Below are 52,955 nucleotides of genomic sequence, written 5' to 3'. Positions count from 1 at the left end.
GAATTTCTTGACGACCATAGAGCGTTGGAACCACCTGATCCCATCCCGAACTCAGAAGTGAAACGATGCATCGCCGATGGTAGTGTGGGGTTTCCCCATGTGAGAGTAGGTCATCGTCAAGATTAAATTCCGAAACCCCAATTGCGAAAGCAGTTGGGGTTTTGTATTAGTAGAAGTTCCCGTTTTTTCTGGTCCGTTACCGTGGTAACGGGCTGGTCACAGAATTTCTTGACGACCATAGAGCGTTGGAACCACCTGATCCCATCCCGAACTCAGAAGTGAAACGATGCATCGCCGATGGTAGTGTGGGGTTTCCCCATGTGAGAGTAGGTCATCGTCAAGATTAAATTCCGAAACCCCTGTTTGCTAATGCAAACAGGGGTTTTGTCGTTTCAGGCTCACCAAAATCCAATCTTCAAACTACTCTGCGTGCCTTGCTACTTCGACGAGCCTGCCATTTGCGCCACCAGATGTAGACGCCAGTCCCGGACAACCCCGCAATCAGAACACCCAATACCGCGATCATTACTTGCCCGGTAAAACCGATGATCCGCCCCCCATGTATCGGCAACTGCAACCGATAAAACCGCTCTCCCAACGTTCCTTCTCCTGCGATCTCCTGCCCGAGTAATCGCCCGTCCGTACCGTGGAAAAACAACCAGGATTTACCATGGGCCTCGGTGTCATGCTGTCCAAACCCCGCACCGTAGAAGTTGTACTCCAAGCTGTAATACAACTCACCGATCGCTGCAGTCAGTCCCAACCTTTTTCCTTCCTGCTGTGCCCTTTCGTAGGCCTGTTGATAACTCAATCGAGTGATCCCCAGCTCATCGGCAGTCATTCGCCCTCGGGCCTCATACACGCTCGGCTCAATTGGAGACAACAGTGACACCACCGGTTTGAAGACCTGGCTCGGCAAGTTCATGGCCACGCTGCTGACGGCTATCGGCAGCAATAACAACCATAGCCACAAGCCCCCCGCCCGATGCAGATCGAAGTTGAGCCGATAGGCATGTCCGCCCTTGATCTTCCAGGCGCTCGACCACTTCTTCCAAAAGGGTTTACCCCGCGGCAACGTCAGCCAGAGGGCGATGAAGCAATCGATCACCCAGGCAATGGCCACCAATCCCATCAACAGCAACCCCCAGTTCCCGGGCAGCGTCAGGTTGTAGTGGAACTCGAGAATGAAAGGAATGAAGTTCTCACGCTGGAAACAGCACTCACCCCAGTAACGCTGGCCTTTTTGCTCGCGACTGACTGGGTCGAGGTAGAACACCTGATTACGCTCATCGAACGGTTTGCCCGTCGCCGGATCATTACGTGGTACCGCCGCCAGCAAGGCTGTGTGGCCTGCCTCATTCGGATACTCCATGTACCAGACCTGCAGCCTCGGATGTGCAGATTGCACCGCATCAACCAGCTCACCGGGCGCGAGACGCGACCCCTCTGTCGACGCCGCGTAAAACCCAGGGTTCAGCCACTCATCCAGCTCATGGTTGAACGCCAGAATGCTCCCGGTGATTCCCGCCAGCAACAGAAACACAGCCGTGGCCAACCCGATATACCGGTGCAGTAAAACCAGAAACGAACGCATGAAATTGTCCCCACGAATACGAAAAAGCCGGTCCCTGAATCTCAGGGACTGGCTTTTTTATGCACAAGACAAAGGCTTAGAACTGATAGCTGACCGTAGCGGCGACGTTCCGCTCTTCGCCCATGTAGCAGAAGTTCAGGCTGGCGCAGGAGGCCACATATGATTCGTTGGTCAGGTTGTTCGCATTCAGTCGTACATCGACGCCCTTCAAACCAACCTTGCCCAGGTCATAACCGATCGACGCGTCGAACAACGTGTAGGAAGGCACTTTCATGGTGTTCTCTGCATCAGCCCAGCTATAGCCGACGTAACGCACTCCGCCGCCCAATCGCAGGCCATCAAGCGCTGCGCTGTCGAACTTGTAGTCAGCCCACAGCGATGCCATGTATCGCGGCGCCTGCGTCGGAGAGTTGCCTTTGTTCTGGATCACGTCCGTCGGGGTACTCAGGGTGCTGACCATCGATTTCGAGTACTTGATGTCAGTGAAAGTGTAACTACCGAGCACTTTCAGGTTGTCGGTGAGCTGCATGTGCGCTTCAAGCTCCAAACCTTGGGAACGGACAGCACCTACAGCACGGTAGAAGTTTTCTTGCGGGAGTTTGGTGGCGAGGTTTTCCTGATCGATGCGGAACAGCGAGGCCGTGAACAGATTGTCGGTGCCGGGTGGCTGGTACTTCAGGCCTGCTTCCCACTGCGTGCCATCCGTTGGCGCCAGCGGATTACCGGCGCTGTCGGCATAGGAATTGGGGTTGAACGACTCCGAGTAGCTGATGTACGGCGCCAGGCCGTTATCGAACAGATACAGCGCGCCGACACGACCAGTCAGTTTGGTGCGTTTGTCGCTGATCTCGGTGCCGACCGGACGGCTCGCCTCGGCAATCCGGTTCTCCTCGGACGTCTCCACCCAGTCCTGCCGCAGACCCAGAGAGAAGCGCCACTTGTCCATCTCAATCAAGTCTTGCAGGTAAACCCCGGTCTGCTCCAGACGGCGCAGATAACTGGTCTCACCGTACATATCGATGGTGGCATTGCCGTACACCGGATTGAACGCATTGATCGGCGCCAGACCTCCGCTGGTCCAGTCGACCACGGTTTTGCGCCGCTGATAATCCGCCCCCATCAGCACCGTGTGTTTAGTCACGCCGGTGAAAAATTCGGCCTGCAGCATGTTGTCGACGATGAACGCGTGCAGTCGCTCGTCACCGCCGGTGTAGTAGCGATTCAGCTCGTTGCTGGTCGGCGACGTCCAGCCATAGGCGTACACCTGATCCATGTTCACTTTGGAGTCGAGGTAACGGAAATTCTGCCGCGCAGTGAAGACGTCGTTGAAGCGATGTTCGAATTGATAACCGAACGACTGCTGATCGCGGGAATAACCATCGACTCCCGGTTCGCCCTCGAAGAAGTGCGGCGAGATGCGGTTGCCGTTGCGCTGATGAATCGTGCCGTCGGCCGGCACGCCACCGTGATAGCCGCCATCCGGGTCATGCTGCAGATACGCCTGTAGGGTCAGCGAAGTGTCTTCGTTGAAATCGATGCTGACCGTCGGCGCGAGGGCGAAGCGTTTTTCCTTGTTGTGGTCGAATTGCGTGTCGGACTGATCCGTCAAACCGATCAGACGATAGGCGACGCGCTTGTCGTCATCGACCGGACCGCTGAAGTCAAAGCCGACACCACGCTGACCCTGAGTGCCAACGGTGGCCTGAACCTGGTGATAGGCCTCGTACAGCGGTTTCTTGCTGGTCAACGCCACCAGCCCGCCCGGTGAACTGCGGCCGTACAACACCGACGACGGGCCTTTGAGAATGTCCACTCGCTCGAGGAAATACGGATCGACCTGCATAGTGCTGTAGGTGCCGCTGTCGCCCATGGACTTGAGGCCGTCGAGGTAGATGTTATCCACCGAGCCATCGTTGAAGCCGCGCATCGCCACGTAGTCGTAACGGTGCGTGGCGCCATAGGGGTTGGTCAGCACGCCAGGGGCGTAGCGCATGGCCTGGGACACGGTTTGCGAGCCCTGATCGTCCATTTGCTCGCGGGTGACCACGGACACTGTTTGCGAAGTTTCCAGCAGCGCGGTACTGGTTTTGGTGGCGATCTGACTGTGCGTCGCGTTGTAGCCGTCCATGCTGCCCAGCGCGTTACCGAGGGCAAAACCTTTGATGTCGGTAGTCGGCAGGGCCAGCGCTTCGGTTTCAGCAACGGAGCGCAAGACGTAGCTGCTGCCGTCCTGGCTAACGGCTTCCAGACCCGAGCCGCCGAGCAGATGACTCAACGCCTGATCGGTCGAATACTCGCCCTGCACGCCGGGTGATTGTCGGCCTTGAGTCTGCTGCGGGGTCATCGACAAGGTGATGCCGGCCTGGCGCGCGAACTGATTCAGCGCCTCACCCAATGGGCCAGCGGCGATGTTGTAGCGGTGGCTGCTGACCTCACTGCCGCCCGCCGCGACACTCAAGTTTGGCAGCAGGCCGACGCCCAGTGCCGTGGAGAATAGCGCGGCCCGAACGGCGTGGCGCAGAAGGCTCGATTCGGTAGTGAAATTCAGAGGGTTCTTACAGGTAACACGCGCAGTCATTGTAGGTTTCCGTGGCAAGTCGCGAAGGCTGAATTGAAGTGCTTACTGACTAAGCCGGCCTTGCCACGAAAACCCGCCAAAAAAATTTCAGACGGCTCGTTCCAGCGTTACCCACCAGCGGGTGCGATAGCGCAATTGCACCGGCAGCGTCTGCGGCAAAATCGCCAGCAACTTGTCGGTGTCATCGAGACGGAACACGCCGGACAAGCGCAGATCCGCAACCTGCGGGGCGCAATTCAGGAAGCCCTGACGATAGCGACCAACCTCATTGAGGAAATCTCCCAGACGCATGTTGCGGGTCACGATAAGCCCGTCGATCCAGGCGCCGGCATCCATGTCCAGCGGCGGAGCGGGATGCGCAAGATGGTGATCGATCAAGTAACTCTGACCGGCAAGCACCTCAGTGGAAGCGCCATCGCTCGCCCGTGGCGAATGAATCGCGACGCGACCACTGGTGACGGTCAGCCGCGTGCAATCACCTTCCTGACGCAGGATGAAGCGCGCGTCGAACGGCTCATAGGTACCATGACGACTTTGCACCCGCAGCGGTCGATCAATCGTCGTACCTTCATCGGCGCCGCCACAGGTCACGATGATCTCGCCCCGAGTCAGTTTGATCAGCCGTTGTTGCGCCGTGTAATCGAGGTCCACGGCGCTGGCCGTGTTCAGTTCGATTCGCGTGCCGTCAGGCAACTGGAATCCGCGGCGCTCGCCGGTGGCGGTAGCGTAATCGGCGATCCATTGCTGCCAGGCAGACGTGTCTTTGGCCAGCCACGTGGCGGAGCCCATCAACAACGCACCGGACAGCAGCTTCAACGCCTGCCGACGACCGAGCCCATGCGCACTGTTTTCCAGTGTGTTGAATGCCACTTGCGCACCCGGAACGGAGCGCAGATTTTGGGTCAGCTCACTTTGTAACGACTGGACTCGTTGCCAGGCCAGTTCGTGATCGTGGTGCTCGGCGCGCCATTGTTCGCATTGGTGGCTCAAGCGCGAATTGCCATGATTGTTGCGCAGGCGCAGCAGCCAGTGGATCGCCTGTTTGACCACTTTCTGCTGTGGCTCGGCGCTTCGGGCGATTGACAGTTTATCCACCGGCATCAGCTTTCGTACCGCAGCACGTAGCAGTGATACAGCGCATCGGCGACGTAGCGTTCCACCGAGCGCAAGGACAGGCCCATCTGCTCGGCGATCTGCTTGTGGGTCAAGCCTTCGCACTGCGCCAGCAGAAACGCCTGACGCACTTTGGGCTTCAGCCCTTCGAGCATGCGGGCAATGCTTTCCAACAGTTCGATCACCAGGGCGCGGGCTTCGGCACTGGGTGTCTCGGCCTCGGGCAAGTGAGCGATGGTTTCCAGATACGCGCGTTCGATTTCTTCGCGTCGCCAATGGTCGATGACCAGGCCGCGAGCGATGGTGCGCAGAAACGCGCGAGGCGCGTTGAGTTCGAGACGTTCGGTGCGTTGCAGCAGGCGAACGAAGGTGTCCTGGGCCAGATCCGCCGCATCGGCCGCATTGCCCAGTCGCGCGCGCAACCAGCTGTTGAGCCAGCCGTGATGACGACTGTAAAGCGCCTGTACTGCAAACTCAGGTGAGGACATGAACGCGACAGCCCGAACGTCACAAATGATAATTAGTCGCATTGTCATCAAGGGTTACAGAATTTGCAACCGACGCTGCAAACCAGTCATCAAAAAATGACAGGCGAATGCTCTGGCACGCCGTTCGGCGGGAAGCTGGCAGAAATGCCGTCCATTTCCTACAAAACGCTAAGTTTTCTCCGAGTCGTGCCGACAGACTGGTGAGACATGCGTGCACCAAAGTAGAGCAGCCATCAGAACGCTGCCTGCGCTGTACATGGAATGTTGCATCCGGAACGCATCCCCACTTTTGGCATAAGAAGTCCCGTGAAATGAATCTCAAGTTCAGCCATAAAATCCTGTTGGCCGCCTCAGGCGTCGTGGTCCTGGCGTTCGCGCTGTTCACTTTGTACAACGACTATCTGCAGCGAAACACCATTCGCCAGAACCTCCAGTCCTCCGTCCAGCAGGCCGGCGACCTGACCGCCAGCAGTGTGCAGAACTGGATGAGCGGACGGATTCTGGTGCTGGAAAACCTCGCGCAGAACGTTGCTCATCAGGGCAAGAACGCCGACTTCCCGGGGCTGGTCGATCAACCGGCCTTCACCTCGAACTTCCAGTTCACCTACGTCGGCCAGGCCAATGGTGTGTTCACCCAGCGTCCTGACGCGAAGATGCCGGACGGCTACGACCCGCGTCAGCGTCCCTGGTACAAGCAGGCCGTGGCCGCTGACCAGACCATGCTGACTCCGCCATACATGGCCGCCGTCGGCGGTCTGGTGGTGACCATCGCCATGCCGGTGAAAAAGAACGGCGAGCTGCTCGGTGTGGTGGGCGGTGACCTGAGCCTGGAAACCCTGGTGAAGATCATCAACTCGGTGGACTTCGGTGGCCTCGGCCACGCGTTCCTGGTCAGCGGTGACGGTCAGGTGATCGTCAGCCCGGACAAAGACCAGGTGATGAAGAACCTCAAGGACATCTACCCGAACGCCGGTGTGCGCATCGAGAAGGGCAATCAGAACGTGGTGCTCAACGGCCAGGAGCGCATCCTGTCGTTCACCCCGGTCACCGGTCTGCCGAATGCCGAGTGGTACATCGGTCTGTCGATCGACCGCGACAAGGCCTACGCTGCGCTCAGCCAGTTCCGCACCTCGGCACTGATCGCGATGTTCGTCGCGGTGGGCGCGATTGCGGTATTCCTGAGCCTGTTGATCACCGTGCTGATGCGTCCGCTGATCACCATGGGCCGTGCGATGCAGGACATCGCCCAGGGTGAAGGTGACCTGACTCGCCGTCTGGTAGTGGAAAGCAAGGACGAGTTCGGCGAGCTGGGCAGTTCGTTCAACCAGTTCGTGGAGCGGATTCACGCGTCCATTTCCGAAGTGTCTTCCGCGACTCGTCATGTACACGACCTGTCGCAACGGGTGATGGCATCGTCCAACGCCTCGATCATCGGCTCCGACGAGCAGAGCGCACGCACCAACAGCGTGGCCGCCGCGATCAATCAATTGGGTGCCGCCACCCAGGAAATCGCCCGCAACGCCGCCGATGCTTCGCAACACGCCAGCGGCGCGAGCGAACAGGCCGATGACGGTCGTCAGGTGGTCGAGCAGACGATTCAGGCCATGACCGAGCTGTCGCAGAAGATCAGCCTGTCATGCACTCAGATCGAAACCCTGAATGCGAGCACCGACAACATCGGCCACATTCTCGATGTGATCAAAGGCATCTCCCAGCAGACCAACCTGCTGGCGCTCAACGCGGCCATCGAAGCGGCACGTGCCGGTGAAGCCGGTCGCGGTTTTGCGGTGGTGGCGGACGAGGTGCGTAACCTCGCTCACCGCACCCAGGAATCGGCGGAAGAGATCCACAAGATGATCACCTCGCTGCAGATCGGTTCCCGCGAAGCGGTGACCACCATGAACGCCAGTCAAGCGTCCAGCGAAGAGAGCGTTGAAGTGGCGAACCAGGCCGGTCTGCGTCTGGTCAGCGTGACCCAGCGTATCGGCGAAATCGACGGCATGAACCAATCGGTGGCAGCGGCTACCGAGGAGCAGACCGCCGTGGTGGAAACCCTCAACGTTGACGTCAACCAGATCAACCTGCTGAACCAACAGAGCGTGGCCAATCTCAATGAAACGTTGAAGGATTGCGATGCGTTGTCGCAACAGGCCAACCGTTTGAAACAGCTGGTCGACAGCTTCAAGATCTGATCGCTTGCGGTCAAAAACAGCCCGCTGCGGAGCGATCCACAGCGGGCTTTTTCAGGCCTTACACAAACAGCTTCAGCACATTGCCCATCGCATCATCGGCAAACCCCTGGACGAAATCCTTGAACCCCGGCAGCGCCTCGGGCCCACCGCTGGCCGGCTCGGCGATGATCGTCCAGGTCGCCCGCGACTTGCCCTCGCCCAACGACTCCACATTCATCGCCGCCCACAGGTTGGCCACGCCCAGGGTGTTATAGATCGTGGTCCAGGTCATGCTCAGCGCCTGGTCGTCCCGGGAGTTGAGTTGCTCGACCACCAGGTTGCCATCCTTGAAGAACTTCTTGCGCAGTGAAGACACGCCTTCGCCGGTCATCTCGATGTGCGACAGGGCTGGAATGAAACGGTCGAAGCCGTCGAATTTGCCGACCACCGACCATACCTGTTTGGCGTCCACCGGCACTTCCACCGAAGACACGACGTGGCAGCCGTGAGGGTTTTTGATCAGGGTGTCGGGTTGAAGATTGCTCATGGTGTTGCTCCTTGGTTGATGAGTCAGATGAAGTTGATTTCTTTCAGGTAATCGCAGCCGCGACGCAGCAGTGCCGGGGATTTTTCCGGGTAGTGCGCGCCCATCTGCTGCACGCCGGCCTGGGCGTTGGCGTGGCCGATCAGGGAGATGTCGCCGATGTCTTCCTCAAAGCCGTTGAGGTAGAAACCGAGTACGCCGAACAGCGCGTTGTCGGCATCGACCCGACCCAGTTGCCGTTGCCAGTCGGCGACGCTGACCAGCGAAAACTCGCTGCCGGTTTCGCGGAACGAAGCAACATAGGCATCCCAGCTCAGAGGCTCCGGGTTGTGCAGGTTGAACACCGCCCGTTCGGGCGAATAACGGCTGGCGTGGAAGGCGATGAAGCGGGCGAGAAAGTCCACCGGCATCAGGTCGAAATTCAGCGCGAAGGCCGGCACCTGACCGAGCTGGATCGAGCCCTTGAGCATCAGCATCAAGCGGTTCTTGTGCGGTTGGCAGACGCCGCTGAGGCTGTTGAAACTGATGTTGCCGGGCCGATACAGATTGACCCGCACCCCACGCTCCCGCGCCCGTTCGAGGATGCGTTCGCCGACCCATTTCGACAGGTTGTAGCCGTTGCGAATGTAGATCGGCGGCGTCGGTGCGGCGGGCAATTCCAGCACCCGGCCTGCGTCGTCGACGGTGCTGGAGGCCGACAGCGTCGAGACGAAATTGAACACCTTCTTGCTGCGCCCTTCGCACAGCCGCAGCAGTTCGAAAATCGGCTCGACGTTGTCCGCCGCCAGCGACTCGTAGTCGAGGACGTGATTGACGTTGGCGGCGTTGTGTACCAGCGCGCCGAACTCCCGATCCAGTCGTTCGAAATCGCTATCGGCCAGGCCCAGTTGCGGCCGGGTGATGTCGGCCGAATAGACCCGCACCCGGCGCAGGTCCAGATGTTCCAGCCGGTTCTCCCGCAACGAATGGGCAAAGCGCTGCGCCGCCGTTTGCCCGCCGCCCTCGCGCACCAGACACGCCACCTCGCTGGCGCCCCAACCCAACAACGCCTCGACGATGTGCACGCCGACAAAGCTGTTGGCGCCGGTGACGATCACCTTGTGCACATCGCCCATGCGGCTGATCGGCAACGGTTCGATGTCCAGCGCTCGCTCGGCGTCGGCCATCGCCTGGGCGCTGAGCACCGCGCTGTCATCGGTGCCGCGCACCAGCGTGGCGAGCTTGGTAATGGTCGGCAGTTCGATGAAGCGATTGATCGAAATACTGCGACCGAACTCCTCCCGCAGACGCAGGAGCATGCGCGACAGCAGAATCGAGTGACCGCCGAGATTGAAGAAGCTTTCGTCGGTGGAAATGTCACTGGTCGGCAGCTCCAGCAACTCGCCCCAGATTTCCAGCAGCAGCGCTTCGTCGGCGTTGGCTGGCAGGCATTTGGGGCCGCTGTCCTGCACGCTGACCGGCAGCTCCAGTAAGGCCTTGCGGTCGACCTTGCCGTTGGCGGCGAACGGCATGTTCGGCAACTCCGTCCACGCCACCGGTTGCATGTAGTCGGGCAAAAACTGCTGCGCGTGAGCTTTCAAAGACTCGCGCGCGGCATCCGATTGCGGTTGGGCGAGGAACGCCAGAATCCGCCGCTGACTGTCGATCACCACCGCAATCTGCCGATATAGCTGACTCTCGCGCAGGCACCGCTCGATCTCTTCCGGCTCGACCCGGAAGCCGCGGATTTTCACCTGATTGTCGCGACGTCCGCACAGCTCGATGCCATCCTCGCCCCACTTGGCCATGTCGCCGCTGCGGTAGGCACGCAGACGCTGGCCGTCCGGCAACTCCAGGTCCAGATAGCGTTCGGCGGTCTGCTGCGGATTGTTCAGGTAACCCAGGCACACGCCGGGGCCGACGATGAACAGCTCGCCCACGGTTTGCTCCGACACCGGTTGCAGATCGTCATCGAGGATCAGCACCTGACTGTTGGCGATCGGCCCGCCGAGGGTGCGATTGCTGTCGCCCGATTGCAGTTGCCGCGCGGTGATCAACACTGTGGCTTCGGTAGGGCCGTAGAGGTTGTGCAGCTTGCCCTGGCGCGTCAGTTGCTCGATCACGAACGGCTCGCAGACATCGCCGCCGGTCATGATCTGCCCGATGCTTTGCAGTTGCTCCAGCGGCAGGATGCTCAGCAGTGCTGGCGGCAGGAACGCGTGGGTCAGCTGTCGGCGACGGATCAACGCCACCAGTTGCAGCGGATCGCGGCGCTGGTTGTCGTCGGGCACTACCAGTTCCGCGCCTTTGAGCAGGGTCGGGAAGATGTCGATCAGCGACGAGTCAAAACTCAGCGACGAGAACTGCAGCACCCGGCTCTCGGCGTGCAACTGCACGTAATCGGCGTACCACGCCGTGAAATGCGCGAGGTTCGCCTGACTGAGCAGCACACCCTTCGGATGCCCGGTGGTGCCGGAGGTGTAGAGCGCCATGCACGGTGCATCGATCTCGGGCCGGCGAAGCATCAGCGGTAGCGCTGGATCGACTTCAGTGCGGTCGATGCGGCAGACATCCAGCACCGGCATCGAATCGCTCAGTGGATGTTCGCCATCGTGCAGCAACAACACCGCGCCGGCGTTTTCCAGGATGTATTGCTGGCGCTGAAGCGGATGGCTCGGCTCCAGCGGCAGGTACACTGCGCCGCTGCCGAGAACCGCCAGAATCGAAGCAAACAGCGCATCGCATTTCGGCAGACAAATCCCCACCACCCACGGCTGTGGTTGTGTCTCCAGCATTGCCAGCAAACGCTGTTGGATTGCACGGCTGTGATCATGCAGCTGGCGATAGCTGATCGACTGTTCGGCGAGGTGCAGCGCCGGGCGCTCTGCGTGCTCGATCAGACTCTGTTGCAGCCGCTCGATCACCGGGATTTGCGCTTGTTGCAACAAGGCCGGATTGGCCGTGGCATTGAGGCGATGGACGTAAGCCAGGCTGTCGAGAAATTGCAGGTTTTCAATCTGTTCGAAGTCTGGCGCACGGGCTGTCGCCGCGTGCTGGAAATACTCGGCGTCGCGGGAGAAGCGGCTGACCAGCAGCGCCACTTCGTCCACCACGAGCGCGAGTGTTCGCTGGCGCAGGACCTGACCGTTGCCGGACGGTTCGTCGGCGATAGGCACGCGGCTCAGCAGTGTCGAGTTGCAGAAGCAAAGCAGATCGAGCACCGGCAACCCACCGGCACCCGTTGCACCGATACCCAGACGCAAGGTCAGGTGCGGTGACGTGCCGTAATCCTGTGGCGCGAGACTGCCGTCATCGATCGCCAGATCCATCGACGGAGCAGTCTCTGTCAGCAATGAATGACCGTGTTGTTCGAGCTCCTGCGCCAGGTCGGTCAAGGCCTGGCTGCGGCCCCTCAGCAAAATGTCGAGACGTCTCATGTCAGCCTCCTTGTCAAACCAGGTAGTCGCGCAGGGCGTGCTGTACGCACGGTGTGTCGAGCAGCGAGCTGTTGTGGAAAAACCGCACGATGTTGCCCACCAGCGGGTGGTGGCGATTGATCGGGAAGGCCAGCCCGGCCATCTCGTCTTTCAGCGCACGGCGGGTTGCATCGTTGACTGGCAGGGCGTCGATCAGGCGCAGGTCGAAGGACTTCTGGATGTCGTTGGTCAGGTAATGGCCGATGAATACCGGCAGGATCTGCGCGATACATTCGCGATCCGCATCGCTCGCGGTGTGCCAGTAGATGCGCACCATCCGCGCCCAGAAACTCGAGTGCCGACCTTCGTCGAGCAAGTGATCGGCCATCAGGCCCTTGATCGACGGCTTGACCGTATCGTCCCGGGCGAACGCCGCGACATCGCCGGTCACGGTGTTCTCGGCGATGGCTACGCAAATCAGTTCCACGGCGCTGCGCAGGTGTTCCGGAGCCAGTTCGACGGCGGCGGGAATTGCCCGGCTCAGTTCGATTTCATTCGGTAGCTCGATCGGCTCGATGCCGGTCATGGCCACGGTCTGCTGCATGAAATCCATCGCCACCAGCGCGTGGTAATCCTCGTCCACCACCACGGTCATGGCGTCGTAGCGACAGGCGAACGGGAAGGGCACGGCGAAGCGGTTCTTGGCGATGCTGCGGGCGGTCTTGTCGACGATCTCGGTTTCGAAAATCACCACGTCGTTGATGAATTTGTACAGCGTCTGCACCAGGGCGAAATCACGCTGTTCGGGGCATTCGCGCAGGAAGGTTTCGCTGAGCACCAACGGCTGGCGACTGAGCGGATAGATCAGCCGCGCGTCATCCTCCAGCACGCGGCGCGGCCGGGTGCGAATGGTCGCGCGGCTTTCCCAGGCATCGGCGAAAGACTGGTAGTCGGCGGCGTTCATTGGGCCACCTCCGCAAGCGGTTCGCGCAGGCTTTGGCGCAGGCCGTCCCACAGGGCGATGCGGCTTTCCACGGCGGCGATGGCGCTGGCATAGACCTCGGCTTCGCGCTGCGGATCGCCGTCCACCAGTCGATCCAGCAGTTGTTCGGCGGCAGGGCCGTGGTCTTCGGAGTCGACCTCGATATGCCGCTCGAGGTAGTAACGGAAGGTCGGCGCCTGTTCGACGCCGATGCCCCAGGCATCGAGCATGCGCTGGAACATGATCGGGATGACGCTCTCGCGACCGTGCAGGAAGGCAGCGGCGACGCTGTGCCCTGGCGCATGCAGTGCCGTGTGCAAGGTGTCGCGGACGAATTGCGCGGCGGCCGGGTCGACCTCGACACTTTGCAGCGCGACGTCGTAGCTCACGCCTTCCTGTTGCAGCGCGACGAAACGCTCCACCGCCGAGGTGCTCGCACCGACTTCGCGCATCGCGTCCAGGTACAACTCGAAATGACTGTAATGCCCGTGTGACAACCGATCGTCCGACTCTTCGCCGAGCACGATTTCATTGATCAATCGTGCGGCATGGGGATCGCGTGGCGGCAGCCATGGCAGGCGGGTGCAGGTCAGTTCCTGTTGCAGGCGTTTGGTCAGCGACATGAAATCCCATACGGCAAATACATGGGATTCCATGAAACGCCGCAACACCGATAGCGAATCGATTTCGGAGAAAATCGGGTGAACGCTGAGTTCGGCTTTCTTTTGGGCGAGTTGTTCTTTAGTTGGCATGATGCGAGCCTCTGGCTTATAGGGATATAGGGACTGCTCAATCAATGACTAACAACGTTGGATATATATTCCAGGCGAGCGATAGCCTCATTTGTTTCGATGAAAGTTAAAGTTTCATTGAAAGGCCTGGTACGACCGCATACCGCTGAAGGCGGCTGCTAACCAGGTCATATTGCTGGACCTCGCCGGTCTGTCGGTTCGGTACAAAACCCGGCGTAGAAAAACTAATACATCGCAAAACAACTTAACAAGTATATTTTTAATTAATTTAAGTTTGCCATTTTTGAAGTATGAGTGAGGCTGATAAAACTTTTAAGTTGAGTTTTATTTGGGCGTAGTTGCTCCTTTCGGCGTTTAAAGGCCAAAATTGAATAACAAGAGTGAATGCCTCACTCGAAGCAACTTTCTAATGAAGTAATTGAAATGATCTGAGGGGATGAAGTTGGCCTGGTACTGCGGCGAATCTTCCTTTTCCCGTGACAAGGCTCCTTCCGTAGGTTCCTGTTGCGGAGACTGCTGCCTGGGCGGCGCGTCCCCGTTCTATTTTGGGTTGGCGATTCAAGGGTGCGCGTAAATCGGCGCCGCGGCTATCGTCGAAAATGACTTCCTTGCGGTGCAATTTCCAGGCTGTCCAAAGCAGGGGGGAGGTTAGAGCGAAGGCGCCGAAGTGCCACGGCAATTGAGCGTGACTGGCGTGGGGATTTGTAAGCGGGTTATTCGCCGGGTGAGCGGAAGCTCACCCGGAAGGGGGGAATCAGCGGGCAGTCTTGCGGTTTTGTGCGGCGGGGCTGGCGAGGTAACGGGTGATGACCTCGACACCGCGGTTAAGGTGCTGTTCCAGCAACGCCACTGCGAGTGGGGTGTCCCGTTGCTGCACGGCTTGCAGCAGGGCACGGTGATCGTCCTGGGAGATCTTGCCCAGGCCCATGGCCTCGAGGTTGAAGCGCAGGAAGCGTTCCTCTTCATTCAAACCGTCCTCGACCAGCCGCAGCAGACGGCCGTTCGGGGATTTGCAGTAAAGCGTCATGTGGAACAGGCGGTTGAGCCGGCCGATTTCGGTGTAGTCGTGCTCGGTTTCCAGCTCTTCGATGTAGCCGGCGGCGCGCTCGTGATCGGCGCTGGTCAGCAGCGGGATCGACTGACGCAGGGCTTCGGATTCCAGCAGGATGCGCAGCTCATAGGTTTCGGTCGCGTCACCCTGGATCAGCGGCGCTACCACGGCGCCTTTGTGGGCAACCACGCTCAACAGACCTTGGGCTTCCAGTTGACGCAAGGCTTCGCGCACCGGCATGCGGCTGACGCCGAACAGGTCCGCGAGATCCTGCTGGCGCACGGCGGTGCCGCACGGCAGGCGCCCGTCGAGAATCGCCGAGCGCAGGGTTTCCTCGATGACCGAGCGCGCCAGATGCGCGGGAATCGGCCCTTCGACTTTGATGCTGTGGAGTGGCTTGAGCTTCTGGGTCACAACTGCACACCCTGTTGACTGCGGAATTTGGATCCAAAGGACACTAGTGATTGCTCTACAGGTTGTCAAACCACGTAGAGGAACCCTGTTACCTCTAAAGTTTAGCGCGGTGGAGATGATCTCAGGATGCCATTGTTTTTTGCTGGACTAACCTTCACCATCAAACGCCATTTCTCCCTGCCCTGGATGCTTTGCATTGGCGGTACGTTTCGCGATCCCACGGATTGCGCGCTGGCTTGCCTGCGCGCTGCTGCTGGCCGGCATCATGCTGGGCGGCCTGCATGCCGATTGGGATTTTTCCGCGATCAGCCGCAAGGCCACGGCATTGTACGGACCGCTGGGCGCCGGGCAACAACGGATCGATGCCTGGCAGAATCTGTTGGCCACCCAGAAGCAGGTCAGCGAGATGGAAAAGCTCAAAGTGGTGAACCTGTTTTTCAACAAACAGATGCGCTACGTCGAGGACATCGACCTGTGGGGCCAGGTCGATTATTGGGAGACCCCCATCGAAGCCTTGTGGAAAGGTGCCGGCGATTGCGAAGACTACGCGATTGCCAAGTATTTCAGCCTGCGCCACCTGGGGGTTGCCAGTGACAAGTTGCGCATCACCTACGTCAAGGCCCTGCGCCAGAACCGCGCGCATATGGTCCTGACTTACTATTCCAGCCCTGACGCCATGCCACTGGTGCTCGACAGCCTGATCGACCCGATCAAGCCGGCGTCCGAGCGAACCGATTTGCTGCCGGTCTACTCTTTCAATGCCGAAGGTCTATACCTGCCGGGGGCGAAGGGCAACAAGAAGGTCGGCGACACCAAACGTCTGTCACGCTGGCAGGATGTGTTGAAGAAAATGCAGGCCGAAGGATTCCCGGTCGAGACGACTAACTAGGAGCACGCGCTCAGATGTCTTTGTTCAAACAGCTGTTGATCGCTATCTGTCTGTTCCTGGTGGTCGCCTTTACCGGCAGCTTCATGGTCAGTCTGGAGAGCTCGCGCACCCAGTACGTCAACCAGTTGCGCTCCCACGCCCAGGACGCCGCCACGGCACTGGCGCTGTCGCTGACACCGAATATCGACGACCCGGCGATGGTCGAGTTGCTGGTCAGCTCAATTTTCGACAGCGGTTATTACTCGAGCATCCGCGTGGTCGATCTGAAGACCGACCAGACTATCGTCGAGCGCAGTGGCATTCCCGCCGTCACCAACGTGCCGGACTGGTTCGTCAAACTGATCGGCCTGGAACCGGCCGGTGGCGATGCGCTGGTCAGCCGTGGCTGGGAGCAAGCGGCGCGGGTCGAGGTGGTCAGCCACCCGATGTTCGCGTTGGCCAAACTCTGGCAGAGCGCCTTGGGCAGTCTTGGTTGGTTGTTGGTCTGCGGCGCGGTGAGTGCGGTGTTGGGCGCGCTGTTGCTGCGTCGGCAACTGAGGCCGCTGGATTACATGGTCAAGCAATCCCACGCCATCGCCCGTCGCGAATTCCTCAGCCTGCCCGACTTGCCGCGCACGCCTGAACTGCGTCGCGTGGTGCTGGCCATGAACCAGATGGTCGAGAAGCTCAAGGCGTTGTTTCAGGAGCAGGCCGAACGCAGCGAAAAACTGCGCACCGAGTCCTATCAGGACAACCTCACCGGGCTGGCCAACCGGCGCTATTTCGAGATGCAACTGAACGCTCGCGTGAGCAACCCGGAACAGGCCAGCTCAGGTTACTTGCTGTTGCTTCGGGTCAAGGATCTGGCGGGTTTGAACCAGCGTCTCGGCGGTCAGCGCACCGATGAATTGTTGAAAGCGGTCGGTCAGCAACTCTCTCGCGAGTGCGCCAAATACCCGGAAACCCAGAACCTCGTAACCCGCATTCGAGGCGGCGAATTCGCCGTGCTGGCGCCGGGGCTGACCCGCGAAGAAGCGCTGCAACTGGCGCAGAACCTCGACAGCGCCCTGGGCAGCCTGCATGCGACGGGCGCCACCGACGTGCCTGCTGTGGCCTCCATCGGCCTGGCGCCGTTCGCCCACGGCGATTCTCCGCAAGCGGTACTCAGCCTCGGCGATCAGGCCTTGGCTCAGGCCGAAGGTCAGGGCGAACAGAACTGGGCGTGCCTCGACCAGAGCCTGGTGGCGGATGTCGGCGACGATCACCACGCCTGGCATCGCCTGCTCGATCAGGCGCTGAATCAGCGGCGTTTCGAGTTGTTCTTCCAGCCGGTGGTGGCAGCTCAGGACACGCAGCTGGTGCTGCATTACAAAGTGCTGTCGCGCCTGCTCGACGAACAGGGCCAGACCATTCCCGCCGGACGTTTCCTGCCATGGCTGGAGCGCTTTGGCTGGACCGCACGGCTGGACCGTTTGATGCTCGAGCGGGTGCTGGAGCAAATGGCCGGCCATGAAGAATCCCTGGCGCTGAACCTGTCTTCGGCGACCCTGGCCGATCCGCAGGCGCTGAACAAAGTCTTCGAGATTCTGCGCTCGCATTCCAATCTGGGGCCGCGCCTGACCCTGGAAATCGGCGAGGAACAATTGCCGGAGCAAGCGGTGCTGGAACAGTTGACCCGCCGCCTGCGCGAACTCGGTTTCTCCCTGAGCCTGCAGCGCTTCGGCGGGCGCTTCAGCATGATCGGCAACCTGGCGCGGCTAGGGCTGGCGTACCTGAAGATCGATGGCAGCTACATCCGCGCGATCGATCAGGAGAGCGACAAGCGCCTGTTCATCGAGGCGATCCAGCGGGCGGCGCACAGCATCGATCTGCCGCTGATTGCCGAACGGGTCGAGACGGAAGGGGAGTTGTCGGTGATTCGTGAGATGGGCTTGTACGGGGTTCAGGGGCAGCTCTTCGGCGAGCCGAAACCCTGGTGATGAATTGCCCGTTCCCACGCGCAGCGCGGGAACGGGCAAGACAAAAGAGATCAGATCAACCCGGTCTCTTCATCATCGATCAACTGACTCAACCCGCCCAACGCTTCCCGGGCCTGGGTCCGGTCCATCAACTTGGCCTGGGCCGCCGGCGGCAGGTCGGTGACGCGGATCACGCCTTTCTGGGTCAGGACCTGAATCAGGTCGTCGAGTACCCGAATCATCTCCAGGTCGCTCTGCTTGAGCTGCTTGAGGCTGTTTTCCACCGCCGCGTTGGCAAACCAGGCCTGGATTTCATGGTGGTCGGCGGGCAGCGTTTCCGTGGCCTCGGCCCAGGCCGCAGCTTCCACGCGAACCAACTGACCCTGTGCATCGCGTTGCACGTAAAACATTGAGCATCCCTCGGAAATGGACCAGCGTCATGCTGTCAGCAGCATAGCCAACTGCACGGGAGTATGCGGTGCGGCGACGCAATCGTCACCGGGAAGAAAGACGCAAACGTGACGGCCGCCCCATTGGGGCGGCCGTTTTGTTCACGCATCAGCTGTTGTTGTGGTCGACCTTGATGGTCGGATCGCTGCCGGCAATCAGGTTGTGAATGTTGGCAGTGGACCAGTTGTTGCCTTCCAGTTTGATCGTCACGTCCGGTGTCGCGGCAGCCGCATCGGCGGAGTTGAACTTGCCCGCCGAACTGACTTGCAGCGACGACACGCCGTCGACCGTGGTGATCTTCAGGAAGTTGTCGATGGTGCTGCCGGACTCGCCCTGCAGCAGGTCGCGCAGGTCGATACGGTCACCTTCGCTGGCGTTGAAGTCCTTGATCACATCGTTGCCGGTGTCACCTGCTTTCCAGACGAAGGTGTCGGCACCGGAACCGCCGATCAGGATGTCGTTGCCCTGGCCGCCGATCAGCGTGTCGTTGCCGGAGCCGCCGAGCAGGATGTCATTGCCTTTGCCGCCGTCGAGCACGTCATTGCCGCCGCCGCCGAACAGGATGTCATTGCCTGCGCCACCCAGTAGCGTGTCGTTGCCGTCATGGGCACCGGACACATCGAACGCCTGATAGTGCTCGGTGATGTACTGGTGCACGTTGCTGGTGGTGACTTTGCTGACATCGACGCCAGTCTGCTGCGCAACGAATGCCTGTATCGCCTGGTAACCCTCACCGGCAATGCCGTTGAAGCTCACCAGGTCGCCGAACAGGATGTCGTTGCCGTCGCCACCGTTGACGGTGTCGTTGCCCGGCATCGTCGCTTCGGTGTGGCCGATGATCGAGTTGGCCAGGTCCTTCGGATCGATGTTGGTCTGCGGGTTGTGATCGGTGTCGTACGGTTTCAGGTCGTTGAGGCTGACACCGCTGTTGATCCCGATGGCTTCCACATTGGACAGGTTGCCCAGCAGCGCGAAGGCGCTGTTGGCGTTGTCAGTGGTGGCCTGGCTGGTGCTGCTGCCGGAGCCAGCCAGGCTCGACAGCTCGTAGGTGCCGTCGCCCTGAGCGTGGATGGTACCCACGTTGCTCCAGTTCCAGCTGCCGTTCTTGTACGTCTGCAGCACCACGGCACCCGCCGTGCTGATGGTCAGGTAGTGGGTGCTGTCGATGTAGGTGCTGAAGCTGTCACCCAGCTTGTAGTTGCTGGTCTTCACCACGTCGTCGAGCTTCACGTTGCCGTACAGCGTCGGGTTGGTCTGTTCGCCGCTCTGGTAGTAGGTCGGCTGGCCGTCGGTGATGAAGTACGTGAGGTTCTTCGCCCCGGTGTTGGCCACGGCTTCAGTGCTCTGGAAGAAGTTGGCCGTAGCCTTGAACACGTCTTCGTAGTTGGTGCCGCCACCGGAGGTCATTGAGTCCAGCACAGCCTTGAGCTTGGTCAGCGCGTTCGGGTCGTTGAGGTTCACCGACACCGACTTGTTGACCTGGGTATCGAAGTCCACCAGGAAGATGTTCACCGTACCCGAGTTGTTGCCCATGCTCTGCTTGAGGGTGTTGAACACCGACGTCAGCGAGTCCTTGGCGGCGTTGATCGACGAGGTGCTCATACTGCCCGAGCTGTCGACCATGAACGCGATGTTGTAGTTGGTGCCCGGCACCACGGTCAGGCCGCCGATGTCGGCGACGATGATGTCGTTGCCGTCGGTGCCGGTGACGGTGTCGTCGGCAGAGGTGGCGACAATCGAGTTGTAGACCGCCGGCACCACGGAGACCGGAATGGTCGCGGTGGTGCTGGCCGAGCCGCCCAGTGCCTCGGTCGAAGTCGAGGTCACGGTCAGGTTGAACTGGCCGTTGTAGTAGGCCGGCGGAGTCACGGTCAGGCTGCCGAGGTTCCAGCCCGTGACGTTGGCGTCGCCGCTGGTGGCGGTCACGGTGAAGCTGTGGCCCGCACCATCGCTGAGCACCGAACCGACCGGTGCGCCGCTGATCTTGATGCTCAGGGTTTCCGAGCCGTCGGTGTCGGTCAGCGCGGTGCTGATCGACGACAGTTTCACGGTGGTGCCTTCGGCGCCGGTGTTGAGCTTGTAGCCGTCGTAATAGCCTTCGCCGTTGGTGCCGTGCAGGTCGGAGACGGTCACACCGGAGTTCACCAGGTCCTGTACGCCGGTGTAGATCGGCACGCCGGCACTGCTCAGGTCGATCGCCGTGCCGCCGTTGACCGACAGGTTGACGTCATAGCTGCCCGGACCGCTCTGGTTGTGGTGGTAGATTTCCAGGGTGTAGTAGCCGCTGGTGGTCGGGGTGAACGAACCGTTGAGGTTGCCGCCCGCGCCCCACGTCGTGGAGGCCACGTTCTTGCCACCGATGTTTACCAACAGGCTGTCATCGCCGGTGCCGGTGAAGGTGTAGGTCTTGCCGGCTTCGAGGTAGATCAGGCCGGAGGTCTTCGACGCGGTGCCCGCCGCGACGTTGCCGTCGGATTGCACGTTGGTCACGTTGCCTTTGGAGTTCGCGGTGCCGGCGCCGTCGATCACGTTTTTCAGGGTGGTCGAGTTCGCGCCACTGCCATCGGTGCCCAGGCCCGACAGGCCGGTCCAGACTTCCTTGATCAGCCCGGTGGACTTCACGCTGTTGTCGGCCACCGACAGGGTCGGCGCATCCGCCACCGGCGTGATGTCGATCTTGATCGTACCGGTGTTGCCCAGCAGTTGGCCGTCGGTTGGCTGGAACTTGATCTGCGCGTAGTCAGCCTGGTTGTTGCCCAGACCGGTGCCGCCATAACCGTTCGCACCCGATTCGTTGGCATCCGGCAGGAAGCGCAGCTTGCCGGCGTCGATGTCGGCCTTACTGAAAGTCTGGTTGGTGGCGACGTCTTTCCAGGTCGAACCGTCCAGATACTGCAGTTTGCCTTCGCCCGGCAGCTGGGTGATTTTCACGCCCAGGCTCGAGGCCGGGCTGTCCACGTCGGTGACGCCGAAGGTCGACCAGCCGAGGATCAGCGGGGTGTCTTCGGTGCCGGTGACGTTGACCGGTGCAGCGACCGGCGCGTCGTTGACGGCCACGACGTTGACCGTGGTGGTGGCGACGTTGGAGTAGTTGCCGCCATCGGTCACCGTCACGGTGATGATCCGCGGCACGGTGCTCGGGTCTTCACTGCTGTTGGTGAAGGTGATGTTCTTGATCGCCTGCATGTAGTCGGCGAGCATCGCGTTGCCGGACAGGGTCAGCGTGATGGTGCCATTGGTGCTGTTGGCATTGATGGTGATGCCGTTGACGCTGTTGCCCAGATTCAGCGCATCGCCGTCCTGACGGTTGGTCAGCACGATGGTGGCGCCGGTCAGCATGGTGCTGTCCGGGTCGGTGATGCTGATGTCGGTGTCGGCAATCGACACGCCCGCGCCCGGGGTGTTTTCGGTGAAGGTCACCTTGTAGTCGGCCCCGGTGGCGCCGCTGGAGTTGTTGGCGTCGAGGTCGAGGACCGGTGGCGCATCGTTGTCGATGATCGAGGTGCTGACGCTGCCGTTGGTGCTGCTGACCGCCAGGTTCTCGAAGTTGCCGCCGGTGGCCGAGTCGATCTTGACCACGAAGTTCTCGGTGCCTTCGGTGATCTTGTCGTCGATGGTTGCGACGTTGAACTGCGCGCTGCTGGCGCCTGCCGGGATCTTCACGGTGTACACGCCGGTGAAGTCCGAACCGTCGGCGGCGGTGCCGCTGTAGACGATTTTCAGGGTCACTTCGGTTTGCGCCGGGTGGGTCAGGCTCACGGTGTAGGTCGCGGTCTGGCCTTCGGTCACCGAGGTGCTGCCGGTGATGCTGACGGTGGTGGTGTCGATGGTGTCGGTGACGTTGGTCACCGCTGGCGTGTTGCTGGTCACCAGGTTTTCGAAGTTGCCACCGGTGGCGTTGGTGATGGTTGCCTGCACGGTGCCGGCGTCTTTGTAGACGTCGTCAGCTGGTGCCGGAACAGTCACGGTGCCAGTGGTTTTACCGGCCTCGATGGTGATCACCGAGCCATTGCTCAGGGTCACGGTCACCGGCGTGCCTGCCGCGTTGGTCAGGGTCGCGGTGTAGGTGATCTGACCACCTTCAGCCACGGTGCCGGTCGCTGTCAGCGACAGGTTGGTGGTGTCGATGGTGTCGGTAACCGTGGTGCTGACCGGCGTCTTGTCGGCCACGAGGTTTTCGTAGTTGCCGCCGCTGACGTTGGTGATCGCGTTGGTCAGTGGTGCATGACCATTCAACACGTCGTTCGGCGCGGTGGTGGTGACGGTGCCGGTGGTTTTGCCCACTTCGATGGTGATGGTCTGGCCGTTGGACAGGGCCACGGTCACTGGCGAACCGGTCACCGGCGCGCCGACAGTCGCGGTGTAGACGACGTTGCCGCCCTCGTCCGCGGTTGCGGTCGCGGTGAGCTTCACGGTGGTGGTGTCGATGGTGTCGGTGACGTTGGTCACGGCCGGTGTGTTGCTGGTCACCAGATTTTCGAAGTTGCCACCGGTGGCCGATTTGATCGTGGCCTGAACGGTGCCGGCGTCTTTGTAAACGTCATCGGCTGGTGCAGGAACGGTCACGGTGCCGGTGGTTTTGCCGGCGTCGATGGTGATCACGGCGCCGTTGCTCAAGGTGACGGTCACCGGAGTGCCCGCAGCGTTGGTCAACGTTGCGGTGTAGACGATCGAGCCACCTTCGGCCACGGTGCCGGTCGCGGTCAGCGACAGGTTGGTGGTGTCGATGGTGTCGGTGACGGTGGTGCTGACCGGCGTCTTGTCGGCCACGAGGTTCTCGTAGTTGCCGCCGCTGACATTGGTGATGGCGTTGGTCAGCGGTGCGTGACCGTTCAACGCATCGTTCGGTGCGGTGGTGGTCACGGTGCCGGTGGTTTTACCCACTTCGATGGTGATGGTCTGGCCGTTGGACAGGGTCACGGTCACTGGCGAACCGGTCACCGGTGCACCAACAGTCGCGGTGTAGACGACGTTGCCGCCCTCGGCCGCTGTTGCGGTCGCGGTCAGCTTCACGGTGGTGGTGTCGATGGTGTCGGTGACGTTGGTCACCGCTGGTGTGGTGCTGGTTACCAGGTTTTCGAAGTTGCCACCGGTGGCGTTGGTGATGGTTGCCTGAACAGTGCCGGCGTCTTTGTAAACGTCATCGGCTGGAGCCGGAACAGTCACGGTGCCGGTGGTTTTGCCGGCGTCGATGGTGATCACGGCGCCATTGCTCAACGTTACGGTCACCGGAGTGCCAGCAGCGTTGGTCAGTGTGGCGGTGTAGATAATCGAACCGCCCTCGGCGACCGAATTGGTGGCGCTCAAGGACAGGTTGGTGGTGTCGATGGTGTCGGTGACAGTGGTCGAAACCGGGGTCTTGTCGGCAACGAGATTCTCGTAGTTGCCGCCACTCACGCCGGTGATCGCGTTGGTCAGTGGCGCATGACCATTCAACACGTCGTTCGGCGCGGTGGTGGTGACGGTGCCGGTGGTCTTGCCGACTTCGATGGTGATTTGCTGACCGTTCGACAGGGTCACGGTCACTGGAGAGCCGGTAACCGGTGCACCCACTGTGGCGGTGTAGGTGACGGTGCCACCCTCGGCCGCTGTCGCGGTCGCGGTCAGCTTCACGGTAGTGGTGTCGATGGTGTCGGTGACGCTGGTCACCGCTGGCGTGGTGCTGGTCACCAGGTTTTCGAAGTTGCCACCGGTGGCCGACTTGATTGTTGCCTGAACGTTGCCGGCGTCCTTGTAGACGTCATCGGCCGGTGCCGGAACCGTCACGGTGCCGGTGGTTTTGCCCGCGTCGATGGTGATGACAGCTCCGTTCGACAAGGTCACGGTGACTGGCGAGCCAGCGGCGTTGGTCAGGGTTGCGGTGTAGGTGATCTGGCCACCTTCGGCCACGGTGCCGGTCGCGGTCAGCGACAGGTTGGTGGTGTCGATGGTGTCGGTCACGGTGGTGCTGACCGGGGTTTTGTCAGCGACCAGATTTTCGTAGTTGCCGCCGGAAACGTTGGTGATGGCGTTGGTCAACGGCGCGTGGCCGGTCAGCACATCGTTTGGCGCCGTGGTAGTTACGGTGCCAGTGGTTTTGCCCACTTCGATGGTGATGGTCTGGCCGTTCGACAGGGTCACGGTGACCGGCGAGCCGGTGACCGGTGCCCCCACGGTAGCGGTGTAGGTGACGGTGCCACCTTCAGCAGCGGTTTCGGTCGCAGTCAGTTTGACCGTGGTGGTGTCGATGGTGTCCGTGACGTTGGTCACGGCTGGTGTATTGCTGGTTACCAGGTTTTCGAAGTTGCCACCGGTGGCGGATTTGATCGTGGCCTGGACGGTGCCGGCGTCTTTGTAAACGTCATCGGCGGGGGCCGGAACGGTCACAGTGCCGGTGGTCTTGCCCGCGTCGATGGTGATCACGGCGCCGTTCGACAAGGTCACGGTCATTGGCGAGCCAGCGGCGTTGGTCAAGGTCGCGGTGTAGGTGATCGAACCACCCTCGGCCACGGTGCCGGTCGCAGTCAGCGACAGGTTGGTGGTGTCGATGGTGTCGGTGACGGTGGTGCTGACCGGCGTCTTGTCCGCTACGAGGTTCTCGTAGTTGCCGCCGCTGACGTCGGTAATCGCGTTGGTCAGCGGCGCGTGGCCAGTCAGCGCATCGTTCGGCGCGGTGGTGGTCACGGTGCCGGTGGTTTTGCCCACTTCGATGGTGATGGTCTGGCCGTTCGACAGGGTCACGGTCACTGGCGAGCCGGTGACAGGTGCACCCACTGTCGCGGTGTACGTAACGATGCCGCCTTCAGCTGCCGACTCGGTCGCGGTGAGTTTCACCGTGGTGGTGTCGATTGTGTCGGTGACCTGGGTCACCGCAGGAACCGAGCTGGTGACCAGATTTTCGAAGTTGCCACCCGTGGCGGACTTGATCGTCGCTTCCACGGTGCCGGCGTCCTTGTAGACGTCGTCGGCAGGGGCTGGAACCGTCACGGTACCGGTGGTCTTGCCGGCGTCGATGGTGATCACGGCGCCGTTGCTCAAGGTCACGGTCACAGGGGTGCCCGCAGCGTTGGTCAGTGTGGCGGTGTAGATGATCGAACCGCCCTCGGCGACCGAATTGGTGGCGCTGAGGGTCAGGTTGGTGGTGTCGACGGTGTCGGTGACCGTGGTCGAAACCGGGGTCTTGTCGGCAACGAGGTTCTCGTAGTTGCCGCCGGATACGTTGGTGATGGCGTTGGTCAACGGCGCGTGGCCGGTCAACGCATCGTTCGGCGCGGTAGTGGTCACGGTGCCGGTTGTCTTGCCGACTTCGATGGTGATTTGCTGACCATTGGACAGAGTCACGGTAACCGGAGAACCCGTCACCGGTGCGCCAACAATAGCGGTGTAGGTGACGGTGCCGCCTTCAGCCGCCGACTCGGTCGCGGTCAGTTTCACCGTGGTGGTGTCGATGGTGTCAGTGACATTGGTCACGGCTGGCGTGTTGCTGGTCACCAGGTTTTCGAAGTTGCCACCAGTGGCGGACTTGATCGTCGCTTCCACGGTGCCGGCGTCTTTGTAGACGTCATCGGCTGGCGCCGGGACGGTCACGGTGCCAGTGGTCTTGCCAGCGTCGATGGTGATCACCGCACCGTTCGACAAGGTCACGGTGACTGGCGAGCCAGCGGCGTTGGTCAGGGTGGCGGTGTAGGTGATCTGACCACCTTCAGCCACGGTGCCGGTCGCTGTCAGCGACAGGTTGGTGGTATCGATGGTGTCGGTCACGGTGGTGCTGACCGGGGTCTTGTCGGCGACCAGGTTTTCGTAGTTGCCGCCGCTCACGTTGGTGATTGCGTTGGTCAGCGGCGCATGGCCGTTCAGCACATCATTCGGCGCGGTGGTGGTCACGGTGCCAGTGGTTTTGCCCACTTCGATGGTGATTTGCTGACCATTGGTCAGGGTCACGACCACCGGCGAGCCGGTCACCGGTGCGCCAACCGTCGCGGTGTAAGTAACACTGCCACCTTCGGCCGCCGTTTCGGAAGCGGTCAGCTTCACGGTCGTCGTGTCGATGGTGTCGGTGACTTCGGTCACGGCCGGAACGGTGCTAGGCACCAGGTTCTCGAAGTTGCCACCGGTTGCATCCTTGATGGTGACTTCGACTTTGCCGGCGTCTTTGTAGACGTCATCGGCCGGGGCCGGAACGGTCACGGTGCCGGTGGTTTTACCTGCTTCGATGGTGATGACGGCGCCGTTGCTCAAGGTCACGGTCAGCGGCGTGCCGGCCGGGTTGGTCAGGGTCGCGGTGTAGACGATCGAACCACCTTCGGCCACGGTCCCGGTCGCAGTCAGCGACAGGTTGGTGGTGTCGACGGTATCGGTCACGGTGGTGCTGACCGGCGTCTTGTCGGCGACCAGGTTCTCGTAGTTGCCGCCGCTGACGTCGGTAATCGCGTTGGTCAGCGGTGCATGGCCGTTCAATGCATCGTTCGGCGCGGTGGTGGTCACGGTGCCGGTGGTTTTACCGACTTCGATGGTGATTTGCTGACCGTTGGACAAGGTCACGGTCACTGGCGAACCGGTCACAGGTGCGCCCACAGTCGCGGTGTAGGTGACGGTGCCGCCTTCCGCCGCCGACTCGGTCGCGGTCAGTTTGACCGTGGTGGTGTCGATGGTGTCAGTGACCTGAGTCACGGCCGGAACGGTGCTTGGCACCAGGTTCTCGAAGTTGCCACCGGTGGCCGTCGAAATGGTCGCTTCGACTTTGCCCGCATCCTTGTAAACGTCATCGGCCGGAGCCGGAACGCTTACGGTGCCGGTGGTCTTACCGGCTTCGATGGTGATGACAGCGCCGTTGGACAGGGTCACGGTGACTGGCGTGCCGGCCGGATTGGTCAGGGTCGCGGTGTAAACGATCGAGCCGCCTTCGGCCACGGAGCCAGTGGCGCTCAGGGTCAGGTTGGTGGTGTCGACGGTGTCGGTCACGGTGGTGCTGACCGGAGTCTTGTCGGCCACCAGATTCTCGTAGTTGCCACCGCTCACGCCGGTGATCGAGTTGGTCAGCGGCTCGTGACCGTTCAACGCGTCATTCGGCGCGGTGGTGGTCACGGTGCCGGTGGTTTTACCGACTTCGATGGTGATCTGCTGACCATTGGCCAGGGTCACGGTCACAGGCGAGCCAGTGACAGGCGCGCCCACCGTCGCGGTATAGGTGACGGTGCCACCTTCAGCAGCGGTTTCGGTCGCGGTGAGTTTCACCGTTGTGGTGTCGATGGTATCGGTGACGTTGGTCACGGCCGGAACGGTGCTCGGCACCAGGTTCTCGAAACCACCGCCGGTGACGGTCGAAATAGTTGCTTCGACCTTGCCGGCATCCTTGTAGACGTCATCGGCCGGAGCCGGAACGGTCACGGTCCCCGTAGTCTTGCCGGCTTCGATGGTGATCACGGCGCCGTTCGACAGGGTCACGGTCACCGGGGTGCCGGCCGGGTTGGTCAGGGTCGCGGTGTAGACAATCGAACCACCCTCGGCCACCGAGTCGGTGGCGGTCAGGTTGAGGTTGGTGGTGTCGACCGTGTCCGAAACCGAAGTGTTGGCCGGTTTGCTGTCGACCGCCAGGTTCTCGTAGTTGCCACCGGTGGCCTTGTCGATGGTCACGCTCAGCGAGCTGCCGCCCGCCAGCGGGCTGTTCGGTGCGACGAAGTTCACGGTGCCGGTGGTCTCGCCCACGGCGATGGTGATGGTCTGGCCATTGGACAGGGTCACCACGACCGGCGAGCCGGTCACTGGCGCAGTCACGGTCGCGGTGTAGACCACGGTTTCGCCTTCGGCGACGTTGGCGGTAGCGGTCAGCGACACGGTGGACGTGTCGATGGTGTCGTGAACGGTGGTGACCGCCGGGGCAGTGCTGGTGACCAGATTTTCAAAGTTGCCGCCGGTGGCGCCCTTGATGGTCGTTTCCACGGTGCCGGCGTCCTTGTAGACGTCGTCCTTCGGTGCATCGACGGTCACGGTGCCGGTAGTTTTGCCGGCCTCGATGGTGATCACGGCGCCGTTGCTCAACGTCACGGTCACCGGGGTGCCGGCGGCGTTGGTCAGGGTCGCGGTGTAGGTGATCTGGCCACCTTCGTTGACTTCTGGCGTCGCGCTCAGTGTCAGGTTGGTGGTGTCGACGGTGTCGGTCACGGTGGTGCTGACGGGGGTTTTATCGGCCACGAGGTTTTCGTAGTTGCCGCCGCTCACGCCGGTGATCGAGTTGGTCAGCGGTTCGTGACCGTTGAGTGCGTCGTTTGGCGCGGTGGTGGTCACGGTGCCGGTGGTCTTGCCGACTTCGATGGTGATCGCCTGACCGTTGGCCAGGGTCACGGTCACCGGGGAACCGGTGACGGGGGCGCCAACGGTGGCGGTGTAGGTGACGGTGCCGCCTTCCGCCGCCGACTCGGTCGCGGTCAGTTTGACCGTGGTGGTGTCGATGGTGTCAGTGACTTCGGTGACGGCCGGAACGGTGCTCGGCACCAGGTTCTCGAAGTTGCCACCTGACGCCTCCTTGATCGTGACTTCAACCTTGCCGGCGTCTTTGTAGACGTCATCGGCCGGGGCTGGAACGCTCACGGTGCCGGTGGTTTTACCCGCCTCGATGGTGATCACGGCACCGTTCGACAGGGTCACGGTGACCGGCGTGCCGGCCGGGTTGGTCAGGGTGGCGGTGTAAACAATCGAGCCGCCCTCGGCCACGGTGCCGGTCGCGGTCAGCGACAGGTTTGTGGTGTCGATGGTATCGGTGACCGTGGTGCTGACCGGGGTTTTGTCGGCGACCAGATTCTCGTAGTTGCCACCGCTCACATCCGTAATCGCGTTGGTCAGTGGTGCATGGCCGTTCAGCGCATCGTTCGGCGCGGTAGTGGTGACGGTACCGGTGGTTTTGCCGACTTCGATGGTGATCGACTGACCGTTGGACAGAGTCACGGTGACTGGCGAGCCAGTCACAGGTGCGCCGACAGTCGCGGTGTAGGTGACGGTGCCGCCTTCCGCCGCCGACTCGGTCGCGGTCAGTTTGACCGTGGTGGTGTCGATGGTGTCGGTGACCTGGGTGACTGCAGGAACAGTGCTTGGCACCAGGTTCTCGAAGTTGCCGCCAGTAGCCGTCGAAATGGTCGCTTCGACTTTGCCCGCATCCTTGTAAACGTCATCGGCCGGGGCCGGAACGCTTACGGTGCCGGTGGTTTTACCGGCCTCGATGGTGATCACCGCGCCGTTCGACAAGGTCACGGTCACCGGAGTACCTGCCGGGTTGGTCAGGGTCGCGGTGTAGACGATCGAACCCCCTTCGGCCACGGAACCAGTGGCGCTCAGGGTCAGGTTGGTGGTGTCGACGGTGTCGGTCACGGTGGTGCTGACCGGAGTTTTGTCAGCAACCAGATTCTCGTAGTTGCCACCGGTCACGCCGGTGATCGAGTTGGTCAGCGGCTCGTGACCGTTCAACGCGTCGTTCGGCGCGGTGGTGGTCACGGTGCCGGTGGTTTTACCGACTTCGATGGTGATCTGCTGACCATTGGCCAGGGTCACGGTCACAGGCGAGCCAGTGACAGGCGCGCCCACCGTCGCGGTATAGGTGACGGTGCCACCTTCAGCAGCGGTTTCGGTCGCAGTCAGCTTGACCGTGGTGGTGTCGATGGTGTCGGTGACTTCGGTAACCGCTGGAACAGTGCTTGGCACGAGGTTTTCAAAGTTGCCGCCAGACGCATCCTTGATGGTGACTTCGACCTTGCCGGCATCCTTGTAGACGTCATCGGCAGGGGCTGGAACGGTCACAGTGCCGGTGGTTTTGCCAGCCTCGATGGTGATGACCGAACCGTTGCTCAAGGTGACGGTCACCGGAGTGCCGGCGGGGTTGGTCAGCGTGGCGGTGTAAACAATCGAACCACCCTCGGCCACGGTGCCGGTCGCGGTCAGCGACAGGTTGGTGGTGTCGACGGTGTCGGTCACGGTGGTGCTGACCGGAGTTTTGTCAGCCACCAGATTCTCGTAGTTGCCGCCGCTCACGCCAGTGATCGAGTTGCTCAACGGTTCGTGACCGTTCAACGCATCGTTCGGTGCGGTGGCGGTCACGGTACCGGTGGTCTTGCCGACTTCGATGGTGATGGTCTGGCCGTTGGCCAAAGTGACAGTCACTGGCGAACCGGTCACAGGTGCACTGACCGTCGCGGTGTAGGTAACAGTGCCGCCCTCGGCCACCGAGGTGTCAGCCGTCAATTTGACGGTTGAGGTGTCGATGGTGTCAGTCACTTCAGTGACGGCTGGAACGGTGCTTGGCACCAAGTTCTCGAAGTTGCCGCCGGACGCGTCCTTGATCGTGACTTCAACCTTGCCGGCGTCCTTGTAGACGTCATCGGCAGGGGCCGGAACGGTCACGGTGCCGGTGGTTTTTCCGGCTTCGATGGTGATGACCGAGCCATTGCTCAAGGTCACGGTCACCGGCGTGCCTGCCGGGTTGGTCAGCGTGGCGGTGTAGACAATCGAGCCGCCTTCGGCCACGGTGCCAGTCGCGGTCAGCGACAGGTTGGTGGTGTCGACGGTATCGGTCACGGTGGTGCTGACCGGCGTCTTGTCGGCGACCAGGTTCTCGTAGTTGCCGCCGCTTACCTCGGTAATCGAGTTGGTCAGCGGTGCATGGCCGTTCAACGCATCGTTAGGCGCTGTGGTGGTGACGGTACCGGTGGTTTTACCGACTTCGATGGTGATTTGCTGACCGTTGGACAGGGTCACGGTCACCGGCGATCCGGTCACTGGCGCGCCAACGGTAGCGGTGTAAGTGACAGTACCACCTTCTGCTGCCGACTCGGTCGCGGTCAGCTTCACCGTGGTGGTGTCGATGGTGTCGGTCACTTCGGTCACCGCCGGGACAGTGCTCGGAACGAGGTTTTCGAAGTTGCCACCGGACGCATCCTTGATGGTGACTTCGACTTTGCCTGCGTCCTTGTAGACGTCATCGGCTGGAGCCGGAACGGTCACGGTGCCGGTGGTTTTGCCCGCTTCGATGGTGATGACGGAGCCGTTGCTCAACGTCACGGTCACCGGGGTGCCGGCAGGGTTGGTCAAGGTAGCGGTGTAAATGATCGAACCACCCTCGGCCACGGTGCCAGTGGCGCTCAGGGTCAGGTTGGTGGTGTCGACGGTGTCGGTCACGGTGGTGCTGACAGGAGTCTTGTCGGCGACGAGGTTCTCGTAATTACCGCCGCTGACGCCTGTGATCGAGTTGGTCAGTGGTTCGTGACCATTCAACGCATCGTTCGGTGCGGTGGTGGTCACGGTGCCGGTGGTTTTACCGACTTCGATGGTGATCTGCTGACCATTGGCCAAGGTCACGGTCACTGGCGATCCGGTCACCGGGGCACCGACGGTGGCGGTGTAGGTGACGTTGCCACCTTCTGCTGCCGATTCGGTCGCGGTGAGTTTCACCGTGGTGGTGTCGATGGTGTCAGTCACTTCAGTGACGGCTGGAACGGTGCTTGGCACCAGGTTCTCGAAGTTGCCGCCAGCGGTATTGGTGATGGTGACTTCGACTTTGCCGGCATCCTTGTAGACGTCATCAGCCGGAGCCGGAACAGTCACGGTACCAGTAGTTTTGCCAGCCTCGATGGTGATGACGGAGCCATTGCTCAAGGTCACGGTCACCGGCGTGCCGGCCGGGTTGGTCAGGGTCGCGGTGTAAACGATCGAGCCACCCTCGGCCACGGAACCGGTCGCGCTCAGTGTCAGATTGGTGGTATCGACGGTGTCGGTGACCGTGGTCGAAACCGGTGTCTTGTCGGCCACGAGGTTCTCGTAATTGCCGCCGCTCACATCAGTGATCGAGTTGGTCAGCGGCGCGTGGCCGTTGAGTACATCGTTCGGTGCGGTGGTGGTCACGCTGCCGGTGGTCTTGCCGACTTCGATGGTGATGGTCTGACCGTTGGCCAGTGTCACGGTCACAGGCGAACCGGTCACCGGTGCGCCAACGGTGGCGGTGTAAGTAACGGTGCCGCCTTCAGCGACCGAAGTGTCAGCGGTCAGTTTCACGGTCGAAGTGTCGATGGTGTCGGTCACTTCGGTAACCGCCGGGACAGTGCTCGGAACGAGGTTCTCGAAATTGCCGCCGGACGCATCCTTGATCGTGACTTCGACTTTGCCAGCGTCCTTGTAGACGTCATCGGCCGGTGCCGGAACGGTCACGGTGCCGGTGGTCTTGCCGGCCTCGATGGTGATCACCGCGCCATTGGACAGGGTCACGGTGACTGGCGAGCCGGCGGCATTGGTCAGGGTCGCGGTGTAAACAATCGAACCGCCCTCGGCCACGGAGCCAGTGGCGCTGAGGGTCAGGTTGGTGGTGTCGACGGTATCGGTGATCGTGGTCGAAACCGGGGTTTTGTCAGCCACGAGGTTTTCGTAGTTGCCGCCCGTCACGCCAGTGATCGAGTTGGTCAGTGGCGGATTGCCGGTCAGCGCGTCATTCGGCGCGGTGGCGGTCACGGTACCGGTGGTCTTGCCGACTTCGATGGTGATCTGCTGACCATTGGCCAGGGTCACGGTCACAGGCGAACCAGTCACAGGGGCGCCGACGGTAGCGGTGTAAGTGACGGTGCCACCTTCCGCCGCCGATTCGGTCGCGGTGAGCTTCACCGTTGTGGTGTCGATGGTGTCGGTGACTTCAGTAACCGCCGGGACAGTGCTCGGCACCAGGTTCTCGAAGTTGCCGCCCGTGGTGCCGGTAATGCTGACTTCGACTTTACCCGCGTCCTTGTAAACGTCATCGGCTGGCGCAGGAACGGTCACGCTGCCGGTGGTCTTGCCCGCTTCAATGGTGATGACGGAGCCGTTGCTCAACGTCACAGTCACCGGGGTGCCGGCCGGGTTGGTCAGGGTCGCGGTGTAAACGATCGAGCCGCCTTCGGCCACGGAACCGGTCGCGGACAGCGACAGATTGGTGGTGTCGATGGAATCGGTGACGGTGGTGGTCGCCGGCGTGGTGTTCGGCACCAGATTTTCGAAGTTGCCGCCGGTAGCACCGGTAATGGTGGTGCTGACGGTGCCGCCGTTGCTGTAGACGTCATTCGGTGCTGTCGGCACGTTGACGCTGCCGCTGGTCTTGCCGGCTTCGATGGTGATGGTCGAGCCGTTCGACAGGGTTACGGTCACCGGCGTCTGCGCCGGGTTGGTCAGGGTCGCGGTGTAGGTGATCTGGCCACCTTCAACCACGGTGCCGGTCGCGGTCAGGGTCAGGTTGGTGGTGTCGACCGAATCGACGATATTGGTGACGGCTGGCGTCGGGTTCGGCACCAGATTCTCGAAGTTGCCACCCGTGGCACCGGTGATCGTGGTGGTGACGGTGCTGCCATTGTTGTAGACGTCATTCGGTGCGGTCGGCACGTTGACGGTGCCAGTGGTCTGGCCGGCGCCGATGGTGATGGTCGAGCCGTTGGACAGGGTGACGGTCACCGGCGTCTGCGCCGGGTTGGTCAGGGTCGCGGTGTAGGTGATCTGGCCACCTTCGGTAACGCTGTTGCCTGCCGTCAGGGTGACGGTGGTGGTGTCGATGGTGTCGGTAACCTGGGTCACGGCCGGCGTGGTCGGCACGGTGACGGTAATGCCGTTGCCACCGGTGGTGCCGGTGACAGTCACGTTGATCTGGGTCGAGTCGTTGTAGACCGTATCGTTCGGTGCCAGCGGCACGTTGACGGTGCCCGTGGTGGAGCCTGCCGGAATCACGATCACCGAACCGTTGGACAGGGTGATGGTCAGGTCGGTCAGCGGCGCTTGGGTCAGGGTCGCGGTGTACACCAGCACGCCGCCGGCTTCGGTGATGGTCGGCGTGGCGCTGAGGCTCAGGGTCGAGTCACGCAGGGCGTTGGTGGTGGTATCGGTGGTCTGGCCACCGGTGATGTTCTGGGCGGCCTGGCCGGCGGAATTGATGCCTGCAGTCGGAAAACCGATGGTCGGGTCGACACGGCCTGCGGTCGCATCAAGCATTACAAAGCTGTGGCCACCCCCGGCGGCACCGCCAGTACCAGCGGCGCTCGGGCCGGCAGCGGTGGCTTCAAGGGCAGTGGTCGGGTCGGCGCCGGCGGCGATGGCTTGTTGCAGTTCTGCAACGGATGGCGCGGCTTGCGCGGTGGCCTCGGCCAGATCGGTGCTGGAGTCCGGGGTGCTGGCGCTCCACTGCGTTTCGCGGCCCAGGTCCAGGGTGCGGCCATCGGCCAGTTCCAGGGACACCGCGCCGGAAACGCCGGTATCGACCTGATCGCCGACGAACAAACGGTCGCCTTCAACGAGTACGCGACGGACGCCCTCTGGGGACACCACGAAAACCTGACCGACAATGCTTTTGACGATGGCAACAACACTGCTCATTGAAGACTCTCCGGGTGTCACGTTCAGTTGACTTCCATAGACCTGATGGCTTTCTGCGCCGATTCAGTCTGGACGTACTTTTAAAAAAATGTGAATCAAGTTTGACGGTGATTTACGTCAATATTTTGACTATATTCTTTCGCTATTAAGTTTATGCCAAACTATTGACCTTCTGGGAGCCATCCTAAACAATCGCCCCAGTAATGTCACATTGATATTTATGCGGCGACCTGCCTTCAGCGTGTGATCCAGTTCCGGTTTTAAACTTTCCGACATACGGTCATTCCGGTTGCCATCTTCCGACGCAGCTCGCCATTTTGCTGTGATTCAAGACAAGAAGTTCTGGGAAATCTTTACCATGCGTTCGCACCTGCTCAAGGCTCTACCCTTCGCTCTCGCTGCCTCTTTTGCACAAGCACAATCCTTACCGGAAGCCATGCAACAGGCACTGGATGTCCATCCGGAAATCCAGGCAGGGGTCAACAGTCGTTTGGCTGCGGATTATCAGTTAAAGGCTGCCAAAGGTGGATACCTGCCCAAGGTCGACCTGCTCGGCGGTTATGGCCGTGAAGGTACCGACAGCGTCACCACTCGTGCCAACGGTGGCGGCAATCACTGGGAAACCCTGAACCGTGGCGAGTCGAGTGTGCGTCTGTCGCAAATGGTTTTTGACGGTTTTGCGACGTCCAGCGAAGTCGGGCGTCAACAAGCCACCGTCAACTCCCGCGCCTATTCCTTGCTTGGCACCTCCGAGCGCACCGCGCTGACCGTGGCCCAGGTTTACCTGGATGTACTGACCCGTCGCGAATTCGTGCGCCTGGCCGAGGAAAACCTCAAGAGCCACCAGCGCATCTACGACCAGATCCAGTTGCGCACCCAGCGCGGCGTCGGCAGCGGTGCCGACCTCGACCAGGCCGAAGCGCGGATGGCCCAGGCCCGCAACAATTTGATCACCGAACAGACCAACCTCGCCGACTCGGAAACCAACTTCCTCAGCGCCGTCGGCCAGATGCCCGATCAACTGGAGCGTCCGGCGCCGTTCATGGCGATGATGCCGGCCAACCTCAATGAAGCGCGCCAGCAGATGCTGGAAAACAGCCCGATCCTGCGTTCGGCCGAGTCCGACATCGCCGCTGCCGAAAAGCAGTATGAAACCGCCAAGTCGACCTTCTACCCGCGTTTCGACGCCGAGCTGGGCCGCACCGCCGACAACGACCTCGACGGCCAGAACGGTCACAACAATGAATGGCAGGCGATGCTGCGCATGCGCTTCAACCTGTACTCCGGTGGTAGCAACAAGGCGGATCTTGAATCCAAGTCCTACCTGTCGAACCAGGCGCTGGACATCCGCAACAATGCCCTGCGTCAGTTGAACGAAGAACTGGGCCTGGCCTGGAACGCCCTGAACAACGCCAACGCCCAGGTGCCGATCGCTCAGCAGTACGTTGATCACAGCACCGCAGTGCGCACCGCTTACCAGCGTCAGTTCAGCCTCGGCGAACGTACCCTGCTGGATTTGCTCGACAGTGAAAACGAGCTCTTCACTGCTTCGCGCCGTCTGGCCGAGATCAAAAACATTCAGTTATTTACTCAGTACCGAATCAAGGCGACCATGGGCGAGTTGCTCAAGAGCCAGGGAGTGGTCGCACCGATGGCATCCGTTGTGCAGAACGACGTGAAGCCCAAGGTTCAACTGCCCGGGATGAATTGAGTTGTCCCTTTTCAACTGTTAAAGAGTGTCGAGCGTGGAATCAGAAGTCAGTCGAGCTCATCTCAGTCATGATCCACGCGCGTTGCACGACGATCCGTTACTGGATGGTCTGCTCGCCCTTTGCATGCTGCACCAGAAACCCGCCAGCGCGGCGATGCTGACCACCGGTCTGCCGCTGCCCAAGCAACGTCTGAGTGTCGAGCTGCTGCCCCGTGCCGCCGCGCGCGCCGGGCTTCAGGGGCGGGTGCTGCAACGCAAGCTGGAAGAAATTCCGGCCATCGCCATGCCGGCGCTGTTGCTGCTCAAGGATGGACGCAGCGCTGTCCTGCTGGGCTGGCAGGGAGAGAACGAAGCCAGGGTGCTGCTCAGCGAAACCGATGGCGGCGAGTCCCTGGTCAACCGTGAGCTGCTGGCCGACGACTACCTCGGCAAAGTGTTCTTCGCCCAACCCCAGCACAAATTCGACGTCAACCATGGCACGCTGATCCCGCGTGCGCGCTCGTGGTTTCGCGACACCCTCAAGCGTTCGCGCTGGCTGTACGCCGACGCCATCGCCGCCAGTTTCCTGATCAACATCATCGCCATGGCAGCCCCGCTGTTCGTGATGAACGTCTACGACCGGGTGGTGCCGAACCAGGCCGAAGCGACCCTGTGGGTACTTGCACTGGGCATCACCGGCGCCTATCTGTTCGACCTGATCCTCAAGAGCCTGCGCAGCCTGTGCCTGGATCTGGCCGGCAAGAAAACCGACCTGATCATCTCCGCCACGCTGTTCGAACGCATCGTCGGCATGGCCATGAAATACCGGCCGGCGCGGGTCGGCAGCTTTGCCCAGAACATTCACGAGTTCCAGAGCCTGCGCGACTTCCTCGCCTCGCTGACCCTGACCAGCCTGATCGACCTGCCGTTCACCATTCTGATCTTCATCGTCATCGCCATTCTCGGCGGGCATCTGGTGTGGATTCCGGTGCTGGCCTTCCCGATTGCGCTGCTGATCGGCTACGCGTTGCAGAAGCCTCTGGTGGCAACCATGGAGCGCACCATGGCGCTCGGTGCCGAGCGTCAGTCGAGCCTGATCGAAACCCTCGCTGGCCTCGACGCGGTGAAGGTCAACAACGCCGAAAGCGAACGCCAATACCAGTGGGAACAGACCATTGGCACCCTCAGCCGCCTCGAGCTGCGGGTGAAGATGCTCTCGGGTCTGGCGATGAACATCACCCTGCTGATCCAGCAACTGGCCGGTGTGATCATGATCGTCTTCGGCGTGTACCAGATCATCGCCGGCAACTTGAGCATGGGCGGCCTGATCGCCTGCTACATGCTCAGTGGCCGCGCTCTGAGTCCGCTGGCGTCGCTGTCCGGTCTGCTGACCCGCTACCAACAGGCGCGGGTGACCATGGCCTCGGTCGACCAGATGATGGAGCTGCCGCAGGAACGCAATTTCGAAGAACGCCCGCTGAGCCGCAAGGTGCTGCAAGGCGCCATTGAATGCCGTCAGCTCAACTTCACCTACCCGGATCAACAGAACCCGGCGCTGAAAAACATCAACCTGGTGATTCGTCCCGGCGAGAAGATCGGCATCATCGGCCGCAGCGGCTCAGGCAAGAGCTCGCTGGCCAAACTGCTGGTCGGCCTTTATCAGCCGGACGACGGCGCGTTGCTGGTGGACGGCGTCGACATCCGCCAGATCGACGTCAGCGAGTTGCGCTACAACATCGGCTACGTGCCCCAGGACATCCAACTGCTGGCCGGCACCCTGCGTGACAACCTGATTTCCGGCGCCCGTTACGTCGAGGACGAGCTGGTGCTGCAAGCCGCCGAACTGGCTGGTGTGCATGAATTCGCCCGCCTGCACCCGCAGGGTTATGAACTGCAAGTCGGCGAGCGCGGGCAGAACCTGTCCGGCGGTCAGCGCCAGAACGTCGCGCTGGCCCGGGCGCTGTTGCTCAATCCGCCGATTCTCTTGCTCGACGAACCGACCAGCGCCATGGACAACACCGGCGAAGAGCGTCTCAAGCAACGCCTCGCGGCGGTGGTGGAAAACAAGACCGTGGTGCTGGTGACGCACCGGGCATCGCTGCTGTCGCTGGTGGATCGCCTGCTGGTGGTCGACCGTGGACAGATTCTCGCCGATGGCCCGAAAGCCGCCGTGATGGAAGCGTTGAAGAAGGGGCAGATCAGTGTTGCTTAAGTCGGGTTTCAAGGATTCGATCCGCCGCTACTTCAAGGGCTCCGCATCGTTGCAGGGCCAGCCGCTGCCGGAGGTCAACAAGGCCTTGATCGAGGACGCGCCGCGTGTGGTGCGCCTGACGATCTGGGCGATCATCGGTTTCTTCGTGTTCCTGATGCTGTGGGCCAACTTCGCCGTGATCGACGAAGTGACCAAGGGTGACGGCAAGGCGATTCCGTCGTCGAAGATCCAGAAAATCCAGAACCTCGAGGGCGGTATCGTCTCCGAGTTGTTCGTCAAGGAAGGCCAGATCGTCGAGGCCGGCGCGCCGCTGGTTCGTCTGGACGACACGCGCTTCGCCTCCAACGTCGGCGAGACCGAAGCCGATCGACTGTCGATGCTGCTGCGGGTCGAGCGCCTGAGCGCCGAGGTCGATGACCGGCCGCTGAATTTCCCCGAAGACGTGCTCAAAGCCGTGCCGGGTCAGGCCAAGAGTGAAGAGTCGCTGTATGTCAGCCGTCGTCAGCAATTGCACGACGAAGTCGGTGGCTTGCAGGAGCAGTTGATCCAGCGCCAGCAAGAACTGCGCGAATTCACCTCGAAGCAGGCGCAGTACCGCCAGCAACTGGGCCTGCAACGCCAGGAAATCAACATGTCCGAGCCGCTGGTGGCCCAGGGCGCGGTGTCGCCGGTGGAAGTGCTGCGACTCAAGCGTGCCGAAGTGGAAACCCGTGGTCAGCTCGACGCCACCACCCTGGCGATCCCGCGCGCCGAATCGGCGATCAAGGAAGTACAGCGCAAAATCGACGAGACGCGCGGCAAGTTCCGCAGCGAAGCCCTGACTCAGCTCAACGAGGCGCGCACCGACCTGAACAAGGCCCAGGCCACCGGCAAGGCGCTGGAGGACCGGGTCAGCCGTACGCTGGTCACCTCGCCGGTGCGGGGCATCGTCAACAAGATGCTGGTCAACACCATCGGCGGTGTGATCCAGCCGGGCAGCGACCTGCTGGAAATCGTGCCGCTGGACGACACCCTGCTGGTCGAAGCGAAGATCCGTCCGCAGGACATCGCGTTCCTGCATCCGGGCCAGGAAGCCACGGTGAAATTCACCGCCTATGACTACACCATCTACGGTGGTCTGAAGGCCAAGCTGGAGCAGATCGGCGCCGACACCATCACCGACGAAGACAAGAAAACCACCTACTACGTCATCAAGCTGCGCACCGAGCGCAGCCATCTCGGCACTGACGAGAAGCCGTTGTTGATCATCCCGGGGATGGTGGCGTCGGTGGACATCATCACCGGCAAGAAGACAGTGTTGAGCTATCTGCTCAAGCCGATCATCCGGGCGCGGGCCGAAGCGCTGCACGAGCGGTAAGTCTTCACGGACGCCTTCGCGGGACTCGCGAAGGCGTCCGTCGCAACACCATATCGCGTCCAGAAGTGACGCAAATGGTCACTCACCATCCAGTCCATTCCTTAACAAACGCCATATCGTTATTCGCTAACGGTATTTAAATTCCTGTTCTTATAGCTATAAAGTCAGACTCCTGCGTACCTGCCGACCAATCGGCGCGCCGCACGACACGAACCAACACGCAATCCAGCGTGAGTTTCTGATCGACGCGCGCGCCCTTGAGCGCGCCGTGCGTGGGAGATTGATTGATGTCCGCAGCTACTGCTACCCCAAGCGCCGCGACTGTCGCGCCGCAAACCTTCGAGATCCGCCCGTTCAGCGGTGCCGTCGGTGCCGAAATAATCGGCCTTGACCTGAGCCGTCCGGTCGACGATGAAGACTTCGCCCGCATTCACCGCGCGCACCTCGATCACCACGTCGTGGTGTTCCGCGACCAGCGCATCACCCCGCAACAGCAGATCGACTTCAGCCGCCGCTTCGGCGTGTTGCAGATCCATGTGCTCAAGCAGTTCCTGCTGGCCAATCATCCGGAAATCCTCATCGTTTCCAACATCGTCGAGAACGGCCAGAACATCGGCCTCGGTGATGCCGGCAAGTTCTGGCACTCGGACCTTTCCTATAAAGAGCTGCCGAGCCTCGGCTCGATGCTGCACGCCCAGGAGCTGCCGTCCGAAGGCGGCGACACCCTGTTCGCCGACATGCACAAAGCCTGGGACAGCCTGCCCGACGCGCTGCGCAAAGCCGTCGAAGGCCGCTCGGCCGCGCATTCCTACACCGCGCGTTACAGCGAAACCAAATTCGAAGGCAACTGGCGCCCGACCCTGACCCCGGAGCAACTGGCTCAGGTCGCCGAGGTCGTGCACCCGGTGGTCCGCACCCACCCGGAAAACGGCCGCAAGGCGTTGTTCGTCAGCGAAGGTTTCACCACCCGCATCGTCGGCCTGCCGGAGGACGAGAGCAAACAACTGCTAGACGAGCTCTACGCCCACAGCGTGCTGCCGCAGAACATCTATCGCCATCAATGGCAGCCCCACGACCTGGTGTTCTGGGACAACCGTTCGCTGATCCACCTTGCCGCCGGCTGCCCTGCGCACCTGCGCCGCAAGCTGTATCGCACCACCATCCAGGGCGACGCGCCTTTCTGATTTGCCGGAGATCCGATCATGTCCAAACGTCTTCCATTCGCGCCGCTGGCAGCGGCCATCGGCCTCGGTTTCAGCCTGATCGCCGGCAGCCTGGTGGCACCGACCGTGGCCCACGCCGAAGGTGAAATCCGCATCGCCGAACAGTTCGGTATTGTCTATTTATTGCTCAACGTGGTGCGCGATCAGGGACTGATCGAGAAGTACGGCAAGCAGGAAGGCCTCGATATCAAGGTCGACTGGACTCAGTTGTCGGGCGGCGCGGCGGTCAACGATGCGCTGCTTTCCGGCTCCATCGATATTGCCGGCGCCGGCGTCGGGCCGCTGCTGACGATCTGGGATCGCACCCATGGCAAGCAGAACGTCAAGGCCGTGGCCTCGCTGGGCAACTTCCCGTACTACCTCGTCAGCAACAACCCCAAGGTCAAAACCATCGCCGACTTCACCGAGAAGGACCGCATTGCGGTGCCGGCAGTTGGCGTCTCCGTACAGTCGCGTTTCCTGCAATACGCGGCAGCCAAACAGTGGGGCGACAAGGAATTCAATCGCCTCGACAAGTACACCATCGCCGTTCCGCACCCGGACGCTACCGCTGCGCTGATTGCCGGCGGCACCGAGCTGACCGGGCATTTCTCCAACCCGCCGTTCCAGGAACAGGCGCTGGAAAATCCGAACGTGCACGTGGTGCTCAACTCCTATGACGTGCTCGGCCCGAACTCGCCGACCGTGCTGTTTGCCACCGAGAAATTCCGCAACGAGAACCCGAAGACCTACAAGGCGTTCGTCGAAGCCCTGACCGAAGCTGCGCAATTTGCGCAGAACGATAAAGGCGCGGCGGCGGACACTTACATCCGCGTGACCAAGGCCAAGATCGACCGCGCCGCGTTGCTGAAAATCATCGACAACCCGCAGTTCGAATTCAGTGTCACACCGAAAAACACCTACCCGCTCGCCGAATTTCTCTTCCGCGTCGGCGCGATCAAGAACAAACCCGAATCGTGGAAGGACTACTTCTTCCAGGACGCCAAACTGCTGCAAGGGAGCTGATCGACATGAACGCCCCTTTGCAAGGCCACGCGGCCAGCAACCCGATCGCCACGGCGCAGGCGCTGCTGGCGGTCGATCAGGTCAGCCTCGAATACCGCACGCCGCAACGTGTCGTGCGTGCTACCCACCAAGTCAGTTTCGAAGTGGATCAACAGGACCGCTTTGTGCTGCTCGGGCCGTCCGGTTGCGGCAAGTCGACCTTGCTCAAAGCCGTCGCCGGGTTCATTGCACCGTGTGAGGGCGAGATCCGTCTGCAGGGCCAGCGCGTCGACGCGCCGGGGCCGGACCGGATCGTGGTGTTTCAGGAGTTCGATCAACTGCCACCGTGGAAAACCGTCAAACAGAACGTGATGTTTCCGCTGCTGGCTTCGCGCACGTTGAAGAAAAAGGAAGCTGAAGAGCGTGCGCTCCATTACCTGGAGAAGGTCGGTCTGGCGGCGTTCGCCGATGCCTATCCGCACACCCTGTCCGGCGGCATGAAAGCGCGGGTGGCGATCGCCCGGGCGCTGGCGATGCAGCCGAAAATCCTGCTGATGGACGAGCCGTTCGCCGCCCTGGATGCCCTGACCCGGCGCAAGATGCAGGAAGAATTGCTGCTGCTCTGGGAGGAGGTGCGTTTCACCTTGCTGTTCGTCACCCACTCGATTGAAGAAGCGCTGGTGGTGGGCAATCGCATCTTGCTGCTGTCGCCGCATCCGGGGCGGGTGAGGGCGGAAGTGCACAGCCATCAATACGATCTGCACAGCCTTGGCGGCGTGGCGTTTCAGGAGTCGGCGCGGCGCATTCATCGGCTACTGTTCGATGAAGGGCAGTCGCCGGAAACCAAGCGCGAACTGGATTTCACTGATATCCGCATCGCTTATTGAGCCGCCTGGAGGATTGCCCGATGAGCCATTCATCATCCGTACGTCAAGAATTCGAAAACGATCTGCAACCGCTGACCAGCGTCCCGGTGGAGCGCGAACTGCCGCTGGGCCAGCGCTTGAGGCAACAGGGCTGGCTGCGCAAAAGCGTGATCCTGATTTTGCTCGCAGTGCTCTGGGAGGTGGTCGCCCGGGTGCAGAACAACGACCTGCTGCTGCCGAGCTTCTTGCAGACCAGTCATGCGCTGTACGACGGTCTGCTCAGCGGCGAACTGCTGGGCAAGGTGTGGATTTCGCTGGTGGTGCTGCTCAAGGGTTACCTGATCGGCATCGTCCTGGCCTTTGCCCTGACCACGCTGGCCGTCTCGACCCAGTTTGGTCGGGATTTGCTGAGTACCCTGACCTCGATGTTCAACCCGCTCCCGGCGATTGCGCTGTTGCCGCTGGCGTTACTGTGGTTCGGCCTGGGCCAGAACAGTCTGATTTTCGTGCTGGTGCATTCGGTGCTGTGGGCACTGGCGCTGAACACTTACGCCGGGTTTCTCGGCGTCTCGGAAACCCTGCGCATGGCGGGGCGCAACTACGGTCTGAAGGGCATGCGCTTCGTACTGTTCATCCTGATTCCGGCGGCGCTGCCGTCGATCCTCGCCGGGCTGAAAATCGGCTGGGCCTTTGCCTGGCGCACCCTGATCGCCGCCGAGCTGGTGTTCGGTGCCACCAGCGGCAAGGGTGGTTTGGGCTGGTACATCTTCCAGAACCGTAATGAGCTGTACACCGACAAGGTGTTTGCCGGTCTGGCCGTGGTGATCCTCATCGGTTTGCTGGTGGAGAACCTGGTGTTCGACACGCTGGAGCGGGTGACGGTGAAACGCTGGGGCATGCAGCGCTGATTTTTTGATCTGCTAGCATTGCGTACGAATCAATCCTGATCGGTTACGAGTGCTCAGCATGCAACTCCCGGACATGAACCTGTTGGTCGCCCTCGACGCCTTGCTCGACGAGGGTAGCGTGGTCGGCGCCGCACGGCGGATGAACCTCAGCCCGGCGGCCATGAGCCGTACGTTGACGCGAATCCGCGAAGCCATTGGCGATCCGATTCTGGTACGTGCCGGCCGGGGGCTGGTGCCGACGCCCAAGGCGCTGGAACTGCGCGAGCAGGTGCGCGATGTGGTCGAGCAGGCGGCGTTGCTGTTTCGCTCGGCGGATGCAGTGGAACTGGGCACTCTGCGCCGGCGCTTCAGCATTCGCGCCAACGACTTTTTCGTCGGCGTGTACGGCGGCAAGCTGTTCGACACCCTCGATCAACTGGCGCCGCACTGTGAGTTGCGCTTTGTTCCCGAGGGCGACGGCGACGATGAAGCACTACGCGAAGGGCGAATCGACCTGAGTGTCAGCAACACTCGCCCGGTGACCCCGGAAGTCAAAATACAGAACCTGTTTTCCACCCACTTCGTCGGCCTGGTGCGTGAAGATCACCCGCTGCTGGATGGCGAGATCACCGCCGAGCGTTACGCCGGGTTTTCCCACATCAGCATGTCCCGTCGGGGCATCGCCCGTGGGCCTATCGATACTGCGCTGAATGCTCTGGGCCTGGAGCGGCGAGTCGCGGTGATCGCGCCAAGCTTCCACGCGGCAATGTTCGCCCTGCCGGACTCCGACCTGATCTTGCCGGTGCCCAAGGAAGCGCTGCTCAGCGTGCGGCGACTGGGGTTGAAGCTGCGCTCGTTCGACTTGCCGATCCCGTTGCCGACGCTGATGCTGACTCAGGCCTGGCACCCGCGTTTCGACAAGGACCCGGCCCACCGCTGGCTGCGGGAAACCCTCAAGACCTGCTGCGACGAAACCTGGCTGGCGGCGCAGCCCTGACGATTGCGTCTGATGCACTTATAAACTGCCAAGAAGTCAATTTTCGTCAGCACTAAGCCCTACTACCATGCTCCGGTATTTTTCCCTCCGGAGTTTGCCTGCATGACATCCCTGACGGTCACGGCGCCGATTGCCGCTGCCGCTCCGATGGCCGCCGCGCCACCGGTGTTCGGGGCGCGAATCATCATTGGTCTGGTCGGCGTGCTGCTGGCGGTGCTGGTGTCGGGTCTCAACGAGATGGTGACCAAGGTTGCCCTGGCCGACATACGCGGCGCCCTGAGCATCGGCTACGACGAAGGCACCTGGCTGGTCGCGAGTTACACCGCGACCTCGGTGGCGGCCATGGCGTTTGCGCCGTGGTGCTCGGTGACCTTTTCCCTGCGCCGTTTCACCCTGTGCGCCATCGGCCTGTTCACCCTGCTCGGGGTGCTCTGTCCGTTCGCCCCGAACTACGAAAGCCTGCTGCTGATGCGCATCCTGCAAGGCCTGGCCGGCGGTGCGCTGCCGCCGATGCTGATGACCGTTGCGCTGCGGTTTTTGCCGGCCAATTTCAAACTGTACGGCCTCGCCGGTTACGCCCTGACCGCCACGTTTGGCCCAGGTCTCGGTACACCGCTGGCCGGGTTGTGGACCGAATACGTCGGCTGGCAATGGACGTTCTGGCAAATCATCGTGCCGTGCCTGATCGCCATGGCGATGGTGGCGTACGGCATTCCTCAGGATCCGCTGCGGCTGGAGCGTCTCAAGACCTTCAACTGGAAAGGCCTGCTGCTGGGGTTTCCGGCGATCTGCATGCTGGTGATCGGTCTGTTGCAGGGCAATCGTCTGGACTGGTTCGAGTCGGACCTGATCTGCGCACTGCTGGGGGCCGGTTCGCTGTTGCTGGTGGCGTTCCTGATCCATGAGTGGTCGCAGCCCATTCCGTTTTTCAAATTGCAGATGCTCGGCATTCGCAACCTGTCGTTCGCCCTGATGACCCTGGCCGGGGTGCTGGTGGTGTTGCTGGCGGTGGTGCTGATTCCCTCGAGTTATCTGGCTCAGGTGCAGGGTTACCGGCCGGTGCAGACCGCGCCGATCATGCTGCTGGCGGCATTGCCGCAATTGATCGCGCTGCCGCTGGTGGCGGCGCTGTGCAACCTGCGTTGGGTCGATTGCCGCTGGGTGCTCGGGATCGGGTTGAGCATGCTGGTGCTGTCCTGCCTGGGCGGATCGCAGCTGACCTCTGTGTGGATTCGCGACAATTTCTATGTCCTGCAATGGCTGCAGATTTTCGGTCAGCCGATGGCGGTGCTGCCGTTGCTGATGCTTTCGACCGGCAGCATCCAGCCCCAGGACGGACCGTTCGCTTCGGCCTGGTTCAACACCGTGAAAGGCCTGGCGGCGGTGGTCGCCACCGGGGTGATCGAGGCACTGACAACGGCGCGCCTGCATTTTCACTCGACGATGCTGGTCGATCGCCTCGGCAACTCGCCGCTGGCCGCAAGCAACGACCCCGGCGTCGCCCATCGCCTGCACGAACAGGCGGTGGTGCTGACTTCCTCGGATCTTTATCTGTGCATGGCTGGCGTCGCGGTGGCGCTGATCCTGCTGATTTTCTGGCTGCCGACGCGGATCTATCCGCCACGTGCACCGACCTGACTGAAACAGAAGGTTTTTTATGACGACTCAAGCAAAGCAAAAACTCGCGGTGGCCGTGGCGGCCGCGCTGGCGGTCGGTGTGCTGGTGTATCTGGCGATGCCCGGCCTGTTCGGCAAACGCACCCAGCAGAACACCAACGACGCGTTCGTCTCTGCCGATTTCACCCTGGTGGTGCCGCGTGTGGCCGGGTTTATCAAAGAGGTGCTGGTGGAAGACAACCAGCAGGTCAAGGCCGGGCAATTGCTGGCGCTGATCGATGACCGCGACCTGCGCGCCGCTGCCGAGGCCGCCGATGCGCACACCGTGGTCGCCCGCGCTCAATTGCAAAACGCCAAGGCCACGCTGGAGCGGCAGACTTCGGTGATCGCCCAGGCGCAGGCATCGGTGGTCTCGGCCAAGGCTGAAATGGCCTTCGCCCAACAGGAATTGAACCGCTACAACCACTTGGCCGGTGTCGGTGCCGGCACCGTGCAAAATGCGCAACAGGCGCGCACCCGGATCGATCAGGCGACTGCGCGGCTGGATACCGCCACGGCAAAACTGGCTGCAGAGCGCAAACAGGTCGAGATTCTGACGGCGCAGCGCGATGCCGCCGAAGGCAGCCTGAAACAGGCACAGGCGGCACTGGAAATCGCCAGTTTCGAGCTGTCCTACACGCGCATCACTGCGCCTCAGGACGGCATGATCGGCGAGCGTGCCGTGCGGGTCGGTGCCTATGTGACGCCGGGCAGCAAGCTGCTGGCGGTGGTGCCGTTGAAGCAGGCCTATGTAGTCGCCAACTTTCAGGAAACCCAGCTCACCGATGTGCAACCTGGACAGGATGTTGTCGTTCGGGTCGACAGTCTCGGCGGCGAAGCCCTGAGCGGTCGCGTCGAAAGCATCGCCCCGGCCACCGGCGTGACGTTTGCCGCCGTGAAACCGGACAACGCCACCGGCAACTTCACCAAAGTCGTGCAGCGAATTCCGGTGAAGATTCTGCTGGAACCGGGCCAGCCACTGGCCGAGCGCCTGCGCGTGGGCATGTCGGTGGAGGCGAGCATTGATACCAAAAGCTCGGCGACGTCGGTGCGTGAGGTGACGCAGCGATGAAGCGCATTCAATCTCTGACGGTTGTCCTGAGCCTTTCGGCGTTGGCGGCCTGCACCGTCGGCCCGGACTTTCAGAAGCCCGAAGCCACACAAATTGCCGACTGGGCCAAACCCGGCAAATCCGCCCCCAGCCAGGCCGTCAGCGAACCCCTGAACGAGCGCTGGTGGGAAGTCTTCCACGACGCGCAACTTTCCGCCCTGACCCAGCGTGCCGTGAGCAGCAATCTCGACCTGAAACTGGCCAGCAGCCGCCTGCAACAAAGCCGCGCCGCACGTCAGGTGATCACCGCTGATCGCTACCCGACAACCGCCGCCACCGGCAGCTATGCCCGTAAACGCAACAGCGGCGAAGGCTTGAACGACCCGTCCGGGCACAACGGCGATTCCGCCTTCAACCTGTGGGATGCCGGCTTCTCCGCCTCCTGGGAACTGGACTTCTGGGGGCGGGTACGTCGGGAAACCGAAGCGGCCGATGCAAACCTTGAAGTCGCGGAAAACGACCGTCGTGGTGTGTTGCTGGCGGTCCTTGCCGACACCGCGCAGAACTACATCCAGTTGCGCGGTGTACAGAACACCCGCGCGGTCACCGAGCAGAACCTCGATGTCGCGCGACACAGCCTGAAACTCTCGCAACTACGCCTCAACGACGGCGTGGCCACCGATCTCGACGTCGCCGAAGCCGCCGCGCAAGTGGCGGCCATCGAGTCGCGGCTGCCGGCGCTGGAGCAGCGTCAGGCGCAACTGATCAACGCCATCAGCCTGTTGATGGGCGAGCCGCCGCAGGCGTTGGCCAAAGCGTTATCCACAGACGCGCCAGTGCCACAGTCGCCGCCGCAAGTCGCCATTGGCCTGCCGTCGCAACTGGCCGAGCGCCGCCCGGACATTCGCCAGGCCGAAGCCCGGCTGCATGCCGCCACCGCCAACATCGGCGTGGCCAAGGGCGATTTCTATCCGCGCATCACCCTGTCCGGCAACCTCGGCTCGCAAGCCATGCAGCTCAGTGATTTCGGTTCATGGGGTTCGCGGGCCTTCGGCATCGGCCCGCAATTCAGCCTGCCGCTGTTCGACGGCGGCCGCTTGCGCGGTGTGCTGCAACTGCGCGAAGCCCAGCAGCAGGAAGCGGCCATCGGTTATCAACAGACTGTGCTGCGCGCCTGGCACGAAATCGACGACCAACTGACCGCCTACAACGCCAGCCAGCGCCGCCGCGACAGCCTCGCCGAAGCCGTGCGCCAGAACCAGATCGCCCTGCGCACCGCGCAACAGCAATACGTCGAAGGCGTGGCCGACTTCGTCAACGTCCTCACCGTGCAAGGCGCACTGCTCGCCACCCAGGAACAGTGGGTCGAAAGCTCCACCGGCGTTTCGCTGGCGATGGTCGGCTTGTACCGGGCGTTGGGCGGGGGATGGGAGTCGGTGTATCCGGTGGGGGAGATGGTGCAGCGTTGAAGCTCGCGCGGAAAACAAAAAAGCAGGTTGTGCAACGTTTGGCTGCTCAACCTGCAAAGTTTTCGATTTTGATTTGTCCATCAGGAAATGTAGCGATGATTTCAAGCTCGCCGCCCATCGCGCGGATGTAATTGCGCAGCGTGCTGATGTACATATCAGTGCGTCGCTCCATCTTCGAGATCGCCGCCTGATTGATGTGCAGAGTCTCGGCAAGTGTCGCCTGACTCAAAGCCTTGGCCTGTCGCAGTTCGTTTAGCGGCATTTCCTTAATATGTTGTTCGTAGATCGAATCGGCATGTGCCCGGGCTTCGGGTGTCATACGCGCTTCGAGTTCGGCAAATTTCTTAGCCATCGTTGTAACCCTCTTTGCGCAATGTATCGAGGTGCTCATCGTACAGTTGATCGGCGAGCGGGACATTGACTTCGTACCAGCGATCCTGACCGGTTTTGTCTCCACCGATCAATAGCAGCGCACATCGCCTCGGATCAAACGCATAGAGGATGCGATACGGTCGTCCGGCATGTTGAACCCTCAGTTCCCGCAGATGGCCATGTCGCGCACCATTGATCGCGCTGCTGTGCGGAAATCGCAGGCCTGGTCCGAATTGTCCTAGCAATTTGACGCTCGCAGCCACCGAGCTCTGCTCGTTCTCAGTCAGATCTTCCCACCAGTTGCCGAACTCGTCGGTGTATTCGATATCCCAATTCATGGGGGGGCGAATATGAATGTTATGGAATATTCCTTCAAGGTTATATTTTCGATGAATTGATCTTAGTCGTTACATAGAATTTCGCCAGCCCTTCAGAAGAGTGATGGCCTTTCGCTTGACGCTAAACCCCGCTGTCGTAGACTCCGCTCATCCGTCAGGGAGTAACGGTTATGCGGCGTTTTCGTGGTTGGGTTGTCGGATTGACCTTTGTAACGTGTGCAGTTCAGGCGCAAACGCCTGTGCCAGACGATCCGCTGCAGGATAACGCTGGGGCCGCCAATGCCTCGGCCAGCAGCGAAGCACGAGGTGTGTTGCGGGCGCGTGATCAGGCGACACTGGCCAGTGAATTGTCCGGGCGGATCGTCGAGCTGCCGTTCAGCGAGGGCGAGTCGTTCAAGAAGGGCGATACCCTGGCGAAGTTCGACTGTTCGGCCTATCAGGCCCAGTTGAATGCCGCGCAAGCCGCCAGCCGTGGCGCCGGCGAAGAGCTGGCGCACAACCGGCAACTGGCGGCGCTCAATTCCGTCGGGCGTTTCGAAGTGGCCCGGGCCGAGGCCAAGGTCAGCGAAACCCAGGCGCAATCCCAGGTTTATCAAGTCCAGGTCAAACGTTGCAGTGTGGTCGCGCCGTTCGACGGGCAAGTGGTCGAGCGCAAGGTGCAACGCTACGAAAGCGTGTCGGCCGGGGCGCCGCTGCTTGATGTGGTCGACAACCGTACTCTGGAAATCCATTTGCTGGTGCCGTCGCGCTGGATGGCCAAGCTCAAGCCCGGCCAGACCTTCAGCTTCGTTCCCGATGAAACCGGCCAGCCCATCGACGCCACGGTCAAACGCCTTGGCGCGCGGATCGATGAGGGCAGCCAGACGCTGTTGCTGGTCGCCACACTCCCTGAAGCCAAAGGCCTGCTCGCCGGCATGAGCGGCACCGCGAGTTTTCCGGAGCTCAAGTGAACGCCCCGGTGAGCGGCGGCGCCGAGCAGGTGTTCGCGCGATTTCTCGATCTTGAACGGCAGACCCGCGCCGCCCGCGATGCATCGCAACTGGCCTACAGCCTGGTCAATGACGGGCAGTCGCTGTTCGGCTTTCGCCATGCGGCGTTACTGATCGCCGGCAAGGTGCAGGCCGTGACTGGCGTCAGCGCGGTTGAGCCGAATGCACCGTTCGTGGCGTTCGTCGAGCAGGCCGTGGCGCAGCTGTTCAAGCAGGATGTGCTGAAGGTGGCGCGGGTGATCGCGCCCGAGATGGTCAGCGAATCGATCCAGAGCGACTGGCGCAGTCTGTCGGCGCTGCAGGTGTTCTGGCTGCCGCTGATCGACCGTGAGGGCCAGGTGTTCGGCGGCTTGTGGCTGGCCCGCGACATGCCGTGGAATCCTTCCGAACAGGTGCTGTTGTCGCAACTGGGCGACACCTACAGCCACGCCTGGCTGGCGTTGCAACCGCGCAAGCCGTGGCGGCTGCGCTGGACCCGCAAACGCCAGGTGGCGCTGGTCGCTGTGCTGCTGCTCGGTTTGTTGATCCCGGTGCGCCAGTCAGTGCTGGCCCCGGCGGAAGTGGTGCCCTTGGGTGGGCGAGTGGTAGCGGCGCCGCTGGACGGGGTGATTGCCGAGTTTCTGGTCAAACCCAATCAGAACGTGAAGACCGGCGATTTGTTACTGCGCTTCGAAAGCACCACCCTCAAGGCCCAGGCTGATGTCGCCGAGCGTGCGCTTGGCGTCGCCGAAGCCGAACTCAAAGCCAATTCCCAACGTGCATTTGCCGACGCTGAATCCAGTTCACGGGTGGATCTGCTGGCCGCCCGAGTCGAGCAGAAACGCGCCGAACGGGACTACGCCCGGGAACTGCTCAACCGCAGCGAAGTGCGCGCCGAGCGTGACGGCATTGCGGTGTTCGCCGACGCCGAGCGCTGGACCGGCAAACCGGTGCAGACCGGCGAACGGCTGATGGAAATCGCCGACCCGAACCAGGCCGAATTGCGCATCGAACTGGCGGTGGGCGACGCGATTTCGCTGGAGCCGGGCGCCGACATTGCGCTGTTCCTCGACAGCGATCCTTTGCAACGCCATGTCGCTCGACTCGAGCGTTCGGCCTACGAAGCGCAGCCCACCGCCGGCGGCCAACTGGCCTATCGGCTGGATGCGAATTTTACCGACGCACCGCCACGTATCGGCCTGCGCGGCACGGCGAAGATCTTCGGCGATCGCGCGCCGCTGGCGCTGTATCTGCTGCGCCGCCCACTGGCTGGTTTGCGTCAGAGCGTGGGTCTGTAAATGAACCTGCCGAGCCTGCGTGCCGACCTGCAATTGTCACCGGCGGCGCCGGCGCTGGACGGCTCGCCACGCTGGACCCTGGCCGACCCGGTGCGCGGGCGTTATTTCAAACTCGGCACGGCGGCGATGCGCCTGCTGCGCCACTGGTCGCTGGGCGACCCCGAGCAAGTGCTGCGCGCCGCCAACCGCGAACCGGGCTTGCCGCTCGATGGTGTGGAGCTGGAGCAACTGCTGACGTTCCTGCGCGGACATGACCTGATCAGCGCCCTCGACGATCAGCAACGCGCCAGCTATCAGCTCAAGGCCCTCGCGCAACGCCAGAGCCTGTGGAAAATCCTGCTCCATCAATATCTGTTCTTTCGTATTCCACTGTGGCGCCCGGATGCGTTTCTCAATCGAGCGTGGCCGTGGTTGCAGCGCTTCGGGCCGAAAATCCTGCGCTACGGTTTTCCGGCGACCCTTGGACTCGGAGTGTTTCTGGTGTCGCGGGACTGGCAGCGCTTCGTTGGCACCTTCCCGCACCTGTTCAGCCTCGGCGGGGCGATTTCGTTCGGTGTGGCGCTGTTCTTCGCCAAGCTCTGCCACGAGTTCGGCCATGCGTTCATGGCCAAGCGCGCCGGGTGTCGGGTGCAGAGCATGGGCGTGGCGTTCATGGTCTTGTTGCCGATGTTTTATACCGATGTCAGCGATGCCTGGCGGGTCAACGACCGGCGCGCGCGACTGCTGATCGGTGCCGGCGGGGTGCTGGCGGAATTGCTGCTGGCCTGTATCGCATTGTTGGTCTGGTCATTGCTGCCGGACGGCCCGGCGCGCACGGCGGCGTTCATGCTCGCCAGTGCGACCTGGATCACCACGCTGGTGGTCAATCTCAACCCGTTCATGCGTTTT

At 61.6% G+C, this 52,955-nt stretch carries 30 protein-coding genes and 2 rRNA genes (1 of these 32 cut by a window edge); 19 read left to right on the top strand and 13 right to left on the bottom strand.

What is annotated here, in order from left to right:
* Positions 1-6: 6 nt before the first annotated feature.
* Together rrf (CAF87_RS24445) and rrf (CAF87_RS24440) are read left to right on the top strand one after the other, a co-directional pair.
* A 5S ribosomal RNA gene (gene rrf, locus CAF87_RS24445) occupies positions 7-122 on the top strand.
* A gap of 105 nt (positions 123-227) precedes the next feature.
* Positions 228-343, top strand: a 5S ribosomal RNA gene (gene rrf / locus CAF87_RS24440).
* Between the two features lie 72 nt (positions 344-415).
* Here rrf (CAF87_RS24440) and CAF87_RS24435 read toward each other — a convergent pair.
* From CAF87_RS24435 to CAF87_RS24420, 4 genes are all read right to left on the bottom strand, one after another.
* Positions 416-1,594 (bottom strand): PepSY domain-containing protein, encoded by a 1,179-nt coding sequence (locus CAF87_RS24435; protein WP_085733445.1) that lies wholly within the window; start codon positions 1,592-1,594, stop codon positions 416-418.
* A gap of 76 nt (positions 1,595-1,670) precedes the next feature.
* Positions 1,671-4,172 (bottom strand): TonB-dependent siderophore receptor, encoded by a 2,502-nt coding sequence (locus CAF87_RS24430; RefSeq protein WP_085733444.1) that lies wholly within the window; start codon positions 4,170-4,172, stop codon positions 1,671-1,673.
* 87 nt (positions 4,173-4,259) lie between these two features.
* Positions 4,260-5,273 (bottom strand): FecR domain-containing protein, encoded by a 1,014-nt coding sequence (locus tag CAF87_RS24425; protein ID WP_085733443.1) that lies wholly within the window; start codon positions 5,271-5,273, stop codon positions 4,260-4,262.
* Positions 5,273-5,773, bottom strand: a complete 501-nt coding sequence (locus CAF87_RS24420) for a sigma-70 family RNA polymerase sigma factor (RefSeq protein WP_085733442.1) — start codon at positions 5,771-5,773, stop codon at positions 5,273-5,275. The genes CAF87_RS24425 and CAF87_RS24420 overlap by 1 nt, the downstream gene beginning before the upstream one ends.
* Positions 5,774-6,084: 311 nt before the next feature.
* On the opposite strand from CAF87_RS24420, the gene CAF87_RS24415 reads away from it, so the two are divergent.
* Positions 6,085-7,965 (top strand): methyl-accepting chemotaxis protein, encoded by a 1,881-nt coding sequence (locus tag CAF87_RS24415; RefSeq protein WP_085733441.1) that lies wholly within the window; start codon positions 6,085-6,087, stop codon positions 7,963-7,965.
* 58 nt (positions 7,966-8,023) lie between these two features.
* Here CAF87_RS24415 and CAF87_RS24410 read toward each other — a convergent pair whose 3' ends face one another.
* From CAF87_RS24410 to CAF87_RS24390, 5 genes are all read right to left on the bottom strand, one after another.
* Positions 8,024-8,491 (bottom strand): SRPBCC family protein, encoded by a 468-nt coding sequence (locus CAF87_RS24410; RefSeq protein ID WP_085733440.1) that lies wholly within the window; start codon positions 8,489-8,491, stop codon positions 8,024-8,026.
* A gap of 23 nt (positions 8,492-8,514) precedes the next feature.
* A complete protein-coding gene (locus CAF87_RS24405; RefSeq protein WP_085733439.1) occupies positions 8,515-11,904 on the bottom strand; it encodes an amino acid adenylation domain-containing protein in 3,390 nt (1,129 codons plus the stop codon).
* 13 nt (positions 11,905-11,917) lie between these two features.
* Positions 11,918-12,847 (bottom strand): diiron oxygenase, encoded by a 930-nt coding sequence (locus tag CAF87_RS24400; RefSeq protein WP_085733438.1) that lies wholly within the window; start codon positions 12,845-12,847, stop codon positions 11,918-11,920.
* Positions 12,844-13,617 (bottom strand): DUF3050 domain-containing protein, encoded by a 774-nt coding sequence (locus tag CAF87_RS24395; protein WP_085733437.1) that lies wholly within the window; start codon positions 13,615-13,617, stop codon positions 12,844-12,846. Before CAF87_RS24395 ends, CAF87_RS24400 begins: the two co-directional genes overlap by 4 nt.
* 754 nt (positions 13,618-14,371) lie before the next feature.
* Positions 14,372-15,082, bottom strand: coding sequence for a GntR family transcriptional regulator (locus tag CAF87_RS24390; RefSeq protein ID WP_085733436.1), 711 nt, complete (start codon positions 15,080-15,082; stop codon positions 14,372-14,374).
* A 196-nt stretch (positions 15,083-15,278) separates the two neighbouring features.
* Between CAF87_RS24390 and lapG the strand changes: the two genes are divergently transcribed.
* Positions 15,279-15,971, top strand: coding sequence for a cysteine protease LapG (lapG, locus tag CAF87_RS24385; protein WP_085733435.1), 693 nt, complete (start codon positions 15,279-15,281; stop codon positions 15,969-15,971).
* Positions 15,972-15,985: 14 nt separating this feature from the next.
* Complete coding sequence (gene lapD / locus CAF87_RS24380) at positions 15,986-17,929, top strand: cyclic di-GMP receptor LapD (protein WP_085733434.1); 1,944 nt, start codon at positions 15,986-15,988, stop codon at positions 17,927-17,929.
* Positions 17,930-17,979: 50 nt separating this feature from the next.
* On the opposite strand, the gene CAF87_RS24375 is transcribed toward lapD, so the two are convergent.
* Together CAF87_RS24375 and CAF87_RS24370 are read right to left on the bottom strand one after the other, a co-directional pair.
* The gene (locus CAF87_RS24375) at positions 17,980-18,318 is read right to left on the bottom strand and encodes a tryptophan synthase subunit beta (protein WP_085712603.1); all 339 of its coding nucleotides are present in this window, start codon (positions 18,316-18,318) and stop codon (positions 17,980-17,982) included.
* A gap of 148 nt (positions 18,319-18,466) precedes the next feature.
* Positions 18,467-34,699, bottom strand: a complete 16,233-nt coding sequence (locus CAF87_RS24370; RefSeq protein WP_085733433.1) for an immunoglobulin-like domain-containing protein — start codon at positions 34,697-34,699, stop codon at positions 18,467-18,469.
* A gap of 358 nt (positions 34,700-35,057) precedes the next feature.
* Between CAF87_RS24370 and CAF87_RS24365 the strand changes: the two genes are divergently transcribed.
* From CAF87_RS24365 to CAF87_RS24315, 11 genes are all read left to right on the top strand, one after another.
* On the top strand, positions 35,058-36,410 hold the full coding sequence (locus CAF87_RS24365; RefSeq protein WP_085733450.1) for a TolC family outer membrane protein: 1,353 nt from the start codon (positions 35,058-35,060) through the stop codon (positions 36,408-36,410).
* A gap of 34 nt (positions 36,411-36,444) precedes the next feature.
* Positions 36,445-38,601: a type I secretion system permease/ATPase gene (locus tag CAF87_RS24360; protein ID WP_085733432.1), complete on the top strand. Its 2,157-nt coding sequence runs from the start codon at positions 36,445-36,447 to the stop codon at positions 38,599-38,601.
* Positions 38,591-39,958 carry an HlyD family type I secretion periplasmic adaptor subunit gene (locus tag CAF87_RS24355; protein ID WP_085733431.1) on the top strand — a complete coding sequence of 456 codons (1,368 nt, stop codon included), beginning with the start codon at positions 38,591-38,593 and terminating at the stop codon, positions 39,956-39,958. Before CAF87_RS24360 ends, CAF87_RS24355 begins: the two co-directional genes overlap by 11 nt.
* A gap of 287 nt (positions 39,959-40,245) precedes the next feature.
* On the top strand, positions 40,246-41,142 hold the full coding sequence (locus CAF87_RS24350; RefSeq protein WP_085733430.1) for a TauD/TfdA family dioxygenase: 897 nt from the start codon (positions 40,246-40,248) through the stop codon (positions 41,140-41,142).
* A gap of 18 nt (positions 41,143-41,160) precedes the next feature.
* Positions 41,161-42,186: an ABC transporter substrate-binding protein gene (locus tag CAF87_RS24345; protein WP_085733429.1), complete on the top strand. Its 1,026-nt coding sequence runs from the start codon at positions 41,161-41,163 to the stop codon at positions 42,184-42,186.
* A 5-nt stretch (positions 42,187-42,191) separates the two neighbouring features.
* On the top strand, positions 42,192-43,052 hold the full coding sequence (locus CAF87_RS24340) for an ABC transporter ATP-binding protein (RefSeq protein ID WP_085733428.1): 861 nt from the start codon (positions 42,192-42,194) through the stop codon (positions 43,050-43,052).
* Positions 43,053-43,072: 20 nt separating this feature from the next.
* Positions 43,073-43,939: an ABC transporter permease gene (locus CAF87_RS24335; protein WP_085733427.1), complete on the top strand. Its 867-nt coding sequence runs from the start codon at positions 43,073-43,075 to the stop codon at positions 43,937-43,939.
* 58 nt (positions 43,940-43,997) lie between these two features.
* Positions 43,998-44,915, top strand: coding sequence for a LysR family transcriptional regulator (locus CAF87_RS24330; RefSeq protein WP_085712612.1), 918 nt, complete (start codon positions 43,998-44,000; stop codon positions 44,913-44,915).
* Positions 44,916-45,017: 102 nt separating this feature from the next.
* Entirely contained in the window at positions 45,018-46,553 is a 1,536-nt protein-coding gene (locus CAF87_RS24325; RefSeq protein WP_085733426.1) for an MFS transporter, read from the top strand.
* Between the two features lie 19 nt (positions 46,554-46,572).
* Positions 46,573-47,643, top strand: a complete 1,071-nt coding sequence (locus tag CAF87_RS24320) for an HlyD family secretion protein (protein WP_085733425.1) — start codon at positions 46,573-46,575, stop codon at positions 47,641-47,643.
* Positions 47,640-49,091 carry an efflux transporter outer membrane subunit gene (locus CAF87_RS24315; protein WP_085733424.1) on the top strand — a complete coding sequence of 484 codons (1,452 nt, stop codon included), beginning with the start codon at positions 47,640-47,642 and terminating at the stop codon, positions 49,089-49,091. Before CAF87_RS24320 ends, CAF87_RS24315 begins: the two co-directional genes overlap by 4 nt.
* Positions 49,092-49,137: 46 nt before the next feature.
* Here CAF87_RS24315 and CAF87_RS24310 read toward each other — a convergent pair whose 3' ends face one another.
* Together CAF87_RS24310 and CAF87_RS24305 are read right to left on the bottom strand one after the other, a co-directional pair.
* Entirely contained in the window at positions 49,138-49,443 is a 306-nt protein-coding gene (locus CAF87_RS24310; RefSeq protein ID WP_064382656.1) for an XRE family transcriptional regulator, read from the bottom strand.
* Positions 49,436-49,801 carry a type II toxin-antitoxin system RelE/ParE family toxin gene (locus tag CAF87_RS24305; protein ID WP_085733423.1) on the bottom strand — a complete coding sequence of 122 codons (366 nt, stop codon included), beginning with the start codon at positions 49,799-49,801 and terminating at the stop codon, positions 49,436-49,438. The genes CAF87_RS24310 and CAF87_RS24305 overlap by 8 nt, the downstream gene beginning before the upstream one ends.
* Positions 49,802-49,971: 170 nt before the next feature.
* On the opposite strand from CAF87_RS24305, the gene CAF87_RS24300 reads away from it, so the two are divergent.
* The 3 genes in view from CAF87_RS24300 to CAF87_RS24290 are tightly spaced (each overlapping or abutting the next) and all read left to right on the top strand, a layout consistent with a single transcriptional unit that may run on beyond the window.
* Entirely contained in the window at positions 49,972-50,751 is a 780-nt protein-coding gene (locus CAF87_RS24300; RefSeq protein ID WP_085733422.1) for an efflux RND transporter periplasmic adaptor subunit, read from the top strand.
* Positions 50,748-52,067 (top strand): efflux RND transporter periplasmic adaptor subunit, encoded by a 1,320-nt coding sequence (locus CAF87_RS24295; protein WP_085733421.1) that lies wholly within the window; start codon positions 50,748-50,750, stop codon positions 52,065-52,067. The genes CAF87_RS24300 and CAF87_RS24295 overlap by 4 nt, the downstream gene beginning before the upstream one ends.
* A protein-coding gene (locus tag CAF87_RS24290) for a biotin/lipoyl-binding protein (protein ID WP_085733420.1) crosses the window boundary here: on the top strand, positions 52,068-52,955 show its 5' end (the start). 1,209 nt of this gene lie beyond the right edge of the window; the window shows 888 of its 2,097 coding nt (coding positions 1-888); the start codon lies at positions 52,068-52,070; its stop codon lies off the right edge, out of view.

Source organism: Pseudomonas sp. R38(2017), assembly GCF_002112395.1.
Lineage (GTDB): Bacteria > Pseudomonadota > Gammaproteobacteria > Pseudomonadales > Pseudomonadaceae > Aquipseudomonas.
This window is presented reverse-complemented; position numbering and strand designations above follow the sequence as displayed.

Coding starts and splice junctions, on each gene's coding strand:
- CAF87_RS24410 (WP_085733440.1), bottom strand. CDS start 8,491: ATGAGCAATCTTCAACCCGACACCCTGATCAAAAACCCTCACGGCTGC.
- CAF87_RS24405 (WP_085733439.1), bottom strand. CDS start 11,904: ATGAGACGTCTCGACATTTTGCTGAGGGGCCGCAGCCAGGCCTTGACC.
- CAF87_RS24340 (WP_085733428.1), top strand. CDS start 42,192: ATGAACGCCCCTTTGCAAGGCCACGCGGCCAGCAACCCGATCGCCACG.
- CAF87_RS24330 (WP_085712612.1), top strand. CDS start 43,998: ATGCAACTCCCGGACATGAACCTGTTGGTCGCCCTCGACGCCTTGCTC.
- CAF87_RS24305 (WP_085733423.1), bottom strand. CDS start 49,801: ATGAATTGGGATATCGAATACACCGACGAGTTCGGCAACTGGTGGGAA.
- CAF87_RS24425 (WP_085733443.1), bottom strand. CDS start 5,273: ATGCCGGTGGATAAACTGTCAATCGCCCGAAGCGCCGAGCCACAGCAG.
- CAF87_RS24310 (WP_064382656.1), bottom strand. CDS start 49,443: ATGGCTAAGAAATTTGCCGAACTCGAAGCGCGTATGACACCCGAAGCC.
- lapD (WP_085733434.1), top strand. CDS start 15,986: ATGTCTTTGTTCAAACAGCTGTTGATCGCTATCTGTCTGTTCCTGGTG.
- CAF87_RS24370 (WP_085733433.1), bottom strand. CDS start 34,699: ATGAGCAGTGTTGTTGCCATCGTCAAAAGCATTGTCGGTCAGGTTTTC.
- CAF87_RS24320 (WP_085733425.1), top strand. CDS start 46,573: ATGACGACTCAAGCAAAGCAAAAACTCGCGGTGGCCGTGGCGGCCGCG.
- CAF87_RS24315 (WP_085733424.1), top strand. CDS start 47,640: ATGAAGCGCATTCAATCTCTGACGGTTGTCCTGAGCCTTTCGGCGTTG.
- CAF87_RS24365 (WP_085733450.1), top strand. CDS start 35,058: ATGCGTTCGCACCTGCTCAAGGCTCTACCCTTCGCTCTCGCTGCCTCT.
- CAF87_RS24420 (WP_085733442.1), bottom strand. CDS start 5,773: ATGTCCTCACCTGAGTTTGCAGTACAGGCGCTTTACAGTCGTCATCAC.
- CAF87_RS24335 (WP_085733427.1), top strand. CDS start 43,073: ATGAGCCATTCATCATCCGTACGTCAAGAATTCGAAAACGATCTGCAA.
- CAF87_RS24325 (WP_085733426.1), top strand. CDS start 45,018: ATGACATCCCTGACGGTCACGGCGCCGATTGCCGCTGCCGCTCCGATG.
- CAF87_RS24345 (WP_085733429.1), top strand. CDS start 41,161: ATGTCCAAACGTCTTCCATTCGCGCCGCTGGCAGCGGCCATCGGCCTC.
- CAF87_RS24400 (WP_085733438.1), bottom strand. CDS start 12,847: ATGAACGCCGCCGACTACCAGTCTTTCGCCGATGCCTGGGAAAGCCGC.
- CAF87_RS24350 (WP_085733430.1), top strand. CDS start 40,246: ATGTCCGCAGCTACTGCTACCCCAAGCGCCGCGACTGTCGCGCCGCAA.
- CAF87_RS24395 (WP_085733437.1), bottom strand. CDS start 13,617: ATGCCAACTAAAGAACAACTCGCCCAAAAGAAAGCCGAACTCAGCGTT.
- CAF87_RS24435 (WP_085733445.1), bottom strand. CDS start 1,594: ATGCGTTCGTTTCTGGTTTTACTGCACCGGTATATCGGGTTGGCCACG.
- CAF87_RS24430 (WP_085733444.1), bottom strand. CDS start 4,172: ATGACTGCGCGTGTTACCTGTAAGAACCCTCTGAATTTCACTACCGAA.
- CAF87_RS24415 (WP_085733441.1), top strand. CDS start 6,085: ATGAATCTCAAGTTCAGCCATAAAATCCTGTTGGCCGCCTCAGGCGTC.
- CAF87_RS24375 (WP_085712603.1), bottom strand. CDS start 18,318: ATGTTTTACGTGCAACGCGATGCACAGGGTCAGTTGGTTCGCGTGGAA.
- CAF87_RS24300 (WP_085733422.1), top strand. CDS start 49,972: ATGCGGCGTTTTCGTGGTTGGGTTGTCGGATTGACCTTTGTAACGTGT.